This window comes from Streptomyces sp. NPDC102270 (assembly GCF_044766405.1).
In the GTDB taxonomy this organism is placed as follows: domain Bacteria; phylum Actinomycetota; class Actinomycetes; order Streptomycetales; family Streptomycetaceae; genus Streptomyces.
Map to the genome: position 1 here is coordinate 182,328 of NZ_JBIWLX010000012.1, position 55,756 is coordinate 238,083.

Consider the following 55,756-nt stretch of genomic DNA (forward strand, 5'->3'; position numbering starts at 1 on the left):
CACCTTGTTCGACGCTGCGTTCATCGGGGGGTAACCCCCGAACCCCCAGCCGATCCGGCGTACCGTCGGGTCCATGAGCATCCGCGCTGTGGTCTGGGGCGTCGACGACACCTTGTTCGACGCTGCGTTCATCGGGGGGTAACCCCCGAACCCCCAGCCGATCCGGCGTACCGTCGGGTCCATGAGCATCCGCGCTGTGGTCTGGGGCGTCGACGACACCTTGTTCGACTACACGGGAGCCGACCGCATCGGAATGCGTCTGCACCTGGCGGCCGAGGGGCTGCTGGAGGCGTACGAGAGCGTCGAGGAGGCCATCGTGCGGTGGCGGGCGGTCACCGACGCGCAGTGGGCGCGGTTCTCGGCGGGGGAGGTCGACTTCCAGGGCCAGCGGCGGGACAGGGTGCGGGTGTTCCTGGGGGAGGAGCTGACCGACGCGGAGGCCGACGCCTGGTTCCAGCGGTACATCGCGCACTACGAGACCGCCTGGGTCCTCTTCCCGGACGTCCTGCCCGTTCTGGACGCGCTCGCCGCCAGTCACCGGCACGCGGTGCTGTCCAACTCCAGCATCCACGTCCAGGACCGCAAACTGCGCGCCCTCGGCGTCCACGACCGCTTCGAGGTCATTCTGTGCGCCGCCGAGCTGGGTGTCTCCAAGCCCGAGGCCGGCGCCTTCCTCGCGGCCTGCGACGCCCTGGAGCTGGCCCCGCACCAGGTGGCGTACGTCGGCGACCACCCGGAGATCGACGGCCGGGGCGCCGCCGAGGCCGGACTGTTGTCCGTCTGGATCGACCGCGAGGGCGGGGTGCACGCCCAGGTCCCCACGCCCGCCGGACCGCGCCGCATCGCCTCGCTCGCCGAACTCCCCGCGATCCTCGGCTCGGATACCCGTTTTGGAGCCCCGTCCACCTTCGGGTAATGTTCTTCCTGCGCCGCCGGGGAGCGGGCCGAAAGGCCGGAGAACCGGGGACGCAAACTAGAACAAGATCTCCAACGGAGGTTGCGTTCCAGTGGCCTATGGTGTAATTGGCAGCACGACGGTTTCTGGTTCCGTTAGTCTAGGTTCGAGTCCTGGTAGGCCAGCTCGCAGAGCTCATCTGCATCGCGGAGATCCAGTTCCGCAAAGCCCCCGTTGTGTAGCGGCCTAGCACGCTGCCCTCTCAAGGCAGTAGCGCCGGTTCGAATCCGGTCGGGGGTACAGATCCTTCCCGGAGGGTCAGTCAGGGTCGCACCCGCTGACGCTCATGCAGGATCGCTAGGGCCCCCGTTGTGTAGCGGCCTAGCACGCCGCCCTCTCAAGGCGGTAGCGCCGGTTCGAATCCGGTCGGGGGTACGCAGTAGTTTAAATTGCAATGGTCTATGGTGTAATTGGCAACACTACGGTTTCTGGTACCGTCATTCTTGGTTCGAGTCCAGGTAGACCAGCTCGGACCTGCGGCGTTGTAAATTAAACGCCTGCAGGATCGCTAGGGCCCCCGTTGTGTAGCGGCCTAGCACGCCGCCCTCTCAAGGCGGTAGCGCCGGTTCGAATCCGGTCGGGGGTACAGGACGAAGGCTCTTCGCTCAGGCGGAGGGCCTTCGCTGCGTCCCGGGTTCATTCGAGACCGTATCTCCGCGTCGACTCCTCCTCCTGGGCCAGCCGATGCAGTGCCCGGAGCATCGGCTCGACGAGCACCACGCCCAGCACCGCGACCTCGGCCTTCTCGGCCTCCGAGACATGTGACTCCATGAACGCCATGTCCAGCTCGGCCACCTGACGCATCAACCGCGCGTAGGGCACGAGCATTTCGGGACTCCAGTCGTAGCCGAGACGACGCAGCGCGGCCGCCGCCACCACCAGGGAGCGGAACGACGGGGAGACGCTCGTCATGGCCTGTGCGTGGGACCACCCCAGTGCCCTGAGCAACTCCTCCATCGCGACCCGCGCACCCCGCACGAACTCGTCGTCGGCGTCCGGCTCCGGGACCTGCGGCAGCGCCCAGACCGCCGCGCCCAGGCGCATGGTGCGGGGCAGGGAGTCGTCGTCGACGTGCCCCAGTACCTCCCTGACCGTGGCCACCGGCACCTTGCCGACCTGGATCATCGCCCGGACCAGCCGCAGCCGGCGCAGATGGTCCTCGCCGTACTCGGCCGTCGTGGCGTTGATCTGGCGGCCCGGCGGCAACAGCCCTTCGCGCAGGTAGTACTTGATCGTCGCGGTGGACACCCCGCTGCGCTCGCTGAGTTCGGCCAGTCGCACCTCTTGTAGCCCCTCTCGGATACCGGCACTATCCAAGCATTCGCAGTCGGATAGTGCAGCTCGCCAACGAGGGGGTCCCATGCTCGGGAAGAAGGTCACCGCAGGCCGCACCACCGCGTCCACGGAGGGAGACGTGGTCGTCCTGCTGATCGGCATGCGCATCAACCACTTCTGGGCCGTGCACCACTGGGGCCCGGTCCTCCTGGCCATGCCGCGGATGCTGCGGGAGTTGCAGCGGGCGCCGGAGCGGGGACTGCTCGCCCACGTCCTGCTGACGGCCTCACCGCGGACGTACTACGTCGTCCAGTACTGGGAGTCCAAGGAGAAGCTGTACGCGTACGCGCACTCGCCGGAGATGTTCCACCACCGGGCGTGGGCGATGATCAACCGCAAGGAGAAGGCGGGGAAGGCGCGTCAACACGTGGGCCTGTGGCACGAGGCGTACGTGGTGCCGGAGGGGTCGTACGAGTCGATCTACGCGGACATGCCTGCGTTCGGGCTGGCGGCCGCGCATGGACAGGTGCCGGTCGAGCGCCGGGGTCGATCCGCGAAGGAGCGGTTCGCCCACAAGTCCGGGAGTGTGACTCCCCAGGGGCGCGGGGAACTGCGCGACGAGCCACGACGGCGGGCGGACGGCTGACGGCCGGTGGGGGTTGGGCGCGCAGTTCCCCGCGCCCCTGAGTGGGTCGTCTGCCCGTCGGTCCAGAACCTGCCGCGGCGTTGAGGCCGGTCCTGCTCCGACGGGGATACGACGATCCCGGCGCCCTCAGCCCGTGCGGCGCAGTGCCTCGGAGAGGCGGGCCGCCGCGTCGATGACCGCCTGGGCGTGCATGCGGCCCGGGTGGCGGGTCAGCCGCTCGATGGGGCCGGAGACCGAGACGGCGGCCACCACGCGGTTGGAGGGGCCGCGTACCGGTGCGGAGACGGAGGCGACACCCGGCTCGCGCTCGCCGATGGACTGGGCCCAGCCGCGGCGCCGTACTCCGGAGAGGGCGGTGGCCGTGAAGCGGGCGCCCTGCAGGCCCCGGTGCAGGCGCTCCGGCTCCTCCCAGGCCATCAGGATCTGCGCCGAGGAGCCCGCCTTCATGGTGAGCGTCGAGCCGACCGGGACCGTGTCCCTGAGGCCCGACAGGCGCTCCGCCGCGGCGACGCAGATGCGCATGTCGCCCTGGCGGCGGTAGAGCTGCGCGCTCTCGCCGGTGATGTCCCGCAGATGCGTGAGCACCGGGCCGGCCGTCGCGAGGAGGCGGTCCTCGCCGGCGGCTGCGGCCAGCTCGGCGAGGCGCGGGCCCAGAATGAAACGGCCCTGCATGTCGCGTGCCACCATGCGGTGGTGTTCCAGAGCCACGGCCAGCCGGTGGGCCGTGGGTCGTGCCAGTCCGGTGGCCGCGACCAGTCCTGCGAGGGTGGCGGGTCCGGACTCCAGAGCGCTCAGAACAAGGGCTGCCTTGTCCAGAACGCCGACGCCGCTACTGTTGTCCATGAAACGATACTCACGTCTCACTCTGTGAAACGCAAGTTCCTTTTTTCGTGAGACGCGCAACCCTTGTAGGCACAGCGGCCCGCAGACCAACGGGCCTGGCGGCGGGTGCCCGGGAACAGGGGCCGTGGGCGTCGCCTCCACAGGAGCTTCTAGTTGGGTCGGCGCAGCTCTGGCCGACCGGAGGGAAAGCGATGGGTAGGACACTCGCGGAGAAGGTCTGGGACGACCACGTCGTCCGGCGCGCCGAGGGCGAGCCCGACCTCCTCTTCATCGATCTGCACCTGCTGCACGAGGTGACCAGCCCGCAGGCCTTCGACGGACTGCGCAAGAGCGGTCGCCAGGTGCGGCGTCTCGACCTGACCATCGCCACCGAGGACCACAACACCCCGACCCTCGACATCGACAAGCCCATCGCGGACCCGGTCTCCCGGGTCCAGCTGGAGACGCTGCGCAAGAACTGCGCCGACTTCGGGGTGCGGCTGCACCCGCTGGGCGACGTCGAGCAGGGTGTCGTGCACGTCGTGGGCCCGCAGCTGGGTCTGACCCAGCCGGGCATGACGGTGGTCTGCGGTGACTCCCACACCTCCACGCACGGCGCCTTCGGCGGCCTGGCCTTCGGCATCGGCACCTCCCAGGTGGAGCACGTGCTGGCCACCCAGACGCTGCCGCTGGTCCGCCCGAAGACCATGGCCATCACGGTCGACGGCGAACTGCCCGACGGCGTCACCGCCAAGGACCTGATCCTGGCGATCATCGCCAGGATCGGTACCGGCGGCGGCCAGGGCTACGTCCTGGAGTACCGCGGCTCCGCCATCGAGAAGCTCTCGATGGAAGCCCGGATGACCATCTGCAACATGTCGATCGAGGCCGGTGCCCGCGCGGGCATGATCGCCCCCGACCAGACCACCTTCGACTACCTCGAGGGCCGCCCGCACGCGCCCAAGGGCGAGGACTGGGACGCGGCCGTCGCGTACTGGAAGACCCTGAAGACGGACGAGGACGCCGAGTTCGACGCCGAGGTCGTCATCAAGGCCGACGAGCTGGCGCCGTTCGTCACCTGGGGCACCAACCCCGGCCAGGGAGCGCCGCTTTCGGCGAACGTCCCCGACCCTGCTTCGTACGAAGACGCTTCGGAGCGCCACGCCGCCGAAAAGGCCCTGGAGTACATGGGGTTGGAGGCCGGTCAGCCGCTCACCTCCATCAAGGTGGACACCGTCTTCGTAGGTTCGTGCACCAACGGCCGCATCGAGGACCTGCGCGCCGCCGCCGAACTCGTCAAGGGCCGCAAAGTCGCCGACGGCGTACGCATGCTGGTCGTCCCCGGCTCCGCGCGGGTCGGTCTGCAGGCCGTCTCCGAGGGCCTGGACGTCGTCTTCAAGGAGGCCGGCGCCGAATGGCGGCACGCGGGCTGCTCGATGTGTCTGGGCATGAACCCGGACCAGCTGGCCCCCGGTGAGCGCTCAGCGTCCACCTCCAACCGCAACTTCGAGGGCCGGCAGGGCAAGGGCGGTCGTACGCACCTGGTGTCGCCGCAGGTCGCGGCCGCGACCGCCGTGCTGGGCCATCTGGCCTCGCCCGCCGACCTGTCCGACGCCCCTGTCGCCGCTGGAGTCTGAGAGTCATGGAAGCATTCACCACGCACACCGGCCGGGCCGTCCCGCTGCGCCGTTCCAACGTCGACACCGACCAGATCATCCCTGCTCACTGGCTCAAGAAGGTGACCCGGGACGGTTTCGAGGACGGACTGTTCGAGGCCTGGCGCAAGGACGAGAAATTCATCCTCAACCAGCCCGAGCGAAAGGGCGCCACGGTCCTGGTCGCCGGCCCCGACTTCGGCACCGGCTCCTCCCGTGAGCACGCGGTGTGGGCGCTGCAGAACTACGGCTTCAAGGCCGTGATCTCCTCCCGCTTCGCCGACATCTTCCGCGGCAACTCGCTCAAGAACGGCCTGCTCACGGTGGTTCTGGAGCAGAAGATCGTGGACGCGCTCCAGGAGCTCACGGAGAAGGACCCCACGGCCGAGATCACGGTCGACCTCGAGGCCCGCGAGGTGCGCGCCGAGGGCATCACCGCCGCCTTCGAACTCGACGAGAACGCCCGTTGGCGGCTGCTGAACGGCCTGGACGACATCTCGATCACCCTCCAGAACGAGCCCGACATCGCCGCCTACGAGGTCAAGCGGCCCTCGTACAAGCCGCGGACGCTGCAGGCGTGACGGCGCCCCTCCTTCGGAGCAACTGAACAGGTCGAGTTTCGGCCACCTCAACACCCCTGCCGTACCCCCGATCAGCCCGATCGGGGGTACGGCCGTGTCTGCCTCCGGACGGCCTCGCGCCGCGCGACACGCCCGCTCAACTTCCCACGTTACGGCGGGTGTTGTCGGGGTACGCGTCCCTTGTAGCCGTGACTTCCGGATGTGCCCGGAAGGCCGTTTGAGGCGGCAGTTGCACCCCTAGCAGGCGACAACTCGCCCCAGATGGCACAATCTGTGCATGGAACACGACGGCCAACTCGAGCTCTATGCGGCAGTCGCGGACCAACTGAAGGAAGCGCACGCAAGAGTGCGCGCACTGCAAGTCCCGGAGGGCGTACGGATGGCGCTGACCCGGAAGCTGCTGGTCATTACGGCCGCGGCCAAGCACGACGTCGTCGAAGCGACAAGGCGTCTGGAGGGGTTCATGGCCGACCTCGACGCGGGTCGAATCCCGGAAGAGGAACGCTGAACAACTCCAGAGCAGCCGAGTTCGTTGCGGCACAAGGGTGATAAGCCCGTTTCGTGTTTGATTTGCGGTATATATCTGCCTAACGTGCGAAAAAGCTTGAACAGTTTCGTTCGAGCGATGTCTCCGAAGGGGAAGACGTGAACAAGGCGCAGCTCGTAGAAGCGATTGCCGACAAGGTGGGCGGCCGCCAGCAGGCCGCCGACGCGGTCGACGCGGTCCTGGACGCCATCGTCCGCGCGACGGTCGCGGGCGACCGGGTCTCGGTCACCGGCTTCGGTTCGTTCGAGAAGGTCGACCGGCCGGCCCGTTACGCCCGCAACCCCCAGACCGGTGAGCGGGTTCGGGTCAAGAAGACCTCCGTTCCGCGCTTCCGTGCGGGCCAGGGCTTCAAGGACCTGGTGAGCGGCACGAAGAAGCTCCCCAAGAACGACGTCGCGGTCAAGAAGGCGCCCAAGGGCAGCCTGACCGGCGGGGCTTCGGCGACGGTCAAGAAGGCGGCTGCCAAGAAGGCCACCACCGCCAGGAGTGCCGCGGCCAAGAAGACCACGGCCACCGCCAGGAAGACGACGGCCAAGAAGACCACGGCCACGGCCAAGAAGACGACGGCGAAGAAGGCCCCCGCCAAGAAGGCGACCGGGACCGCCGCGAAGACCACCGCCGCGAACAAGAGCGCCGCCAAGAAGACGACGGCCAAGAGCGCCCCGGCGAAGAAGGCGACCGCCAAGAAGGCGCCCGCCAAGAAGTCCGCGGCTCGCACCACCACCGCCAAGAAGGCCACGGCCCGCAAGAGGTAAGGGCACAGGGGCACTCACGCGCCGGGCCGGACTCCGCATCGGAGTCCGGCCCGCGCGTGTGCAAGGGGGCTTCAGAAGGTCTGCAGGGTCACCAGGGTGACCTTGTCCCCGGTCATCTCGATGCGCACGCGCTGCCCGGGGCGCAACAGCCTCAGACCGCCCGCGTCGAACGCCGGCGCGTCGAAGGGCACCGGGGTGCCGTCGTCGAGAAGCACCTGCCCGCTGCGGCTTTCGGGGTCGTACGTGTACGCGGTCGCCTGCATGGCCGCAGCCTACTGCCCGGGAATCAGCAACCGCGCCGCGGCGGCGGCCGTCCGGGGGCCCACCCCGAGCGCGAGCGCGACCCGCAGGTCCTCGCCGGTGTCCACGTCCTGTCGTACGGAATCGACCTCGGTGAGGGGGAGTTCCGCCGCTCCCGAGGCGCGATGTCGTGCGCGTGAATCGGGGCCGAAGGCGGGACGCAATTCCGCGTCCCCCCGCGCCGCCAGCAGAGTGGTGCCAATTGCCGCGGCGTCCGCGAGAAAAGCGCGCGGGAATTGTGCGGCGGCGTCCAGAACACGGGCCAATTCCAGGGGCCGTAGCGCCGGAAGGTCGGCGTTCAGGGCCGCGAGGGGACTTTCGGGACGCGTCGACCGGACGACGGCCGCCCCGTGCGCGAGGGCCGTGTTCAGGCCCCCTCGGGGCTCGTCGGGGACGATGCGGGCGCCCAGGGCCGCGAGTTCCCGGCCGGCGAGGGCGTCGTCCGTGACGACCGCCACATCCCCGACCGCCGGGCAGGCCAGCGCGGCCGCCACGGTGTCCTGGGCGAAGGCGAGGGCCAGACCCGGGCGCACCCCGTCGCCGGCGGTGTCCGAGAGCCTGCTCTTGGCCCGCGCCAGGGGTTTGAGGGGGATGACCAACGTCCACTGCACCAGCGTTCCGTCCTTCTCTTCTCGCCGCCATTGTCACTCAGTCGTCACGCGCCCCATCTGGCGGTGTCGGTGGCGGGGCGTACGGTGTTCTCGACAGACAGACGGCCCGGGGTGACACTTGTGCGGCCCCCCAGGCCCTAGAGGAAGGTGTCCGCGTGCCCCGCCGCAGAATCGGCTTCTGGTACCGCTTGGCAGCGGTGATCGCCAAACCGCCGCTCATGGTTCTGCTCAAGCGGGACTGGCGTGGAATGGAGCACATTCCGGCTGATGGCGGATTTATCACCGCGGTCAACCACAATTCGCACATCGATCCCTTCGCGTACGCGCACTTCCAGTACAACACCGGCCGCGTTCCGCGATTCCTCGCGAAGAGCGGTCTTTTCAACAAGGGATTCGTCGGCGTCATGATGCGCGGCACGGGACAGATTCCCGTCTACCGCGAGACCACGGACGCGCTCAGCGCCTTCCGGGCCGCCATCGAGGCCGTGGAGCGCGGCGAATGCGTCGCGTTCTACCCCGAGGGCACCATCACCCGGGACCCCGCCCAGTGGCCCATGGTCGGCAAGACCGGCGCCGCGCGCGTGGCCCTGCAGACCAAGTGCCCGGTGGTCCCGGTCGCCCAGTGGGGTGCCAACGAACTGCTGCCGCCGTACGCCAAGAAGCTCCACGTCCTGCCGCGCAAGACCTCGCACGTCCTCGCGGGGCCGCCGGTGGACCTGTCGCCGTTCTACGACAAGGAGATGACCCCGGACCTCCTGAAGGAGGCCACCGAGGTCATCATGGCCGCCGTCACCGCCCAGCTGGAGTTGATCCGCGGCGAGAAGGCACCCAAGGCGGCGTACGACCCGCGCCGTGAGCGGATCGAGCAGCGGCGCCGGACCCGGGCCCAGAACGGTCATGAGGGGGAGAAGAGCAAGTGAGCACACCCGTCAAGGCGGCGGTTCTCAGCGCCGGTTCATGGGGTACGGCCTTCGGTGTCGTGCTCGCCGACGCGGGCTGCGAGGTCACTCTCTGGGCACGCCGTCCGGAGGTCGCCGAAGCCATCAACTCCAGCCGGACCAACCCCGACTACCTTCCCGGGGTGGAGCTCCCGCAAGGTGTCAGGGCGACCACCGACCCGGCCGAGGCCGCCGCCGGCGCCGACTTCACGATCCTGTCGATCCCCTCGCAGACCTTGCGCGCCAACCTCGCCGAGTGGACCCCGCTGCTTGCGCCCGACACCGTCCTCGTCTCCCTCATGAAGGGCGTCGAGCTCGGCTCCGCCATGCGGATGAGCGAGGTGATCGAGGACGTCGCCAAGGTCGGCGCCGACCGCATCGCCGTGGTCACCGGACCCAACCTCGCGCGGGAGATCGCCGCCCGGATGCCGGCCGCCGCCGTGGTCGCCTGCACCGACGAGGCGGTGGCCCGGCGACTGCAGGCCGTCTGCCACACGCCGTACTTCCGCCCCTACACCAACACGGACGTGGTGGGCTGTGAACTGGGCGGTGCCGTGAAGAACGTCATCGGTCTCGCCGTGGGCATCGCGGACGGCATGGGACTCGGCGACAACGCCAAGGGCTCGCTCATCACGCGCGGTCTCGCGGAGACGACCCGGCTCGGACTCGCCATGGGTGCCGACCCGCTGACGTTCTCCGGACTCGCCGGCCTCGGCGACCTGGTGGCGACCTGCTCCTCGCCGCTGTCGCGCAACCACACCTTCGGCACCAACCTCGGCAAGGGCATGACCCTGCAGGAGACCATCGCGGTCACCCGGCAGACCGCGGAGGGCGTCAAGTCCTGCGAGTCCGTGCTGGATCTCGCCCGCAGGCACGGCGTCGACATGCCGATCACCGAGACGGTCGTCGGCATCGTGCACGAGGGCAAGTCCCCGGTGGTCGCCGTCAAGGAGCTGATGTCGCGCAGCGCGAAGCCTGAGCGACACTGAGCCACGGGGTCGGTTTTTGCCTCGTTCGCCGCAGGGGTGGGCGCTGTCTCAGGGCACTACCACCGGGTACTCTCAACGCGATATGAGCACCGAGAACCTCCCCCAGAGTCCTGAGCAGCCGCCTCGCAAGCCGCGCGTGGCCGTCGTGTTCGGCGGGCGCAGCTCCGAACACGGGATCTCCGTGGTCACCGCCGGCGCCGTACTGCGGGCCATCGACCGGACCAGGTACGACGTCCTGCCGATCGGCATCACCAAGGACGGCCGCTGGGCGCTCACCGCCGACGAACCGGAACGCATGGCGATCACCGAGCGCCGTACGCCGAGCGTCGAGGAGCTCGCCGAGTCGAGCGAGGGCGGTGTGGTGCTCCCCGTGGACCCCGCGAACCGCGAAGTCGTCTACAGCGAGCCCGGATCGGTGCCCAAGGCGCTCGGTGAGGTCGATGTCGTCTTTCCCGTCCTGCACGGCCCCTACGGCGAGGACGGCACCCTCCAGGGCCTGCTGGAGCTCTCCGGTGTCCCGTACGTCGGCGCGGGTGTGCTCGCCTCGGCCGTCGGCCAGGACAAGGAGTACATGAAGCGGGTGTTCACCTCCTTCGGGCTCAAGGTCGGCCCGTACGTGGTGATCAGGCCCCGCGAGTGGGAGCGGGACGAGTCCGCGGCCCGCAAGAAGATCGTCGACTTCGCGGGCGAGCACGGCTGGCCGCTGTTCGTGAAGCCCGCCCGCGCGGGTTCGTCGATCGGCATCACCAAGGTCGACGACCTGTCCGGCCTCGACGAGGCGATCGCCGAGGCGCAGAGCCACGACCCGAAGATCCTCGTGGAGGCGGCGCTGCGGGGCCGCGAGATCGAGTGCGGCGTCCTGGAGTTCGAGGACGGCCCGCGAGCGTCGGTCCCGGCCGAGATCCCCCCGCCGCAGGAGCACGCGTACTACGACTTCGAGGCGAAGTACATCGACTCGACCCCGGGGATCGTGCCGGCGCCGCTCACGCCCGAGGAGACGGCCGAGGTGCAGAAGCTCGCGGTCGACGCCTTCGACGCGGCCTCCTGCGAGGGGCTGGTCCGCGCGGACTTCTTCCTCACCGAGGACGGCGAGTTCGTGATCAACGAGATCAACACGCTCCCCGGCTTCACACCGATCTCGATGTACCCGCAGATGTGGGAGAAGAGCGGGATCGGCTACCCCGAGCTGGTGGACCGGCTGATCCAGGCGGCACTTCGCAGGCGGACGGGGCTCCGGTAGCGGGTGCGGGCGGCTAGTCGGCGATCCCTTCGGGGATCGCCTTCTTTATGCCGGGCGCCAGGTCCACCAGCGGCGCCATGCCGTCCGCGGTGCGGTCCTCGGGGATCGTCACCTCGACGTACGCCTTGCGCAGGGTGGTGGTGAACCGGAACGACCCGTCGTCCTCCTTTTCCAGCAGCCAGCCCACGTTGTCGACCTCGACCCCGTCGGCCTCCGGATCGTCCATCTTCGAGGGCCGCCGGACACCGCACCGCAGTATGATCGCCGGGTCACCCCAGCCCGCGGTCAGCGTGGACGCGGGCTCGGGATCTTGACGGTCCTGGTCGTCGACCTTGGACGGCAGTACCCGGTCCAGTTCTCGGCACAGCTTCGTGACACCCGCTCCCGGCGAGGGAACCGCCGCCGACGCGCTGTCGTCTGCGGAGGAACAGCCCGCGACGGTGATCAGCAGGGCGAGCGCGGACAGGCCGAGAGGCCGGTGACGGAAGAAGTTCACCGGCCAAGGGTAGACGGGGGCTACAGATGGACGACCGGGCAGGTCAGGGTACGCGTGATGCCGTCCACCTGCTGGACCTTGGCGACCACCATCCGGCCCAGGTCGTCCACGGTGTCGGCCTGTGCGCGGACGATCACGTCATACGGTCCTGTCACGTCCTCGGCCTGGATGACTCCAGGAATCTTGCTGATCGTCTCGGCGACGGTCGACGCCTTGCCGACCTCTGTCTGGATCAGGATGTACGCCTGTACCACGGAACCTCCAGGGCGGCCACGAGGATCATGTGGGGAAAAGGAACGCCACGGTATCGCGTCGCCGCTCGTCGCGGGGAGACCCGCGGGGACGCGGACACCCGTGCCGGGGTGCGGACACGACAGAAGTTCACGGTCCCCTCGACCGTATCGAGGACACTGATGACGCGCGACCGGGCACGGCACGGCACAGAAGGGGCGTAAGGGCAATGAAGGGCACTGTTGGTGAGCTCGGCGAGTTCGGGCTCATCAGGGAGCTCACCTCCCGTCTCACCACCACCCCGGCGGTCCGGGTGGGTCCCGGCGACGACGCCGCGGTGGTCGCCGCGCCCGACCGCAGGGTCGTGGCGAGCACCGACATCCTTCTGGAGGGCCGGCACTTCCGCCGCGACTGGTCCACGGCCTACGACGTGGGGCGCAAGGCGGCCGCGCAGAACCTCGCGGACATCGCCGCCATGGGCGCCGTGCCGACCGCCCTGCTGCTGGGCCTGGTCGTGCCCGCCGAACTCCCCGTCACCTGGCCCTCGGAGCTCATGGACGGCCTGCGCGACGAGTGCCAGGTCGCGGGCGCGTCGGTGGTCGGCGGGGACGTCGTACGCGGGGACACGATCATGGTCTCCATCACCGCCCTCGGTGATCTGCGGGGCCAGGAGCCGGTGACCCGGGGCGGCGCCCAGGCCGGCGACCTCGTGGCGGTCACCGGCTGGCTGGGCTGGTCGGCCGCCGGGTACGCGGTGCTCGCGCGCGGCTTCCGCTCACCGCGCGCCTTCGTCGAGGCGCACCGGCGCCCCGAGCCGCCGTACCACGCGGGCCCGGCCGCCGCCGCGCTCGGCGCGACCGCGATGTGCGACGTGAGCGACGGGCTGATCGCCGACCTCGGGCACATCGCCGAGGCCAGCAAGGTCCGTATCGACGTCCGCTCCGGCGCGATCGACATCCCGACCCAGATGCACGACATCGGGCAGGCCGTCGGTGTCGACCCCATCCAGTGGGTGCTGACCGGGGGAGAGGACCACGCGATCGTGGCGACCTTCCCGCAGGACGTGAAACTGCCCGCCCGCTGGAAGGTCATCGGCGAGGTCCTCAACCCCTCGGCGCTGCCCCAGGTGACGGTCGACGGGGCACCCTGGACCAGCAAGGGCGGCTGGGACCACTTCGGCGGGGACATCGAGTCGTGAAGCCCCTGGTGCTCACGGTGGCGGGCTCCGACTCCGGCGGGGGGGCCGGGATCCAGGCCGACCTGAAGACCATGCTCGCGCTCGGCGTGCACGGCATGAGTGTCGTCACGGCCGTCACCGCGCAGAACTCCCTCGGCGTGCAGGGCGCCTGGGAGCTGCCCGTCGAGGCGGTGCGGGCCCAGTACCGCAGTGTCGTGGACGACATCGGCGTCCAGGCCGTCAAGACCGGGATGCTCGCCTCGGCCGAACTCGTCGAGGCGGTGGCCGAGTTGATCGGCGCCACCGACGCCCCGGCGGTGGTCGACCCGGTCGGTGTCTCCAAGCACGGCGACTCGCTGCTGGCCTCGTCCGCCCTGGAATCCGTCCGGCGACGGCTGCTCCCGGTGGCCACCGTCGCCACCCCGAACCTCGACGAGGTGACCCAGCTCACCGGCGTCCGGGTCGAGTCGGAGTCCCACCTGCGGGACGCCGCCGACGCCGTCCTGTCGTACGGACCGAAGTGGGTGCTCATCAAGGGCGGCCATCTGACCGGCGACGCCGTCGACCTGCTCACCGACGGTTCCGCGGAGTACTGGCTGCGCGCGCCCCGCCACGACAACCGGCACACCCACGGCACCGGCTGCACCCTCGCCTCCGCGATCGCCTCGCAGCTCGCCAAGGGACAGTCGGTGCCGGAGGCGGTGACGGCCGCCAAGGAGTACGTCACCGGCGCGATCGCCGCCGGGTTCGCACTCGGCGGTGGAATTGGTCCCGTGGATCATGGATGGCGGTTCCGTCAGCAGGCGGACGCGTAGTACACGGACACCTGGTACACGAGCACGGCAAAAAGCCGGCCCACCTCTCGGTGGACCGGCTCAGTGCAGCGAACCAGCAGTGGCCGCGCGCTTAGCTGTGCGTCAGCGCGAGACCTTGCCGGCCTTGATGCACGAGGTGCAAGCGTTCAGGCGCTTCGGCGTCCCGCCGACCACGGTACGCACGCGCTGGATGTTCGGGTTCCAGCGACGGGACGTACGGCGGTGCGAGTGCGAGATGCTGTTGCCGAAGCCCGGCCCCTTGCCGCAGACGTCGCAGTTGGCAGCCACGGGTCACTCCAAAGACTTCAGATGCACTTACGGTGGATCCCGACATGCCGGGATCGAGATCGCAGGATCAGAGATCTGAGTGGCGCTGCCGGGGGGATGGCCCGATCTGCATCGGGCAACCGGAGCAGCATACAACGACTGCGCCAGCAGAACGAAACTACCATGGCTGACCAGGCACTCGCTCCCGGCCCTCTTCCGGTGGACACCCACCCGGGGTCTACGCTGCGTCCAGTCCAGCAGCCCGAGGAGGCGCAGGTGGCATACGTGCCGCAGACATTCTTCGATGCTCTCGCGGTGCGCACCTGGTGCGGTCTGGCGCTGCGGGCGCTGGGCCGGGCGCGCGAGGAGATCGACGCGATCAACGTCTACCCGGTCGCCGACGGGGACACCGGCACCAACCTGTATCTGACGGCGGAGTCGGCGGTCGCGGCCGTGGAGGCCGTCTTCGAGGCCCACGACGCCCATGGCCAGGGGAAACCGGCACTCGCCGACGCCGCGCGCGCGATGGCGCACGGAGCCCTCATAGGCGCCCGCGGCAACTCGGGCACGATCCTCGCCCAGTTGCTGCGCGGCATGGCCCAGGTGCTCGCCGGCGACGGTGGGACGACTCACACGGACGGCGCGGGACTCGGGCTCGCCCTGCGGTACGCCGCCGACTCCGCCCGCCAGGCCGTGGCCCACCCCGTCGAGGGCACGGTCCTCACCGTCGCCTCGGCCGCCGCCGAAGCGGCCGGGGCAGCGGAGGGCGACTGCGGGACGGTCGCCCGGGCCGCCTACGACGGGGCGCGCGCCGCCCTCGCCGCGACACCCGGCCAGCTGGCCGTCCTGGAGCGGGCGGGAGTGGTGGACGCCGGCGGGCGCGGCCTGGTGGCGGTGCTCGGGGCGCTGGTGGAGACGTTCACGGGGGAGGCGCCCAGAGCGGTGCCGGTGGCGAGCGGGGCGTCCCGGGAAGTCCCCGCAGGCTCCCCGGCCTCCCCGGCTTCCCCCGAGAAGTGCGCCGACGCCCAGGCCGCCGCAGGCCCCGCCTTCGAGGTGATCTACCTCCTGGAGGCCGACGACACCGCCGTCGCGCGGCTGCGGTCGCGGCTCGACGCGCTCGGGGACTCCCTCGTGGTGGTCGGCGGCGACGGACTGTGGAACGTCCATGTGCACGTCGACGACGCGGGCGCCGCCGTGGAGGCGGGCGTCGAGGCCGGGCGGCCGTACCGGATCCGCATCACGCACTTCGGCCTCGGTGACGTGCACACCACCGGCGCCGAGCGACCGCCCCGCGAGCCCGCCCAGCGGGCCGTCGTCGCCGTGGTGCCCGGTGAGGGCCTGGCCGGGCTCTACGCCGAGGCGGGCGCGACCACCGTGCTCGCCCGCCCCGGGGAGCCGCCCGCGAGCGGGGAGCTCGTGGAGGCCGTACGACGGGCCCACGCGCGCGAGGTCGTGCTGCTGCCCAATGACGCCGACCTGCGCCACACCGCGGCCGCCGCGGCGGAGCAGGCCCGCACGGAGGGCATCCGGGTCGCGCTGATCCCGACCCGGTCCGCGGTCCAGGGCATCGCGGCGCTCGCCGTGCACGAGCCGGAGCGCCGGTTCGACGAGGACGTCGTCCAGATGACCTCGGCGGCCGGCGCGACCCGCTACGCCGAGGTCACCGTCGCCGAACACCAGTCCTGGACGATGGCCGGTATCTGCCAGGCCGGTGACGTCCTGGGGCTCATCGACGGAGACGTGGCGGTGATCGGCTCGGACGTCACCGTCACCGCCGAGGCCGTCCTGGACCGCATGCTCTCGGCCGGCGGCGAGCTGGTCACCCTCGTCCTCGGCGACGAGGCCCCCGAGGCCGTCACCGACCACCTGGAGACGCGCGTACGGGAGTCGTACCTCGCCGTGGACACCGTGGTGTACCGGGGCGGACGGCAGGGGGCCCTGCTGCTCATCGGGGTCGAGTAGAACCCCTGGGCGATCAGCTGTCCTGCCCCTCCTGCCCCTCCTGCCCCTCCATGAGCTCCAGCATCTGTTCCGCCTCGGTCCGCCGTGCCTGTGCCGTCCCGTCGGTCCCGTCCGCGTCGCCATAGGAGTCGCCGTAGGCGTCGAGCACCGCACGCGCGCGTGCCGCCGCCTCCGCGGGCCGGCTCAGGTCGATCGCCAGCCACCCGGCCGCGAGTTCGGCACCGGTCCGGGCGTCCAGGGCGTCGTCCCCGAGCGAGGCGAACACGACCACCGCCTCCACCACCTGGTCCAGCGACTCCTCCAGCACCGCCCGGATCGAGTCGTCCTCGGCGTCCTCCGGCACGGAACGGGCGATGAGGTCCCCGAACTGCCGGTGCGTGTGCCCGAGTTCGCCGACCAGCCGCTGCCGCGCCTCCTCGTCGGCCCCCGTGTCACCCAGCGCGGCCTCGCACGCCCGGACCGCGTCCGCCATCAACTCCCGTGCCGTCTCCGCCCCGTCCTCCGCGCGCAGCGCGAGCCAGGCGCGGGCCCGCAGGGATCGGACGAGACCGTGCACATTGCCGAGCTCACGCCACAGAGCGCCCGCGCGCGCGTACGCCCGGTCGGCCTCGGCGGGCAGCCCCGCGGCCCCGAGCGACTCGGCGGCGAGGTGGGCGAGGGTGGCGTGGTCGTGCTGCTCGGGCCATTGCCGGGCGATCTCGGCGGCCTGCAGGCGCCGTTCGGCCGCCTCCCGGTGCTCGCCCAGCTCGCTCAGACAGTCGCCGAGCCACCACTGAGCCTGGACGACAGCTCCCTCGCCGTGCCGGTCCGCGCTCAGGTCGGGCAGCGCCGACTCCAGCACCTCGGCGGCCTCGGCCCACCGGCCGAGACGCAGCAGGAAGCCACCCAGCTGGTGCCGGGCCAGGGCACCCAGCGTCGGTCCCTCCCCGGCCTCGTCGGCCCAGTGAGCGGCCTCCAGGGCATGCTCGGCGGCCTCCTCGGCCAGGCCCCGGCCGCCGACGACCTCGGCGAGCTGGAGATGCAGCTGGGCCCGTCCGATCGCCTCCAAGTGCGGCCCGCCGTGCTCCAGGGCCGCCCGCAGCGCCCGTTCCGTCCCGGCCGGATCGCCCAGGTGGTGCATCAGCCCGGCCAGCCTGGCCTCGTACTCCACCGCGAACCACGGCAGTCCCGCCTCCACGAACCCCGCCGCGGCCCACGTGAACAGCTCCGCCGCTCCCTGCACGTCCCCGGTCCGCGCGGCCAGCTCCGCCAGCATCGCCTGCGCCTCGGCGACCCGCGCGGCGAGCCGCACATCGTCCCCGGTCCGCCCCTCGACGAGGGCGAGCACCTCCCGTACGGCCGACTCGGCGTCGCTCAGGAACGCCTCGTCGTCGCCCTCGTGCACCCGTCGCATCAGGATCCGCGCCCGGGACATCAGCACGGACGCCGTCTGCCGTACGCCGGTGCCGTCCACGGAGTAGAGCGCGAGGACCTCGTCGTACGGCCCGGCGACCGCGGCGAGGGCCTCGTCCACCTCGCCCGCCAGCGCGCGCACGTACGCGGCACGCGCGTGTGCGGCCAGCGACTCGCCCGGGTCGCCCGCCTCCGCGTACAACTCGGCGGCCCGCTCGAACAGTTCGAGACCCGCCGGGCCCAGGTCCATCGCCTCGTGGTCGGCGATCTCCGCCCGGTCCCGCGGATCCAGCTCGATGCCCTCGGCGGCCCGCGCGACCGCCGCCCACGCCTCCACGGCGTTCGGCTGGAGGGTGTCCGACAGCCGCCGGGCCTCGGCGACCAGCGCGGCCGGATCGGGCTCTCGGGCGGTCGCGGGGGCGGGCGGCGCGACCGCCGGAGCGGCGACCGTCCGGACCGCCCGCACGCCCAGCGGCAGCCGTTCCACCAGCGGCCGCTGCGCCATACGCGCGCGTGCCCGCTCGCTGCCGTGGGCCGTGCCGTTGCGCTCGTCGAAGCGGGCGGCCAGCGCGAGGGCCTCCGCGCGCGCGTGGGCGGCGAGCTCGGCCGCGGTCCAGGACCGGCCCGCCGGCCCCGGCACCGGCCGGTCGGCCGGACCGAGCTCGACGAGACGGTCCATGAGCAGCGCCACCACGGCCATGAAGTCCAGCCTGCTGCGGGGGTGGCCGTCGTCCGTGAAGTACGCGGGACGCTCCGCGAGCAGTTCCAGGGCCCGTGCCTCGTTGCCGCTGAGGGCGCAGAACTCGACGTGGTCGGCGTAGGCGCTGCGCATGCTCTCCATGGACCGCACGAGCCGGAAGCCCCGCAGGTGGTTGGCGCGCGCCTCGTCGAGGCGGCCCAGGCGCAGCAACGGCGTGAGGGAGGACGCGAGGGCCGCGTGCGGCTCGTGCGCGCAGGTGAACTCGCCCTCCAGGACCGGCGCCCACAGGTCGAGCGCCTCCTCGTCCCGCCCGCGCTGTGCCTGCCACCAGCCCTGCTCGTGCAGCTCGCAGGCGTGGCAGTCGGCCATGCTGTCCCGGTCGGCGGCCAGCCACGCGGCGTACGCGTGCCCGGCCCGCTCCAGGTCCCCGATGTGCGCGGCCACGCTGTACTCGGCGCTGCGCACGGCCCGTTCGGAGTGCCCGGCCAACCGGTAGCGGTGCTCCATCTCGCCGAGCCACTTCTCGACGGCGGCGAGCGGGATGTGCGGCTGGTCGAGCATGCCGGCCGTCATCCACTTGAAGACCCAGTGCAGCGAGTGCGTCTCGTACTCGTCGAAGTCCTCGGGGTGCTCGTCCCACATGCGCAGCAGCCGCGCGAAGGGGACGAACATCTTGGCCTTCTCGGAGCTGTAGTTGTAGACCTTCAGCTGGTGTCCGAGCGCCTCGACGACCGCGAGCGGGATGTTCAGCTTCTCCGCCTCGGCGAGCAGCTGTTCCGCGCGCGCGTTGCGGGCGGGCCCCTCCGGTTCCTCGGCGTTCTCCGCCATCGCCCGGCGCAGTGCGTCGAAGGCTGTGACCCCGTCGATCCCGTCGACCCCGCTCATCAGCGGCCCTCCTCGCCGTTCGTGGCCCACTCCAGCAGGCCCATGAAGGCCCGGTTCAGCAGCGCCGAGTCCGCGGGCCGCAGCGGCCGCTGGGCCATCAGCAGCGCCTGCCCGTACAGGGACTCGGTGGCGGTGCCGATCAGCTCCGGATCGCCCAGCGAACCGATCCGCCGTACCAGCGGGTTGAGATGGTTCAGCACGAGACGCGCGCGTGGGGCGCTGCCGCGCAGCGAGCCGAGGATGCCCGCCCACAGATCGTCGGCCCCCTCCTCGGCCTCCGCCCGTGCCTGTTCGTGCCGGGCGTCCCGGTCGTCCAGGTGCAGCGCGGGCACGGACAGCGGCCGGAAGGCACGCAGGACCACGTCACAGCCCAGCGGGTCGAGCCTGGCCCGCGCGGCCGCCAGGAAGCCGGACAGCGCCAGCTCCTCGGCCGGATCGACCAGGTCCATGTGGGCGGTGACGGTGTCCGCGTCCAGCTCCGCGACGACCGTGCCCGGCCGCACCGAGGGCAGCGCCTCGACCAGGTCGCTGTCGTACGTGTAGCCGCCGTTGACCACCCCGACGCCCTGTGCGGAGGCGATCGGCGCGACCTGCCGGTACTCCTCGACGGTCCGCGTGAAGTGCACCACCGCGTGCCGCTGCGCGAACTCCTCCAGCGACAGCCGCCCGTCGGTCGTCTCGAACGGCAGCCACGGCAGCATCGTGCGCAGCATGTCCGGGTCGTGCCGCGCGAGCGACTTCACGCCCAGGTGGTGCACGGACAGGAAGGCCGCGAGCCGCTGCGGATCCCCGGCGGCGAGGCCGGTCAGCCAGGACCGGATCCGCTCCCCGAGAGCCTCCCGTACGGCGGCCAGCGTCTCGTCCTCGTACAACGACTCGCGCGAGGCCGTGGGCCGCAGGCTGTCGGTGTCCAGGACGCAGCGCACGAAGAACGCCCAGTCCGGCAGCAGTTGTTCGGCCCGCTCGGTCAGCAGCATGCCCTTGAGATGGACGCGGTGAGTCGCCCGCCGGGCGGGACTGACGGCCGAGGGAAGGACGTAGGCCACGCCCCGGATCCCGGCCAGCGGCACGTTCAGCTCGATCGAGTCCAGTGGGGTGAAACCGAACAGCTCGTGACAGTGCCGGGCCAGGGCCACCCTGCGGGTGGCGGGGGAGGGGTAGGGCCGGTCCCAGGGCGCGGGCAGATCGGTGACCGCCTCCTCGCCGACCCGGACGTCGTACGGCAGCAGGGAGCCGAAGTCCCGGGCGAGCCGCAGGACCCGCTCGGGCGTGAGCCACTCGCCGGCACCCGCCCGCGCCACCAGGTGCACGGTGGTCCCCGGCTCCGGACGGGCGTCGTGGGGCAGCGTCCGCACCCGGTACGAACCGTCGTCGCTCGCCGTCCACTCCACGGGCGGCGCGTCCGGCGTCCGGGCGCTGCGGCTGACCACCCGGATCCGCTCGGCCACCACGAAACAGGCGAGCAGACCGATCCCGAACTGCCCGAGGAACTCGGAGCGCACCTCCTGGAGGCCCTCGGCCCGCTTGGAGCTGCGTCCGATGGTGGCCAGCAGGTCGTGCACGTCCGCCTCGGTGAGCCCGATCCCGGAGTCCTCGACCCGCAGGGCGCCGTTCTCGGCGTACAACCGCACCCGGGCCGGGGCGTCCGGCTGTTCGGCCCGCCGGGCCGTGATCGCGTCCACCGCGTTCTGGAGCAGCTCGCGCAGATAGACCTTGGGGCTGGAGTAGAGGTGATGGGAGAGGAGGTCCACCAGACCGCGCAGGTCGACCTGGAACGTATGAGGTTGCTGAGGTACCTGGGGTGTCTGTGATGACTGTGAGGTCTGGGAATCCATCGTCGCAGCGCCGGCGGGGGGAACGTGCACGCGGCGCGGGGTCGGGCGGTCCCGGGTGGGGCGGGGGTCCGCGGATGGCCGGAGCGCGCCATCCTAAGTCCCCAACCAGCCGTCTGACCAGGGGTTTCCCAGTATGTATACGGCAATGTCAGTGGTGTGGTGTGCAATGGATCTCGTGCCCGCGCTGGAAGAACCACTGAAGAAGGTGCTCGGCCCCGCCACCGCGAAGGTGATGGCCGAGCATCTCGGCCTGCACTCCGTCGGCGACCTCCTGCACCACTACCCGCGCCGCTACGAGGAGCGCGGGCAGCTGACCCACCTCGCCGACCTGCCCATGGACGAGCACGTCACCGTGGTCGCCCAGGTCGCCGACGCCCGGCTGCACACCTTCGCCTCGGCCAAGGCGCCGCGCGGCAAGGGGCAGCGGCTGGAGGTCACCATCACGGACGGCAGCGGCCGCCTCCAACTGGTCTTCTTCGGCAACGGCGTACACAAGCCCCACAAGGAACTCCTGCCGGGCACCCGCGCACTGTTCGCCGGCAAGGTCTCCCTGTTCAATCGCCGCCTTCAACTGGCCCATCCCGCCTACGAGTTGCTGCGCGGAGCCGATGACGAGGCGGCGGAGACGGTGGAGAGCTGGGCGGGCGCCCTGATCCCCCTCTACCCCGCCACCGCCAAACTGGAGTCCTGGAAGATCGGCAAGGCGGTCCAGACGGTCCTGCCGAGCGCCCAGGAGGCGGTCGACCCCCTCCCGGAGTCCCTCCGCGAGGGCCGCGGCCTGATCCCCCTGCCCGAGGCCCTCCTCAAGATCCACCGCCCGCACACCAAGGCCGACATCGCCGACGCGCACGCCCGCCTCAAGTGGGACGAGGCATTCGTCCTCCAGGTCGCCCTCGCCCGCCGCCGCCACGCGGACGCCCAACTCCCCGCGGTGCCGAGGAAACCGGCTCCGGACGGCCTCCTCACGGCCTTCGACGACCGCCTCCCCTTCACGCTCACGGAAGGCCAGCAGAAGGTCTCGAAGGAGATCTTCGACGACCTGGCCACGGACCATCCGATGCACCGGCTGCTCCAGGGCGAGGTCGGATCGGGAAAGACCCTGGTGGCCCTGCGCGCCATGCTCGCCGTCGTCGACGCGGGCGGACAGGCCGCCATGCTGGCGCCCACCGAGGTGCTCGCCCAGCAGCATCACCGCTCGGTCGTGGAGATGATGGGCGAGCTTGCCGAGGGGGGCATGCTGGGCGGCTCCGAGCAGGGCACCAAGGTCGTGCTGCTCACGGGTTCGATGGGCACGGCCGCGCGCAGGCAGGCGATGCTGGACCTGGTCACCGGTGAGGCCGGGATCGTGATCGGCACGCACGCGCTGATCGAGGACAAGGTGCAGTTCCACGACCTGGGCCTGGTCGTGGTCGACGAACAGCACCGGTTCGGCGTCGAGCAGCGCGACGCCCTGCGCGGCAAGGGAAAGCAGCCGCCCCACCTCCTCGTCATGACGGCCACCCCCATTCCGCGCACGGTCGCCATGACGGTCTTCGGCGACCTGGAGACCTCCGTCCTGGACCAGCTCCCGGCCGGCCGCTCCCCGATCGCCAGCCATGTGGTGCCGGCCGCGGACAAGCCCCACTTCCTCACCCGCGCCTGGGAACGCGTCCGCGAGGAGGTGGAGAACGGCCACCAGGCCTACGTCGTCTGCCCCCGCATCGGCGACGAGGAGGACGACCCCAAGAAGTCCGCCAAGCAGAAGTCCCCCGAGGGCGAGGCCGACAAGCGCCCGCCGCTCGCCGTCCTGGACATCGCCGACCAGCTCGCCAAGGGCCCCCTGAGCGGCCTGCGCGTGGAGGTGCTGCACGGCCGGATGCACCCCGACGACAAGGACGCGGTCATGCGCCGCTTCGCCGCCGGCGAGACCCACGTCCTGGTCGCCACCACGGTCATCGAGGTCGGCGTCAACGTCCCCAACGCGACGGCGATGGTCATCATGGACGCCGACCGCTTCGGCGTCTCCCAGCTCCACCAGCTGCGCGGCCGGGTGGGCCGGGGTTCGGCGCCCGGGCTGTGCCTGTTGGTCTCGGAGATGCCCGAGGCGAGCCCGGCCCGCCAGCGGCTGAACGCGGTCGCGTCGACGCTGGACGGCTTCGAGCTGTCCCGCATCGACCTGGAACAGCGCCGGGAGGGCGATGTCCTGGGCCAGGCCCAGTCCGGCGCCCGGACCTCGCTGCGGGTCCTCGCCGTGATCGAGGACGAGGAGATCATCGCGGAGGCGAGGCAGGAGGCCACGGCGGTGGTGGAGGCGGACCCGGAGCTGACGAGCCTTCCCGGCCTGCGCACGGCCCTGGAGGCGCTTGTGGACGAGGAGAGGGAGCAGTACCTGGAAAAGGGCTGAGAAACTGGATCCGTAACCACCCACGAACAAGGACCGAAGATGACGCGCGTGATCGCGGGCAGAGCCGGCGGACGCCGCCTGGCCGTCCCGCCGGGCAACGGAACCCGGCCCACCTCCGACCGGGCGCGCGAAGGTCTCTTCTCCACCTGGCAGTCCCTCCTCGGCGGCCCCCTGGCAGGTGAACGGGTCCTGGACCTCTACGCCGGATCGGGCGCGGTCGGCCTGGAAGCCCTCTCCCGCGGCGCGAGCCACACCCTCCTGGTCGAGGCCGACGCGCGGGCCGCCCGCACCATCCGCGAGAACGTCAGGAACCTCGGCCTGCCCGGCGCCGAGGTTCGCGCGGGCAAGGCCGAACAGATCATCCAGCAAGGGGCTCCGGCACAGCCGTACGACCTCGTCTTCCTGGACCCGCCGTACCGAGTCACGGATCACGATCTTCGCGAGATCCTGCTCACACTCCGCACGGAACACTGGCTCGCACCGGAGGCCCTCGTCACCGTGGAGCGCAGCACCAGAGGCGGAGAGTTCCAGTGGCCGCCCGGATTCGACGCGGTCAAGGCCCGTCGCTACGGCGAGGGAACGTTTTGGTACGGTCGCGCCGCCTCTACGTGCGAAGACGCACGATGACCGGACCGGAGAGCGAGGGATCTCAAGTGCGCCGCGCCGTCTGTCCCGGGTCGTTCGACCCGATCACCAACGGACACCTCGACATCATCTCCCGCGCCTCCAGACTGTACGACGAGGTCTACGTCGCGGTGATGATCAACAAGTCCAAGAAGGGCCTGTTCGAGATCGACGAACGGATCGACCTGATCCGCGAGGTCACCGCCGAGTACGGCAACGTGATCGTCGAGGCCTTCCACGGCCTGCTCGTCGACTACTGCAAGGAGCGCGACATCCCGGCCATCGTCAAGGGCCTGCGCGCGGTCAGCGACTTCGACTACGAGCTCCAGATGGCCCAGATGAACAACGGCCTGAGCGGTGTCGAGACCCTTTTCGTGCCGACCAACCCCACCTACAGCTTCCTGTCCTCCTCGCTCGTCAAGGAGGTCGCGACCTGGGGCGGAGACGTCTCCCACCTGGTCCCCCCAAGGGTCCTGGAAGCCCTGAACGAACGCCTCCGCAAGGGCTGATGGGGCTACAGTCGTCCCGTCCGTCTCCAATACGGCTGTAGAGAGTGGCGAGCACAGGTGGACGTGCAGAAGAAGCTCGACGAGATCGTGTCCACGGTCTCCGGCGCCCGGTCGATGCCCATGTCGGCCTCGGTGATCGTCAACCGCGCCGAACTGCTCGCGATGCTCGAAGAGCTGCGCCAGGCCCTGCCGGGCTCCCTCGCGCAGGCCCAGGAGCTGATCGGCGACCGTGACCAGATGGTCGAGCAGGCCCGCCAGGAGGCCGAGCGCATCATCTCCACCGCCCACGCCGAACGCGGCTCCCTGATCTCCGACACCGAGATCGCCCGCCGCTCCCAGGCCGAGGCCGACCGCATCCTCAACGAGGCCCGGCAGGAGGCCGAGGAGGTCCGCGCGGAGGCCGACGACTACGTCGACTCCAAGCTCGCCAACTTCGAGGTCGTCCTCACCAAGACCCTCGGCTCGGTCGGCCGCGGCCGCGAGAAGCTCCTCGGCACCGGCCCGGGTCTCGACGAGCACGGTTACGAGGACGAGGACGCCCCCGAGCGCAGCCACGACCCCGAGACGCTGCGCAAGGACGCCGACTCCTACGTCGACGCCAAGCTCGGCGCCTTCGAGGCGGTCCTCGCCAAGACCCTGGAGGCCGTCGGCCGCGGCCGCCAGAAGCTGCACGGCCGTATCGCCACCGACGACCTCGGCGCCCTCGCCGACAACACCTCCACCGTCCAGCACTCCAGCGACGCCGACTACCTGGCCGACCTCACCGCCCTCGCCGAGCAGGACAACCGGGCCGCGGCCCAGGCGGCCCAGGCCGAGCAGCCGGAGTACGGCCAACAGCCGGCGTACGGCTACCAGCAGCAGACCGACGCCTACGCCGGCTACCAGCAGCAGCAGCCCGATCCCTACGCCCAGCAGGACCAGTACGGCTACCAGCAGGCCGACCCCTACGCCTACCAGGGGTACGACCAGCAGCAGTACGACCAGAACCAGGCCCAGCAGGCCCACCAGCCGCAGCAGGCCCAGCAGAACTACGCCCTCGACGAGACCAGCCTCTTCGACACCGGCATGATCACGCCGGAGCAGTTGAGGGCGTACGAACAGGGTCGCGGACAGTAAGGGACCACCGGATTGGGCCGTGAGCGAAAGGTCCAGTATCCTGGCTCTTCGGTCGCGTGTACGTCCGCGATCAACGCTGCCCGGGAGCACCGAAGGGCGGCATCCCCCAAGTTCCAAGATCGAAAGCAGGAATGGCCCTGAACGCCCGCCTCGACCACCGCAACCCTCTCGTGTTCGACACACACGAGCTGGGCCGGCGTCCTGGCGCGCTGCAGCGCCTGACCCGTGAGATCGACGCTCCCAAGGACCTCGGTATCCAGGGAGTGATCGGAGTGCCGGAAGGCGCCCCGGTCGAGCTCGAACTCCGTCTGGAGTCGGTCATGGAAGGGGTGCTTGTCACAGGCACCGCCCGTGCACAGGCCAAGGGGGAGTGCGTAAGGTGTCTGGAGCCGCTCGAGCTGGCGCTCGAAGCGGACTTCCAGGAGATGTTCTCGTACCCTGACGCCGACGACCGGGGCCGCGTGAAAGCGGCGGAACCGGCCGACGACGCCGAGGAAGACGAGGACAGGCTCTTCATCGAGGACGGCCTGTTCGACCTCGAACCCGTGCTGCGTGATGCGGTGGTGCTCGCACTGCCGATGCAGCCGGTGTGCCAGGACGACTGCCTGGGCCTGTGCTCCGAATGCGGAGAGCGGCTCACGGACGACCCGGACCACCACCATGACGCCGTCGACATCCGTTGGGCGGCACTGCAGGGACTCGCCGGTTCACTCGAAGACGGCGAGAAGGACGAGATGAGTGGCGAAGCGCCTCGATCGGCGCCCGCCAACGAGAAGCAGGAGAAGTAGCCGTGGCTGTTCCGAAGCGGAAGATGTCGCGCAGCAACACGCGCCACCGCCGGTCGCAGTGGAAGGCTGCGGTCCCCACCCTGGTTGCGTGCGAGCGCTGCCACGAGCCCAAGCTGCAGCACATCGCGTGCCCCGCTTGCGGCACCTACAACAAGCGCCAGGTCCTCGAGGTCTGAGCGGCTGGTGAGAGGCACTGTGTCCACGCCGAAGAAGAACTCGGGCGACAACCAGGCCTCGTCCCACACGCTGTTGGAAGGGCGGCTCGGGTACAAGCTCGAGTCCGCCCTTCTGGTGCGTGCGCTGACCCACCGTTCGTACGCGTACGAGAACGGCGGTCTGCCGACCAATGAGCGTCTGGAGTTCCTCGGGGACTCCGTACTCGGCCTCGTGGTCACGGACACGCTGTACACGACCCACCCCGACCTGCCCGAAGGCCAGCTGGCCAAGTTGCGGGCCGCGGTGGTCAACTCACGTGCACTGGCGGAGGTCGGCCGCGGGCTCGACCTGGGTTCCTTCATCCGGCTCGGCCGTGGTGAAGAGGGCACAGGCGGCCGGGACAAGGCGTCCATCCTCGCCGACACCCTGGAAGCGGTGATCGGCGCGGTCTATCTCGACCAGGGTCTCGATGCGGCGAGCGAGCTCGTCCATCGGCTTTTCGACCCACTGATCGAGAAGTCCTCCAACCTCGGTGCCGGCCTGGACTGGAAGACCAGTCTCCAGGAGCTCACCGCGACCGAAGGGCTCGGCGTGCCCGAGTACCTGGTCACGGAGACCGGCCCCGACCACGAGAAGACCTTCACTGCTGCCGCCCGCGTCGGAGGCGTCTCGTACGGCACCGGCACCGGCCGCAGCAAGAAGGAGGCGGAGCAGCAGGCCGCGGAGTCCGCCTGGAGGTCCATTCGGGCCGCAGCGGACGAGCGCGCCAAGGCGGCGGCCGAGAAGGCCGTTGAGATCGTCGAGGCCGTCGAGGTCGTCGAGGTCGTCGAAGCCGCCGAGGACGACGACGAAGGTCCGTCGTCCGTCTCCGCCTGACGCCTGGAAGCACCAGCGCGTCCGGAAGAACAGCGCAGCCGAGCGCCTGCCCCCGAACACCGGGGCGGGCGCTCGGCTCATACACCGGTCCGTGACGGGGGAGCCCCATGCCCGAGTTGCCCGAGGTCGAGGTCGTACGGCGAGGCCTCGAGCGGTGGGTCGCCCACCGTACGGTCGCCGAGGCCGAGGTGCTGCACCCGCGCGCGGTCCGCCGCCACCTCGCCGGTGCCGACGACTTCGCGCACCGCCTCAAGGGCCACCGCGTCGGCATCCCGAGCCGCCGCGGGAAGTACCTCTGGCTGCCCCTGGAGGACACCGGCCAGTCGGTCCTGGCCCACCTCGGGATGAGCGGCCAGCTGCTGGTCCAGCCGCATGCCGCACCCGACGAGAAGCACCTGAGGATCCGGGTGAGGTTCGCCGACGAGGTGGACACCGAACTCCGCTTCGTCGACCAACGCACCTTCGGCGGACTGTCGTTGCACGACAACACCCCCGACGGCCTGCCCGACGTCATCGCGCACATCGCGCGCGACCCCCTCGACCCGCTCTTCGACGACGACGCCTTCCACCAGGCACTGCGCCGCAAGCGCAGCACCATCAAACGGGCCCTGCTGGACCAGTCGTTGATCAGCGGAGTCGGCAACATCTATGCGGACGAGGCGCTGTGGCGCTCCCGCATCCACTACGAGCGCCCCACCGGCACCTTCACGCGCCCCCGCACCGCGGAACTCCTGGGCCACGTCCGGGACGTGATGAACGCGGCCCTCGCGGTGGGCGGCACCAGCTTCGACAGCCTGTACGTCAACGTCAACGGCGAGTCCGGGTACTTCGACCGCTCCCTCGACGCGTACGGCCGTGAGGGGCTGCCGTGCAAGCGGTGCGGTACGCCGATGCGCCGGCGGCCCTGGATGAACCGGTCCAGCTACTTCTGCCCGAGGTGTCAGCGGGCGCCGCGCGTCACGTCGTAGCGCTCACGGGCGGCCAGGACGTCGTCCATGCGGCCCTCGACGAAGTGGATGAGCCCCAGCAGCCGCTCGGCGAGCTCGTGGCCCAGCGGGGTCAGCTCGTAGTCGACGCGGGGTGGGTTGGTGGGCTGGGCCTCGCGGTGCACCAGGCCGTCGCGCTCCAGTGCCTGGAGCGTCTGGGAGAGCATCTTCTCGCTCACGCCGTCGACCCGGCGGCGCAGCTCGTTGAAGCGCAGCGAGCCCTCGTACAGGGCGCCGAGGGTGAGGGCGCCCCAGCGGCCCGTCACGTGCTCCAGGGTGCCGCGCGAGGGGCATGCCTTGGCGAACACGTCGTACGGGAGGTCCCGCGCCTCCGGGGGCTGCTGCGTGGTGTCCATATCACGAGCGTACTGGAAGAGAGCACTAACCGACAGGTCGCACTAACGAAAAGTTAGTGCGACCATCGTCGCGCCGGTCTCTAGTATCCGAAGTCCTGGGTCCACCAGGGGCCGCCCGCGCCGAACTGCACGCCCACGCCCAGCGTCTTGAAGTCGCAGTTCAGGATGTTGGCCTTGTGGCCGGGGCTGTTCATCCAGGCTTCCATGACCGAGGCCGCGTCGGCCTGGCCGCGGGCGATGTTCTCGCCGCCGAGGCTGGTGATCCCGGCCTTCGCCGCGCGGTCCCACGGGGTGGCGCCGCTCGGGTCGGTGTGGTCGAAGAAGCCCTGCTCGGCCATGGCCTTGCTGAATGCCTCGGCGAGCTCGGTCAGCGCGCTGTTCGCGGCGACCGGGCTGCACCCGACCTTCGCCCGCTCGACGTTGACGAGCCTGAGCACCTCGGCCTCGGTGGCGGCCTCCGTGGAGACCTCCACCGGCGCGGTGGTCTCCTGCTTCGCGGGCTCGCGCTCCTTCTGTGAAGGAGTCGTCTCCGGCTCCTTGCTCGGCGTGGCCGCCGGCTTCTTCGTCGGCTCCTCGGCCGGCGGGGCCGTCGAGGTCGAGGTCGAGGTCGAGGGGGCCGGCGAGGGCGAGGAGGCGCGCTCGGCGTCCCGGCTCGTCGACGAGCCGTCCTCGCGGCTGTCGGCGCTGCCGGAGGTGCCGCCCTGCTCGGCGGGCGAGTTGGTCGGCGAGCTCGCCGCCTGTACATCCCCGCCGGTGGTGCTGCCGCCGCCGATCTTGTAGTTGTCCAGGCCCGGCACCACGCCCGCGGCGACCGCGACCGTGCCGATCGCGACGGCGGCAGAAACCCCGAGCAGACCGGTCTTGACCGGCGTCACGAGGTTCTTCTTGCGGCGGCGGTGCGAGCCGCTGCGACGCGGACCGTCGGCGGGCGTGTAGCCCTCGCCCCGGTACAGCGCGTACTCCTCCTCCGACGCGAACAGGTAGGCGTCACTGCGCGCGTAGGGGTCGGGGTCCTCGTGGCCCGGGTGGGTGGCGGTGCCCACCGAGGCGAAGTTGTACGAGTCCTGCGGGTCGTAGCCGCTCCCGAAGGAGGTGTGTGCCGGTATGACCCCCGTGGCGCGGCCCGTGGCGGCGCGGCCGGCGGCGGAGCGTCGGTGGCGTCCCATGTCCTTGCCTTCCTCGTCTGTTCTTGAGGTCGACGCGTCCCCCCGGTCAACCAAAGTCACAAAACCCACACGATCGAGTGAGTTTCGTATGAGATTCATTGGCAGCGGACAGTACCGCATGGCGCCAGTTGAAGGAGTGCCGGGAGAGACATTGGCCGGTTAGGTTGCACTCATGAGCGAGGATGTTCGACTGGTCGCCTGGGTGCGCGGACGCGTCCAAGGTGTGGGTTTCCGCTGGTTCACGCGGGCCAAGGCCCTGGAGATCGGCGGCCTGAGTGGTTTTGCTCTCAATCTGGACGACGGGCGCGTGCAGGTGGTCGCGGAGGGCCCGCGGAAGGGCTGCCAGGGACTCCTCGAATGGCTCCTTGGTGACGACACGCCCGGCCGCGTCGACGGCGTCACCGAGATCTGGGACACACCCCGCGGGGGTTACGACGGCTTCGCCATCCGTTGAGCGGTTTCTGTAAAACGGCCCAGGCGGTGGTGGAGGGACATGCCACTGACACCTGCCGGAAGGAGAAAGGCGCTGGTGGTTGCCAAGAAGGCCGGCCCGTGGCAGGCTCCTCAGCCAAGAATGATCGTCACGCCCCCGGGGTCCCGAGGGAGCCGTAGCGCCGCCGTTCCCAGGCCGCGCCGGAGCGGGTTGCCACCAATACGGGGCGTGATCGTGTTGACCGTCAAACTTTTTGGTGAGACGCTGAAAGCACCCCGCGCACCTTAGCTGTTTGGCATGGAACAACAGCAACACGAACTCAAAAGTGTCAAGCACCGCGGGTGCGAATCCCTCACGACCCACACCGCTTCGGTCGGTCACTCAGTGTGGAGGACCATCCATCATGGCAAAGGCGCTTCTCGGTTACGTCGGCGGCTCGGACCCTCGACTCCTCGCCGAGATGCGACGGCTCCAGCAGCGCGTCCAGGACCTGGAATCCGAGCTCGTACGGATCCAGGCCGAGAATGACGCGCTCGCGGCTGCCGCTTCTCACGACAGGATCATGGAGAGCATCGACGCACACCAGGCGGAGCCTGCGCTCACCTGATCGCTGCATCGCTACACGACAGCTCACGCAGTGGTCCGGTCAGCCCGTATCAACCGCTAAGTTGTCAGATTTGCAAGGGACGCTTCGGCGTCCCTTCTTTCTTGCCCCCGTGCACCCTTTCACTCTCTTAACGTTTGGTGTGCCCTCCACGTTCAACGGTGAAACCGCGGGCAACAGCGCGTTCATGGAGTGAGACACCCCCGGAAGGTAGAGTCCAGCGGCGTGCACCTCAAGGCCCTGACCCTCCGAGGGTTCAAGTCGTTCGCATCGGCGACCACGCTCCGGTTCGAGCCGGGGATCACCTGCGTCGTCGGACCGAACGGCTCGGGCAAGTCCAATGTCGTGGACGCGCTCAGCTGGGTCATGGGCGAACAGGGCGCCAAGTCACTGCGCGGCGGCAAGATGGAGGACGTCATCTTCGCTGGCACCACCGGGCGCCCGCCGCTCGGCCGCGCCGAGGTGTCCCTGACCATCGACAACTCCGACGGCGCCCTGCCCATCGAGTACGCCGAGGTCACCATCACGCGGATCATGTTCCGCAACGGCGGCAGCGAGTACCAGATCAACGGCGACACCTGCCGTCTGCTGGACATCCAGGAACTCCTGTCCGACTCCGGCATCGGCCGCGAGATGCACGTGATCGTCGGCCAGGGCCAGCTCGACTCCGTCCTGCACGCGGATCCCACGGGCCGCCGCGCCTTCATCGAGGAGGCCGCGGGCGTCCTCAAGCACCGCAAGCGCAAGGAGAAGGCGCTGCGCAAGCTGGACGCGATGCAGGCCAACCTCGCGCGCGTACAGGACCTCACCGACGAACTCCGGCGCCAGCTCAAGCCGCTCGGCAGACAGGCCGCGGTCGCCCGCCGGGCCGCCGTCATCCAGGCCGACCTGCGGGACGCCCGCCTCCGGCTGCTCGCCGACGATCTCGTACGACTGCGGCAGGCGCTCCAGGCCGAGGTCGCGGACGAGGCCGCGCTGAAGGAGCGCAAGGAGGCCGCCGAGCTGGAACTGAAGAAGGCCCTCCAGCGCGAGGCGCTTCTGGAGGACGAGGTACGGCAGCTTACGCCCCGGCTCCAGCGCGCCCAGCAGACCTGGTACGAGCTCTCCCAGCTCGCCGAGCGGGTGCGCGGCACGATCTCGCTGGCCGACGCGCGCGTGAAGAGCGCGACCTCGGCGCCGCCCGAGGAACGGCGGGGCCGTGACCCCGAGGACATGGAACGCGAGGCCGCCCGTATCCGCGAGCAGGAGGCCGAGCTGGAGGCTGCCCTGGAGGCGGCCGAGCACGCCCTGGAGGACACGGTCGCGCACCGCTCCGAACTGGAGCGCGAGCTCGCCCAGGAGGAACGGCGTCTGAAGGACGTGGCTCGGGCCATCGCCGACCGCCGCGAGGGCCTCGCCCGGCTCAGTGGCCAGGTCAACGCGGCCCGTTCCCGCGCTGCCTCCGCCCAGGCCGAGATCGACCGCCTCGCCGCCGCCCGGGACGAGGCCCGGGAGCGGGCCGTGGTCGCGCAGGAGGAGTACGAGGCGCTGAAGGCCGAGGTCGACGGGCTGGACGCCGGCGACGCGGAACTGGCGGAACAACACGAGGCGGCGAAGCAGCGGCTGGCAGAGGCGGAGGCCGCACTGACGGCTGCCCGCGAGGCGGTCACGGCGGCGGAACGCAGACGGGCGGCGACACAGGCCAGGCATGACGCGCTGGCCCTGGGCCTGCGCCGCAAGGACGGCACCGGCGCGCTGCTGGGCGCGAAGGACCGGCTCACGGGCCTGCTGGGCCCGGCGGCGGAACTGCTGACGGTGACCCCGGGCCACGAGGTCGCCCTCGCGGCGGCGTTCGGCGCGGCGGCGGACGCGCTGGCGGTCACGTCGCCGGCGGCCGCGGCGGAGGCGATCCGCCTGCTGCGCAAGCAGGACGGCGGCCGAGCGTCGCTCCTCTTGGCGGGCGGCCCCGAGGACGTGCCCTCCAGGGACGCGGACGCCACAGGACAACTCGCCTCAGATCTCGTCCGCGGACCGTCCGACCTCATGCCGGCGGTCCGTCGCCTCCTCCAGGGCATCGTCGTCGTCGGCACCCTCGAAGACGCCGAGGACCTCGTCTACGCCAGCCCCCACCTCACCGCCGTCACCGCCGAAGGCGACCTTCTCGGTGCCCACTTCGCGCACGGCGGCTCCGCAGGCGCCCCCAGCCTCCTCGAAGTGCAGGCATCCGTCGACCAGGCCGCCGCCGAACTCGAAGAGCTGGCCGTGCAGTGCGAGGAACTCGCCGAGGCCCAGCACGCGGCGGTGGAGCAGCGCAAGGAGTGCACGGCCCGAGTGGAGGGGCTCGGGGAGCGCCGCCGCGCCGCCGACCGGGAGAAGTCGGCCGTGGCCCAGCAACTGGGCCGGCTGTCCGGCCAGGCCAGGGGCGCCGCCGGTGAGGCGGAACGCTCCACCGCGGCGGCCGCCCGGGCGCAGGACGCGCTGGAGAAGGCGCTCGAAGAGGTCGAGGAGCTCGCCGAACGCCTCGCCGTGGCCGAGGAGATGCCGGTCGAGGAGGAACCCGACACCTCCGTACGGGACCGTCTCGCCGCCGACGGCGCCAACGCCCGCCAGACCGAGATGGAGGCCCGCCTCCAGGTCCGTACCCACGAGGAGCGGGTCAAGGGGCTCGCCGGACGGGCCGACTCCCTCGACCGGGCCGCCCGCGCGGAACGGGACGCACGCGCGCGTGCCGAACAGCGGCGGGCCCGGCTGCGGCACGAGGCCGCCGTGGCCGAGGCCGTCGCCTCCGGCGCGCGGCAGCTGCTCGCGCACGTCGAGGTGTCCCTGGCACGCGCGGACGCGGAACGGACCGCCGCCGAGGCCGCCAAGGCGCTCAGGGAACGGGAGTTGACCGCCGCTCGGAACACCGGCCGTGATCTCAAGGCCGAGCTCGACAAGCTGACCGACTCCGTCCACCGGGGCGAGGTGCTGGGCGCCGAGAAGCGGATGCGGATCGAGCAGCTGGAGACCAAGGCGCTGGAGGAACTGGGTGTCGAGCCGGCGGGGCTCATCGACGAGTACGGCCCCCACCAGCTCGTACCGCCCTCACCGCCCGCCGAGGGCGAGGAACTGCCCGAGGACCCGGAGCATCCGCGCAACCAGCCGAAGCAGTTCCACCGGGCCGAGCAGGAGAAGCGGCTCAGGGCGGCCGAGCGGGCGTACCAGCAGCTCGGCAAGGTCAATCCGCTCGCGCTCGAGGAGTTCGCGGCGCTGGAGGAGCGGCACAAGTTCCTCAGTGAGCAGCTGGAGGACCTGAAGAAGACCCGCGCCGACCTGCTGCAGGTGGTGAAGGAGGTCGACGAGCGCGTCGAGCAGGTCTTCACCGAGGCCTACCGGGACACCGCCCGTCAGTTCGAGGGCGTCTTCAGCCGGCTGTTCCCGGGCGGCGAGGGGCGGCTGATCCTGACCGACCCCGACAACATGCTCACCACCGGCGTGGATGTCGAGGCGCGGCCGCCGGGCAAGAAGGTCAAGCGGCTCAGCCTGCTCTCCGGCGGCGAGCGTTCTCTCACGGCCGTAGCGTTGCTGGTGTCGATCTTCAAGGCGCGGCCCAGCCCGTTCTACGTCATGGACGAGGTCGAGGCAGCCCTCGACGACACCAACCTCCAGCGGCTGATCCGCATCATGCAGGAGCTGCAGGAGGCCTCGCAGCTCATCGTGATCACGCACCAGAAGCGGACGATGGAGGTCGCCGACGCGCTGTACGGCGTCTCCATGCAAGGCGACGGCGTCTCGAAGGTCATCAGCCAGCGGCTGCGCTAGCCCCATCGGGTACCCCGTTTCCATTCCTTCATGCTTTGAACACGAACATCTCCTCCGTGCCTGTTTTCTCACACGGCCCCAGCTATTGGTTTCGGAACTTGAAGGCATAGGGTTTCTATCGTTGTTCTTGCCTTCAGGCAGCGTTGCCGATGGCCTTAGGAGTTGAGCGTGACCAGCACAGCGCAGGCGCAGAAGTCAGGAGCCGGAACGGCTCATCCCGATCATCTCGGGCACGTCATCTTCATCGCGGCGGCGGCCGCGATGGGCGGATTCCTCTTCGGTTACGACAGCTCCGTGATCAACGGCGCGGTCGAGGCCATCCGAGGCCGCTACGACGTCGGCTCCGCGGCCCTGGCGCAGGTCATCGCCATCGCCCTGATCGGCTGTGCGATCGGCGCGGCGACCGCGGGACGCATCGCGGACCGCATCGGCCGTATCCGGTGCATGCAGATCTCGGCCGTGCTCTTCACGGTCAGCGCCGTCGGTTCGGCGCTGCCCTTCGCGCTGTACGACCTGGCGTTCTGGCGGGTCGTCGGCGGTTTCGCCATCGGCATGGCCTCGGTCATCGGCCCCGCCTACATCGCCGAGGTGGCCCCGCCCGCCTACCGCGGCCGGCTCGGCTCCTTCCAGCAGGCCGCGATCGTCATCGGCATCGCCATCTCGCAGCTGGTCAACTGGGGTCTGCTGAACGCCGCCGGCGGTGACCAGCGCGGCAAGCTGATGGGCCTGGAGGCCTGGCAGGTCATGCTCGGCGTCATGGTGATCCCGGCCGTTCTCTACGGGCTGCTCTCCTTCGCCATCCCCGAGTCCCCGCGGTTCCTGATCTCCGTCGGCAAGCGCGAGCGGGCCCGGGAGATCCTCGCGGAGGTCGAGGGCGACAAGATCGACCTGGACGCGCGCGTGGCGGAGATCGAGCACGCCATGAAGAGCGAGCACAAGTCGACCTTCAAGGACCTGCTCGGCGGCTCCTTCTTCTTCAAGCCGATCGTCTGGGTCGGCATCGGCCTGTCGGTCTTCCAGCAGTTCGTCGGCATCAACGTCGCGTTCTACTACTCCTCGACGCTGTGGCAGTCGGTCGGCGTCGACCCGACGGACTCGTTCTTCTACTCCTTCACGACGTCGATCATCAACATCGTCGGCACCGTGATCGCGATGATCTTCGTGGACCGCATCGGCCGCCGCCCGCTCGCCCTGATCGGCTCGGTCGGCATGGTGATCGGTCTCGCGTTGGAGGCCTGGGCGTTCTCCTTCGACCTGGTCGACGGCAAGCTGCCGGCCGCGCAGGGCTGGACCGCCCTGATCGCCGCCCACGTGTTCGTCCTCTTCTTCGCCCTGTCCTGGGGTGTCGTCGTGTGGGTCTTCCTCGGCGAGATGTTCCCGAACAAGCTCCGTGCCGCCGCCCTGGGCGTGGCCGCCGCCGCGCAGTGGATCGCCAACTGGGCCATCACCGCGAGCTTCCCGTCGCTGGCCGACTGGAACCTCTCCGCGACCTACGTGATCTACACGGTCTTCGCCGCGCTCTCCATCCCGTTCGTCCTCAAGTACGTCAAGGAGACGAAGGGCAAGGCCCTGGAGGAGATGGGCTGACGGCCCCGCGAACCCGGGGGGAGGGGCCAACACCCCGCTGCCCTTCTCCCCGAACCGTCCGCCGCCCCCGGTCCGGCAACCGCCTGGACCGGGGGCGGCGGTGTCGTGCGGGGGGTCACCAGATGAGGACGCCTCCGCCGATCTCCAGGGCCCTGCGGGAGCTCTCCTCGATGATCTGGAGCCGGATCCCGATGTCGTCCCGGTGCTCCTCGACCGTGCGTGGCCGCTGCGTGCCGTGGGCGACCTCGTCCAAGCGGGAGCGCAGCGAAGCGACCTCGCGCCGGAACTCCGGCACGTCCTCGGCCTCGACATAGAGGTCGCCCTCGGCCAGTACAGGCAGGAAGCGGGCGCCGAGCGAGCGCACGAACTCCGAGCCCCAGACTGTCGTGCGCCACGACTCGAAGCCGCCGGACCGGTACACGCCGTCCGGCACGTCGAGAATCCGCCGCTTGCCGTCCGGCTCCCGGATGAACACATCCACCCACAAGCTCATGGGCCCCGTGGACCATCGCCCGTTCTCGTCGACCAACCGGATATCGCCCGGCTCAGGCGTTCAGCGCCGGAAGCACCTGTTCCGCGAACAGCCGCAGGCTCCGCCACCCCTCCTCCACCGGCATCCCGCCCGCCAGCGGATGCAGGACCAGGTTGTCGAGGCCCTGCTCCACGCACTCCTCGGGCGTGAGGATCCGGTACACGCCCTCCGCGCGGAGTTCGTCCACCGACGTGGCCGCCGAGCGAACCGCCGAGCGGATGTCGCCGGACTGCCAGGAGGCGTAGGTCCGGGCCTCATGGAGGAAGTGCTCTCCGTGACGTGCCCACGCCTCGTCCGGGTCCTCCGCGATGTGCAGCAACGGCGTCTCGGCCGTCGGCATCATGGTCCAGCCCTCGGTGCCGTACTCGACGAGCTGTTCCTTGTAGTACGCCTCCAGCTCCGGGAGGTGCGCGCTGGGGAAGAAGGGCAGGCCCAGGCGGGCGGCCCGGCGGGCGGCGGCCTTGGAGGAGCCGCCGACCAGGAGCAGGGGGTGCGGGTCGGTGAAGGGGCGCGGGGTGACCCGTACCGTGCGGCCCCGGTACTCGAACTCCTCGCCGGTCCAGGCCTTCAGCAGGGTCTCCAGCAGCTCGTCCTGCAAGCGGCCCCGCCGCCGCCACTCCACGTCGAACAGGGCGTACTCCTCGGGGCGGTATCCGATCCCGGCGACCGTCACCAGCCGGCCGCCGCTCAGCAGATCCAGTACGGCGATCTCCTCGGCCAGGCGGAGCGGGTCGTGCAGCGGGCCGATCACGGCGGAGACGGTGACCGCGATGGTGCGCGTCGCACCGAACACCGCGCCCGCGAAGGCGAACGGCGATGGCAGCCAGTTGTTGTCGACGCCGTGGTGCTCCTCGGTCTGCACGGTGGTGATCCCGTGCTCGTCGGCGTACGCGGCCATGTCCAGGGCGGCCCGGTAGCGGGCGCTGAGGGAGGCGGGCGTCGCGCCGGGCTCGACGAGGTTGAAACGGACGACCGTGACGGGCATGGGAGGTCCCCCTTCACCGGACGGGTGGTGCGGGGACGGTAGCTGACGGAACGTCAGATTGCCATGGGGTGGCACGCGCGGGCGGCGGGGGAGGCCTGCGCCGGCGACCGGGTGCGGGGCGAAGGGTGTCGGCCCGGGCTCGGAAGGGCACCGCGAGCGGCGAGTGGAAGGCGGCGAAAGCGCGGAGGAAGTTCGCCGCTGTCGCGCAGGCACGCGTTGGAGCTGGGTCCGGCCGTGGCCCATGGCCGATACTGGGTGGGTTATGGAAACCGTCATCCTTGCTGTAGTCATCGCCGTGGTCGTGCTCGGTGTCCTCGGCGGGCTCGTCGTCGGCAGCCGACGCAAGAAGCCGCTGCCCCCGCCGCCCCCCGCCGCGCCCGACATCACCGCCCCTCCGGCCGAGCCGCACGTCGGCGACGAGGCCGAGACGCCGCGCGACGAACCGCGCCGGACCATTGAGGAGGTCGATCTCCCGGGCGGCTCGGCGCCGCCCGTCATCGAAGAACTCCCCCCGACCGAGCTCGAAGTCCCGGAGCCCACCGCCGGGCGCCTGGTCCGGCTGCGCTCCCGGCTCTCCCGCTCGCAGAACGCGCTCGGCAAGGGGCTGCTCACGCTCCTGTCGCGCGAGCACCTCGACGACGACACCTGGGAGGAGATCGAGGACATCCTCCTCACCGCCGACGTCGGTGTGGCCCCCACCCAGGAACTGGTCGACGGGCTGCGCGAGCGGGTGAAGGTGCTGGGCACCCGGACCCCCGACGAACTGCGCGGCCTGCTGCGCGGCGAGCTGCTCAAGCTGGTCGGCACCGAGGTCGACCGCTCGGTGAAGACCGAGCCCGAGGAGCGCAAGCCGGGCATCGTGATGGTCGTCGGGGTCAACGGCACCGGCAAGACCACCACCACCGGCAAGCTCGCGCGCGTGCTCGTGGCCGACGGGCGCAGTGTCGTCCTGGGTGCCGCCGATACCTTCCGGGCCGCAGCCGCCGACCAGCTCCAGACCTGGGGCGAGCGGGTGGGCGCCCACACCGTGCGGGGGCCCGAGGGCGGCGACCCCGCCTCCGTCGCCTTCGACGCGGTGAAGGAGGGCAAGGAGATGGGGGTCGACGTGGTCCTCATCGACACCGCGGGCCGCCTCCACACCAAGACCGGTCTCATGGACGAGCTCGGCAAGGTCAAGCGGGTCGTCGAGAAGCACGCTCCGGTCGACGAGGTGCTGCTGGTCCTCGACGCCACCACCGGGCAGAACGGCCTGGTGCAGGCCCGTGTCTTCGCCGAGGTCGTCGACATCACCGGCATCGTCCTGACCAAGCTCGACGGCACGGCCAAGGGCGGCATCGTGGTCGCGGTCCAGCGTGAACTGGGAGTGCCGGTCAAGCTGATCGGCCTGGGGGAGGGCGCCGACGACCTGGCGCCGTTCGAGCCGGAAGCGTTCGTGGACGCGCTGATCGGCGAGTGAGGAACCGTACGCGCGAAGAAGCGCCCGCCCCCGAGGTGCAGTCGGGAGCGGGCGCTTCGCCGTGTACGCCGTACGTCCTATGCCCGTGACCGGTGTGCCACGTACGCCAGCGTGCCCAGCAGCAGACGGGCCGCCGGTGGTTGCGTCGCCGTGTCCAAGGACGGCGGCCGCAGCCACTGCACCGGCCCCAGGCCGCCCCGGTCCGAAGGCGGAGCCGTGATGTAGGTGCCGGGACCCAGGCCGCGCAGGTCGAGGGAGGCGGTGTCGTCCCAGCCCATGCGGTAGAGGAGTGCGGCCAGGTCGGAGGCGGCGCCCGGGGCGACGAAGAACTGGGCGCGGCCCTCGGGGGTCGCGGTGACCGGGCCGAGGGGCAGGCCCATGCGCTCCAGGCGCACCAGGGCGCGGCGCCCGGCCGGCTCGGCGACCTCGATGACGTCGAAGGCGCGGCCGACCGGCAGCATCACCGAGGCGCCGGGGAACTCGGACCAGGCCTTGGTCCCCTCGTCGAGCGTGGCCCCGGCCGGGACCGGGGGCGCGAAGTCGAGGGGGTGGGCGCCGGGGTGACGGCAGTCCGCGCGGCCGCAGGAGCAGGCGCCGGCCGAAGCGCGCGCGCCGGGGACGACGTCCCAGCCCCAGAGTCCGGTGAACTCGGCGACGGCGGTGCACTCCGAGGAGCGGCCGCGCCTGCGCGTACCGGAGCGGATCTCCCGAATGCCGCCGATCGTGAAGCCCATGCCCCCTCCAACGGGTTCAGCGCGCCGGTGGTTACGCGACGGACGCGGTCGGTCACTCTCCGTTTCCTCTTCCGGGTGGCGGTGGCGCCCGGAAGCGCCCGGGGTGGTGTGTCGGGGCATGTGCGCCCCTCAGTGCACCGCTCCGCCCATCCCGCTCGGTCTATGTCAAGTGAATCGTGTGGAGGCGACCGTGAGTTCATTCGAAGGGGTGGCGAATGGTGGCGTTTCCGGGATCGCCATGGCTGGACGCGTGATCGTAGGATTACTGTGAGTGCACGAGTCCTGGGGGCACATGCACTTGTGGGTATGCCGGAGGCAAGTCGGTTCCCCGTTCGAAGGCTGACAACCGCCGGACGAACGGCCGCATTTACCGGCATTCTGTTAGGGCTTGGCGCACTCGGCGACAAGTGGTCTCAGGGATGGGGGCGTTCCAGTGGGCGGCAACAGCGGAAGCGGGACGGGCGCCGGGAGTACTGCGCACAGCTCCTCCCCGGCCGACAAGCGCCCCAACGAGTTGCTCACCTCCTGGTTCGTGCGCAGCGGCTGGTCGAAGGGCGAGCTCGCCCGCCAGGTCAACCGCAGGGCCCGCCAGTTGGGCGCCAACCACATCTCCACCGACACCTCGCGGGTGCGCCGCTGGCTGGACGGCGAGAACCCCCGCGAACCCATCCCCAAGATCCTTTCCGAGCTGTTCTCCGAGCGGTTCGGATGCGTCGTCTCCGTCGAGGACCTCGGACTGCGCGCCGCCCGCCAGTCACCGTCCACGACCGGGGTCGACCTGCCCTGGACGGGCCCGCAGACCGTGGCCCTGCTCAGCGAGTTCTCGCGCAGCGACCTCATGCTGGCGCGGCGCGGCTTCCTCGGGAGCTCGCTGGCCCTCTCCGCGGGCCCGTCCCTCATCGAGCCCATGCAGCGCTGGCTGGTCCCCGGCCCCGCCGCCACCCCGCACCGGGAACCCGACCCCGCCTCGTCCCGCCGTGTCGGCCGTCTCTCCAGGCCCGAGCTCGACCTCCTGGAGTCGACGACCGAGATGTTCCGCCAGTGGGACGCCCAGTGCGGCGGCGGTCTGCGCCGCAAGGCGGTCGTCGGCCAGCTGCACGAGGTGACGGACCTCCTCCAGGAGCCCCAGCCCGGGACCACCACCCGCAAGCTGTTCAAGGTCGCCGCCGAGCTGGCCGAACTCGCGGGCTGGATGTCGTACGACGTGGGGCTGCAGCCCACCGCCCAGAAGTACTTCGTCCTCGCCCTGCACGCCGCCAAGGAGGCCGGTGACAAGCCGCTCGGCTCCTATGTCCTGTCCAGCATGAGCCGACAGATGATCCACCTCGGGCGGCCCGAGGACGCCCTGGAGCTGATCCACCTCGCGCAGTACGGCAGCCGGGACTGCGCGAGCCCGCGCACCCAGTCCATGCTGTATGCGATGGAGGCCCGCGCCTACGCCAACATGGGGCAGCCCGGCAAGTGCAAGCGGGCGGTCCGGATGGCCGAGGACACCTTCGCCGACGCCGACGAGTGGGACGAGCCCGACCCCGACTGGATCCGCTTCTTCTCCGAGGCGGAGCTGTACGGCGAGAACTCCCACTCCTACCGCGACCTGGCCTACGTCGCCGGTCGCAGCCCGACCTACGCCTCCCTGGCCGAGCCCCTCATGCAGCGGGCGGTGGAGCTCTTCTCCGACGACGGCGAGCACCAGCGGTCGTACGCACTCAATCTCGTCGGCATGGCCACCGTGCACCTGCTGCGGCGCGAGCCCGCACAGAGCACCGTACTGGTGGAACAGGCCATGCACATCGCCAAGAAGGTCCGGTCCGAGCGCGTCAACACTCGTATTCGAAAGACGGTCGACACGGCCGTACGCGATTTCGGTGATCTCGCCGAGGTCGTGGACCTCACCGACAAGCTCGCCGTGGAACTCCCGGAGACCGCGGAAGCCGTCTGAATCCCTTGAACCCCGGCCGCGGCCGGCCCTCCCGAACTGCCCGACTCGGCTCCCCCATGCCAGGTCATCGGAAGGCCGACCGCGGCCGGTTTTACGCCTTCTCCGAAGGTTGCGCCACGATAACGATCGACGCGGCCCATATCTGGCAGTTCATCGACGCGTAACACGCGAGGCGTCTTCGTCACGGCGGCGAAACAACGAGGGGCTTCCGCCGAAACCGCGCTGCGCCAATCTCATGGCGCATAACCGGCCCACCCCTCAATCCGCTCTGGCTTCGCCCGCACGGGGCCGTACCTACGACGAGGAGACGCCGATGGCACCAGCCATCACGCTCGCCGCAGACAAGCTGTCTGTGGCCAACACAGGCTTCATGTTGATCTGTTCCGCCCTGGTGCTGGTCATGACCCCGGGTCTCGCCTTCTTCTACGGAGGCATGGTCCGCGTCAAGAGCACCCTCAACATGCTGATGATGAGCTTCATCAGCATGGGTATCGTCACCATCCTGTGGGTGGTGTACGGCTTCTCCATGGCGTTCGGTACGGACCACGGCTCGCTCATCGGCTGGGAATCCGACTTCTTCGGATGGACCGGCATCGACAAGGGCGACATCTGGTCCGGATATACGATCCCGGTTCTCGCCTTCGCCGTCTTCCAGATGATGTTCGCGATCATCACGCCGGCCCTGATAAGCGGTGCGCTCGCCGACCGCGTGAAGTTCTCCGCCTGGGCGCTCTTCGTCGCGCTGTGGGCGACGGTCGTGTACTTCCCGGTCGCCCACTGGGTCTGGGGCACCGGCGGCTGGGCCTTCGAGCTCGGTGTGATCGACTTCGCCGGTGGTACCGCGGTCCACATCAACGCGGGTGCCGCGGCACTCGGTGTGATTCTGGTGATCGGCAAGCGCGTCGGCTTCAAGCGTGACCCGATGCGCCCGCACAGCCTTCCGCTGGTCATGCTCGGCGCGGGCCTGCTGTGGTTCGGCTGGTTCGGCTTCAACGCCGGCTCGTGGCTCGGCAACGACGACGGCGTCGGCTCGCTGATGTTCGTCAACACGCAGATCGCCACCGCGGCCGCGATGCTCGCCTGGCTCATCTACGAGAAGATCCGCCACGGCGCGTTCACCACGCTGGGCGCCGCCTCCGGCGCGGTCGCCGGTCTGGTCGCCATCACCCCCTCCGGTGGTGCGATCACCCCGATCGGCGCGATCTGCATCGGCGCCATCGCCGGTGTCGCCTGCGCCGCGGCCGTCGGCCTGAAGTACCGCTTCAACTACGACGACTCCCTGGACGTCGTCGGTGTCCACATGGTCGGCGGTGTCATCGGCTCCCTGCTGATCGGCTTCTTCGCCAGCGGCAAGGGCCAGTCCGACGTCAAGGGCCTGTTCTACGGCGGCAACGCGGACCAGCTCTGGAAGCAGTGCGCCGGTGTCTTCGCGGTCCTCGCCTACTCCCTGATCGCCTCCGCGATCCTCGCCTTCCTGCTCGACAAGACGATCGGCATGCGGGTCGAGGAGGACGAGGAGATCTCGGGCATCGACCAGGCCGAGCACGCCGAGACCGCATACGACTTCAGCGGCGCCGGCGGTGGTTACGACCGCAGCGCCGTGCCGGCCCCGCCCGCCTCTGAGTCCAAGAAGGTGGACGCATGAAGCTCATCACCGCCGTCGTCAAGCCGCACCGGCTCGACGAGATCAAGGAAGCCCTCCAGGCCTTCGGGGTCCACGGCCTGACGGTCACCGAGGCGAGCGGCTACGGTCGTCAGCGGGGCCACACCGAGGTCTACCGCGGTGCCGAGTACACCGTGGACCTGGTCCCGAAGATCCGCATCGAGGTCCTCGCGGAGGACGACGACGCCGAGCAGCTGATCGACGTCATCGTCAAGGCGGCCCGCACCGGCAAGATCGGTGACGGCAAGGTCTGGTCCCTGCCGGTCGAGACCGCCGTACGGGTCCGGACGGGCGAGCGCGGCCCGGACGCGCTCTGACCGAAGAACAGAACAGGAGCTACTGGGTGACGAGCACGAACGTGCACAAGGACGTAGAGGACTCGGGACCCAGTGGCTATGCGGCGGCCCGGCTGCGCCTCCTCCAGGAGGAGGCGCGGTCCGGGCCGCCGCGCCGTTCCGCCCTCTCGAAACTGACGGACGACTGGCTCTCGGGCCTGTTCACCGCGGGCGCCGAGCAGCTGCGCGGGGTCTCCCTGATCGCCGTCGGCGGCTACGGCCGCGGCGAGCTGTCGCCCCGCAGCGACCTGGACCTGGTCCTGCTGCACGACGGCAGCGACTCGGGCGCGGTCGCCGCACTCGCCGACCGCATCTGGTACCCCGTGTGGGACCTCGGGCTCGCCCTCGACCACTCCGTGCGCACGCCCGCGGAGGCCCGCAAGACGGCCGCGGAGGATCTGAAGGTCCAGCTCGGCCTCCTGGATGCCCGCCACATCGCCGGTGATCTGGGACTGACGGCGGGACTGCGTACGACCGTCCTCGCCGACTGGCGCAACCAGGCGCCCAAGCGCCTGCCCGAGCTCCAGGAGCTGTGCGCCGAGCGCGCCGAGCGTCAGGGCGAGCTGCAGTACCTGCTCGAACCCGACCTGAAGGAAGCCCGCGGCGGACTCCGGGACGCCACCGCCCTGCGCGCCGTCGCCGCCTCCTGGCTGGCCGACGCCCCGCGCGAGGGCCTCGACGACGCCCGGCGCCGGCTGCTCGACGTCCGGGACGCCCTGCACCTGACGACGGGCCGCGCGACCGACCGGCTCGCGCTCCAGGAACAGGACCAGGTCGCCGCCGAGCTCGGCCTGCTCGACGCCGACACCCTGCTGCGGCAGGTCTACGAGGCCGCCCGGGTCATCTCGTACGCCAGTGACGTCACCTGGCGCGAGGTGGGACGCGTGCTCAGATCGCGCGCCGTGCGGCCGCGGCTGCGCGCCATGCTCGGCGGCGGCAAGCCGGTGGCCGAAAGGTCGCCGCTGGCCGAGGGGGTCGTCGAGCAGGACGGCGAGGTGGTGCTCGCCCGCGCCGCGCGCCCCGACCGCGACCCCGTGCTCCCGCTGCGTGCCGCGGCCGCCGCCGCGCAGGCCGGACTCCCGCTCTCCCTGCACGCCGTACGGCGCATGGCGGCCGGAGTGCGCCCCCTGCCCACGCCGTGGCCCGCCGAGGCGCGCGAGCAGCTCGTGACCCTGCTCGGCTCGGGCCAGCCCACGATCGACGTCTGGGAGGCCCTGGAGGCCGAGGGCCTGATCACCCAGATGCTGCCCGACTGGGAGCGGGTGCGGTGCCGCCCGCAGCGCAACGCCGTGCACATCTGGACCGTCGACCGGCACCTGATCGAGACGGCGGTCCGCGCCTCGGAATTCACCCGGCGCGTCCACCGCCCCGACCTGCTGCTCGTCGCCGCCCTGCTGCACGACATCGGCAAGGGCTGGCCCGGCGACCACTCGGTGGCCGGCGAGATCATCGCCAAGGACGTCGCCGCGCGCATCGGCTTCGACCGCGACGACGTCGCCGTACTCGCCGCTCTCGTACGGCACCACCTGCTGCTCGTGGACACCGCGACCCGGCGGGACCTGGAGGACCCGGCCACCCTGCGCTCGGTGGCCGAGGCGGTCGGATCGCAGGGCACGCTGGAGCTGCTGCACGCGCTGACCGAGGCCGACGCCCTGGCCACCGGACCGGCCGCCTGGTCGTCCTGGCGGGGCTCGCTCGTCGCCGACCTGGTCAAGCGGGTGGCCGCGGTGCTCGCCGGGGACGAGCCCGACGAGCCCGAGGCGGCCGCGCCCACCGCCGAACAGGAGCGGCTCGCCATCGAGGCGATCGCGACGGGCGGCCCGGTGCTGTCCCTGCGCGCGCAGACCGAGCCGCCCGTTCTCCCGGAGGACCAGCCGGCCGGGGATCCCGAGCCGCTCGGCGTGGAGCTCGTGATCGCCGTACCGGACCAGCCGGGTGTGCTGCCCGCGGTCGCCGGAGTGCTGGCCGTGCACCGGCTGACCGTCCGCACCGCGGAGCTGAGCACCCAGGACCTGCCCGACGGCGTCGAGGGTGCCGTGCTCCTGCTGAACTGGCGGGTCGCCGCCCAGTACGGCTCGCTGCCCCAGGCGGCCCGGCTGCGCGCCGATCTCGTACGGGCCCTGGACGGCTCACTGGACGTCGCCGGGCGCCTGGCCGAGCGGGACGCCGCCTATCCGAGGCGCCGCGGTGTCGTCGCGCCCGCCGCCCGCGTGACGGTCGCTCCGGCGGCCTCCCGGCACGCCACGGTGATCGAGGTGCGCGCCCAGGACGCCCCGGGACTGCTGTTCCGCATCGGACGCGCCCTGGAGGACGCCGGCGTGCGGATGCGCAGCGCGCACGTGTCGACGCTGGGCGCCAACGCGGTGGACGCCTTCTACGTCACCGACGGCAAGGGCGCCCCGCTCGGGGCCGGAGAAGCGGCTTCCGTGGCCCGGAAGCTGGAGGAGACCCTGCGGGGCTGACCGGGGGATCCCGGCAACGTGTGTCGCCGGGATACCCTGGAGGGCGATTCCCAGCTGCCACCGACCCCGAGGACCGCGAGCGCCGTGTTCGATACTCTTTCCGATCGCCTCTCAGCGACTTTCAAGAACCTGCGCGGCAAGGGACGGCTCTCCGAGGCGGACATCGACGCCACCGCGCGCGAGATCCGGATCGCGCTCCTCGAGGCGGACGTGGCCCTGCCGGTCGTCCGGACGTTCATCAAGAACGTCAAGGAGCGTGCCCTCGGCGCCGACGTCTCCCGGGCGCTGAACCCCGCCCAGCAGGTCCTGAAGATCGTGAACGAGGAGCTCGTCACGATCCTCGGCGGCGAGACCCGGCGGCTGCGGTTCGCCAAGAACCCGCCCACCGTGATCATGCTGGCGGGTCTCCAGGGTGCCGGTAAGACCACCCTCGCGGGCAAGCTCGGCCACTGGCTGAAGGAGCAGGGCCACTCGCCCCTCCTGGTCGCCGCCGACCTCCAGCGTCCCAACGCCGTCAACCAGCTCAGCGTCGTCGCCGAGCGCGCCGGTGTCGCGGTCTACGCGCCCGAGCCGGGCAACGGCGTCGGTGACCCGGTCAAGGTCGCCAAGGACTCCATCGACTTCGCGAAGTCCAAGGTCCACGACATCGTGATCGTGGACACCGCCGGCCGCCTCGGTATCGACCAGGAACTGATGCAGCAGGCCGCGGACATCCGCGACGCGGTCTCGCCGGACGAGATCCTCTTCGTCGTCGACGCGATGATCGGCCAGGACGCGGTCAACACCGCCGAGTCCTTCCGCGACGGCGTCGGCTTCGACGGCGTGGTGCTCTCCAAGCTCGACGGTGACGCCCGCGGTGGTGCGGCCCTGTCGATCCGGCAGATCACCGGCAAGCCGATCATGTTCGCGTCGAACGGCGAGAAGCTCGAGGACTTCGACGCCTTCCACCCTGACCGGATGGCCTCCCGCATTCTCGACATGGGTGACCTGCTCACCCTGATCGAGCAGGCGGAGAAGACGTTCAGCCAGGAAGAGGCCGAGAAGATGGCCTCCAAGCTGGCGTCCAAGAAGGGCCAGGACTTCACCCTGGACGACTTCCTGGCCCAGATGGAGCAGGTCCGCAAGATGGGCAGCATCTCCAAGCTGCTCGGCATGCTCCCCGGCATGGGCCAGATCAAGGACCAGATCAACAACCTCGACGAGCGGGACGTCGACCGCACGGCCGCCATCATCAAGTCGATGACCCCGGCCGAGCGCGCCGACGCCACGATCATCAACGGCTCGCGCCGCGCCCGTATCGCCAAGGGTTCCGGCGTCGAGGTCAGCGCGGTCAAGAACCTCGTCGAGCGGTTCTTCGAGGCCCGCAAGATGATGTCCCGCATGGCTCAGGGCGGCGGGATGCCGGGTATGCCCGGGATGCCGGGCATGGGCGGCGGCCCCGGCCGCGCCAAGAAGCAGCAGAAGAAGGCCAAGGGCAAGCAGCGCTCGGGCAACCCGATGAAGCGCAAGCAGCAGGAGGCCGAGGAAGCCGCGCGCAAGGCCGCGGGCGCTCAGGGCGGAGGCGCCTTCGGCGTACCCGGGCAGCAGGTCCCGCAGGACTTCGAACTGCCGGACGAGTTCAAGAAGTTCATGGGCTGAGGTTCGGCGCCGCGTGTGCCGGGGTGACCGACGGCGGCGTACCGCCGGAGGTCACCCGGCTCAGCGAGGAGACCGACGGCTAGGGCACCCGGGCAACCAGGTAGCGGAAGACGTTCGGCATCCATACCGTGCCGTTCCGGCGCTGGTACGGGTGCAGGGCTTCCGTGACCTCCTTGTCCACCTGGGCCCGGTCGGTCGCCTCGATGGCCGCGTCGAAGAGTCCGGTCGACAGCAGGCCCTTGAGCGCGCTGCCGAGATCGGCGTAGCCGAAGGGGCAGGACACCCGCCCCGAGCCGTCGGGCCGCAGGCCGGCCCGCTGGGCGACCTCCTCCAGGTCGTCACGCCGAGCCGGACGCCAACTGCCCGCGCCGCGCAGCGGATCCGCCAGCTTGGTGGCCACCCGCAGCACGGACGACGTGGCGCACCGCTCCGGCGGACCCCAGCCGACGAGCGCCACGGGCGCCCCCCGCTCGGCGAGCGGGGTCGCCGAGGCGAGAAGCTCACCGAGGCCCTCCGAGTCACCCGCGAGACCCCCGATCGGCTCGAAGGCGGTCACGACGGTGTACGGGGCGGTCCCGTCGTCGGCGGCGTCCCCGGGCGCTCCCTCGACGAGCCTGGTGCCGGCCCCCGCGCGCGTGCCCCGGGCCTCCGGCAGCAGCCGCTCCCTCGCGAGCGCCAGCCGTTCGGGGGAGCAGGGCTCGACCCCGGCGACCGCGGCGCCTCGGGAGGTGGCCATTAACAGGGCGAGCCCGCTGCCGCAGCCAAGGCCCAGCAGCCGCGTCGCGGGTCCCACTTCCAGTCGCTCGTAGACGGCCTCGTACAGCGGAACCAGCATCCGCTCCTGGATCTCGGACCAGTCACGCGCGCGTGCACCGAGGTCCGCACGGAAGGTGTGTCCCGCCGAGGGCAGGTGCTGCCGCACGAGCGTAGGTGTCATGGATAAGCGCCCCAATCCGCCGAGAGTTGACTCTGTGCCCGATTACGTGGCCCCCGTGACGTGCGCTCGCACTTCCCCCGTATGCCAGGTAACTCCGCACTCGACCGCTCGTCCAGAGGCAGAAGGGCACCGCTTGCGGGTTGGCATGTGCCGGGGAAAAGAATTCACATCCCGGCAACGTGCGCCCGTAGCATCGCGCCATGGCAAAGGCACCTGTTCTCACACCCCGGGCGGACGACTTCCCGCGCTGGTACCAGGATCTGGTCGGCAAGGCCGAACTGGCCGACAACGGTCCGGTGCGCGGCACCATGGTCATCCGACCGTACGGGTACGGGCTGTGGGAGCGGATGCAGGCCGAGATGGACGCCCGGATCAAGGCGACGGGCACACAGAACGCGTACTTCCCGCTGCTGATCCCGCAGTCGTACCTCACCCGTGAGGCCGACCACGTCGAGGGCTTCGCGCCCGAGCTCGCGGTCGTCACCCACGGCGGCGGCAAGGTGCTGGAGGAGCCCGCGGTCGTCCGCCCCACCTCCGAGATGATCGTCAACGACTACTTCTCGAAGTGGGTGCAGAGCTACCGCGACCTGCCCCTGCTGATCAACCAGTGGGCCAACGTGGTGCGTTGGGAACTCAGGCCCCGGCTCTTCCTGCGTACGACGGAGTTCCTGTGGCAGGAGGGCCACACCGCGCACGCCACCGAACAGGACGCGCGCGCGTTCGCCTCGCACATCCACCGGCAGGTCTACGAGGACTTCATGACCAACGTCCTCGCCATGGACGTCGTTCCCGGCCGCAAGACCGTCAAGGAGCGCTTCGCCGGCGCCGTCAACACCCTCACGCTCGAAGGCATGATGGGCGACGGCAAGGCCCTCCAGATGGCCACCAGCCACGAATTGGGCCAGAACTTCGCCAAGGCCTTCAACACCTCGTACCTGTCAAAGGACGGCACCCAGGAACTCGTCTGGCAGACGTCCTGGGGCTCCACCACCCGCATGATCGGCGCCCTGGTGATGATGCACGGCGACGACAACGGCCTGCGCGTCCCGCCGCGGCTCGCGCAGACCCAGGTCGTGGTTCTGGCCATCAAGGGGGACGAACCGGTTCTGGCCAAGGTCCGCGACATCGGCGACCGGCTGAGGGCGGCGGGGCTGCGCGTCCACGTCGACGACCGCACCGACACCCCCTTCGGCCGCCGCGCGGTCGACTGGGAGCTCAAGGGCGTGCCGGTCCGCGTCGAGGTCGGGCCCCGTGACCTGGAGAGCGGCACCGCGATGGTGGCCCGCCGGATTCCGGGAGGCAAGGAGGCGGTCGCCGTCGACGATCTCGTACGACTGCTCCCGGCCGTCCTCGAGGAGGACCAGGCGTTGCTGCTGGCCCAGTCCCGCGAGCGCCGCGAGTCCCGGACGGCCGAGGTGTCGACGTTCGACGAAGCCGTCGAGGCCGCCGTCGCCGGCGGCTGGGCGCGGATCCCGTGGGCGACTCTCGGCGAAGAGGGCGAGGCCAGGCTGGCCGAGCACGCGGTGACCGTACGCTGTCTGGTCGCGGAGGACGGGTCGGTGCCGGGAACCGACGACGCCCCCGGTAACGTCGCAGTTGTCGCACGCGCTTACTGAGGCAGCGCCCTTCCGGTGCGAGAGCGACCGAAACGTCTCTTGCGCACCCGCGGATCACACCCGCACCGGCGCGTGGACACGATCTACGCGCCGGGGCGTACCTCACACTACGCACCACCTTGTGGCGAGCTGTGAGGCTTCTCCGCAGATCAGCGCACCCGCCCTCGTCTCCACGCATCAGTCGCAACTGACGGGTACGTGCAAATTATTTGGGATGCCCCGGAATAGGAACACAGCGGCACCCTGGCTCGTTGTCATTACGTGAGCACGACACAGACACCACCTGTACTCGCCGCAGAGCTGGCAGAGGCGTGGGCCGACATTCAGCGGTACCACCCCGAACTGCCGGACCTTGCCGCGCCAGAGTCCCTGATCGGGGAGTCGTCGTCCGCGTGCGGTCACGAGCTCTCCTTCGAGCGACTGCTTCACGAGGCAGTCCACGGCATCGCCGCCGCGCGAGGCATTCGCGACACCTCCCGCGCCGGCCGCTACCACAACCGCAGATTTCTCGCGATCGCCGAGGAGATGGGCCTGGACCACCCCGAGGAACCGCATCCGAGCAGCGGCTTCTCCCTGGTCACGCTCACCCCCGAGGCAAAGCGCCGGTACCGCCCGACCATCGAGCGGCTGCAGCGCGCCCTCAAGGCCCACACGGCGGCGACCTCCGCCGACACCGCCCGCTCCTTCCGGGGTCCGGCGGCGCGTCACGGCTCCTCCGGAGGCGGGGTCCGGGTCAAGGCGGTCTGCGACTGCGGCCGCAATGTGCGGGTCGTCCCCTCCGTCCTGGCCCAGGCGCCGATCGTCTGCGGGGGCTGCGGGAAGCCGTTCCGCATTCCCGACATCGTGGGCGCGGCGGCGAGCTGAGTCCGCGGCTGCTCGTGGCAGCCGCGGTCCTGCCTGGGGCACCTGAAGCGCCGGGTGCCCCTCAGGCATGCTCGTGCGCGGCCTCGGTCCGAAGGGAGTCCCAGGGTGTGGCACAATGGCTAGCTGTACTCGACAGCCGCACAGGAACCCTCTCGCCTCCGGCTGACGCGTCCATCGGGCACTCGGGTACCGCAACCCCACGCGGCAGTCTCGCCGTGCCCAACCACGTCAAATCCAGGAGAACCCACTCCCGTGGCAGTCAAGATCAAGCTGAAGCGTCTGGGCAAGATCCGTTCGCCTCACTACCGCATCGTCGTCGCCGACTCCCGCACCCGTCGTGACGGCCGTGCGATCGAGGAGATCGGCCTGTACCACCCGGTGCAGAACCCCTCGCGCATCGAGGTCGACTCGGAGCGCGCGCAGTACTGGCTGGGTGTCGGCGCGCAGCCGACCGAGCCCGTGCTCGCCATTCTGAAGAAGACCGGCGACTGGCAGAAGTTCAAGGGCGAGCCCGCCCCGGCTCCGCTGCTCCAGCCGGCCGAGAAGGCCGCGCGTCCCTCGTTCGAGGCCCTCGGTGGCGACGACGAGGGCAAGGGTGAGGCCATCACCCAGAAGAAGAAGGCTGAGAAGAAGGACGAGGCCGCGGCCGAGTCCGGGTCGACCGAGGCCTGAGCATGCTCGAGGAGGCTCTCGAGCACCTCGTGAAGGGCATCGTCGACAACCCTGACGATGTGCAGGTCGCCTCGCGCGACCTGCGCCGCGGGCGAGTGCTGGAGGTCCGGGTCCACCCCGACGACCTCGGCAAGGTGATCGGCCGCAACGGCCGCACCGCACGCGCCCTGCGGACCGTCGTGGGCGCCATCGGCGGCCGCGGTGTCCGCGTCGACCTCGTCGACGTCGACCACGTCCGCTGACGTCAAACGCAGCACCGGCTCGGGCCGGGGAGGGCCATCGGGCCGTCCCCGGCCCGTAGTCGTATGACAGGAGAGCAAGCACAGTGCAGCTGGTAGTCGCACGGATCGGCCGCGCCCACGGCATCAAGGGCGACGTCACCGTCGAGGTACGAACCGACGAGCCCGAACTCAGGCTCGCCCCCGGCGCCGTCCTGGCCACCGACCCGGCCTCCACGGGCCCCCTCACCATCGAGGCCGGCCGCGTCCACAGCGGCCGTCTCCTCCTGCGCTTCGAGGGCGTGAAGGACCGCAGCGCCGCCGAGGCCCTCCGCAACACCCTCCTGATCGCCGAGGTCGATCCGGAGGAACTGCCGGAGGAGGAGGACGAGTACTACGACCACCAGCTGATGGACCTCGACGTGGTCACCGCGGAAGGCGTCGAGGTCGGCCGGATCACCGAGATCTCGCACCTGCCCTCCCAGGACCTCTTCATCGTCGAGCGGCCCGACGGCAGTGAGGTGATGATCCCGTTCGTCGAGGAGATCGTCGCCGAGATCGACCTGGCCGAGCAGAAGGCGGTCATCACACCACCGCCCGGACTGATCGACGACCGCGCCGAGATCGCGTCCTCCCGGGACGCCGAGGACTCGCAGGACTCCGAGGACGCGTCCTGATGCGGCTCGACGTCGTCACGATCTTCCCCGAGTACCTCGACCCCCTCAACGTCTCCCTGGTCGGCAAGGCACGCGCGCGTGGGCAGCTGAACGTGCACGTCCACGATCTGCGCGCATGGACGTACGACCGTCACAACACCGTCGACGACACCCCGTACGGCGGCGGCCCGGGCATGGTCATGAAGACCGACCCCTGGGGGGACGCGCTGGACTCCGTGCTGGCGGACGGCTACGAGACGGGCTCGCACGCGCCCGCCCTCATCGTCCCCACCCCCAGCGGCCGCCCCTTCACCCAGGAACTCGCCGTGGAACTCTCCGAGCGCCCCTGGCTGATCTTCACGCCCGCGCGCTACGAGGGCATCGACCGCCGGGTGATCGACGAGTACGCCACGAGGATGCCCGTCCACGAGGTGTCCATCGGCGACTACGTCCTCGCCGGCGGCGAAGCGGCCGTACTGGTGATCACCGAGGCGGTGGCCCGGCTGCTGCCCGGCGTCCTCGGCAACGCCGAGTCCCACCGGGACGACTCCTTCGCGCCCGGAGCCATGGCCAACCTGCTTGAAGGCCCCGTCTACACCAAGCCGCCCGAGTGGCGCGGCCGTGGCATCCCGGACGTCCTGCTCAGCGGGCACCACGGCAAGATCGCCCGCTGGCGCCGCGACGAGGCGCTCAGGCGTACGGCGGCCAACCGGCCCGACCTGATCGAGCGCTGCGACCCGGCGGCCTTCGACAAGAAGGACCGCGAGATGCTCTCCATCCTGGGCTGGGCGCCCGACCCGGCGGGGGAGCCGTACGGACGATTTTGGCGCAGGCCACAAGCCGTGGAAGAATAGGCCCCTGTTGTGCGTCGTCCGGCGTGCGCCCCTGCCACAGGGGGACACGACGCCCGCCCCGACACGGACAGCCTCCTCACGAAACACTATCTACCGCCGATGACCTGTGGCATGGGCGAAGAAAGCAGACGCAATGTCCAACCTGCTCGACATCGTCGACTCCGCGTCGATCCGCAGCGACGTCCCGGCCTTCCGCCCGGGTGACACCGTCAACGTCCACGTCCGCGTCATCGAGGGCAACCGCTCCCGTGTGCAGCAGTTCAAGGGCGTAGTCATCCGCCGCCAGGGTTCCGGTGTCCGCGAGACCTTCACGGTCCGCAAGGTCTCGTTCTCCGTCGGCGTCGAGCGCACCTTCCCGGTGCACACCCCGATCGTCGAGAAGATCGAGCTCGTCACCCGCGGTGACGTGCGTCGCGCGAAGCTGTACTACCTGCGCGAACTCCGCGGCAAGGCCGCGAAGATCAAGGAGAAGCGCGACAACTGAGCGCCTCTCGGACGTCACAGCGGGGCCGGATAGCATCTGGCTGCGATGGACACCGAAGCACAGCCGACGGAGCGCGACCGCTCCTCCCGCCCCGCACCAGGGGACGTGGAGGGACGGTCGCGTTTCGCGTTGGTGTCGAGAATCACCCAGTGGCTGCCCGGCGGCCCGATCTCCCTGGCCCTGCTGCTCGGCCTGGTCCTTCTTCTGCTGATCAGTACTTTCGTGGTCAGACCTTTCCAGATTCCCAGCGGATCCATGGAAAACGGATTGAGGATCGGGGACCGCGTTCTCGTAAATAGGTTCGCGTACCGTTTCGGTGCCGAGCCGCGGCGGGGAGATGTGGTCGTGTTCGACGGAACCGGGTATTTCGGGGACGGGGACTACATCAAGCGCGTTGTGGGCGTGGGGGGAGACCACGTGGTCTGCTGCGACACGAAGGGGAGGATCGAGGTGAACGGCCGGTCGGTCGACGAGTCGGGCTTCCTGTACCCCGGCGACAGTCCCTCCTCGGTGCCCTTCGAGGTCGAGGTGCCCGACGGCACCCTGTTCGTGCTCGGTGACCACCGCAGCGTCTCCAGCGACTCCCGGGACCATCTGGGCTCACCGGGCGGTGGCATGGTCCCCGTCGGCGATGTCCTGGGACGGGCCGACTGGATCATCTGGCCCGCCGCCCATGCCGTCCGCCTGCACCGTTCCGACGCCTACGCGCGCGTGCCCGCAGCGGAGGGCGCGCATGGGTAACCGCGGCAAACCGCGCGGTGTGTCGAGCACCGCCGCCGACAACCTGCTGCCCACCGGCGTCCGGCGCTCCGCCAGTCCCACGGGTGGCCGCTCCCGCGCGGAGCGGCGCAAGCTCCAGCGCAAGGTGAAGCGGCGCAGAAGGCGCGGCGCGGTCAAGGAGATACCCCTCCTCGTCGGCGTGGCCGTCCTGATAGCCCTGGTCCTGAAGACGTTTCTCGTCCAGGCGTTCGTGATCCCGTCCGGCTCGATGGAGCAGACGATCCGCATCGGCGACCGTGTCCTGGTCGACAAGCTCACCCCGTGGTTCGGCTCCGAACCGAAGCGCGGGGACGTCGTCGTCTTCAAGGACCCGGGCGGCTGGCTCCAGGACGAGCAGACCACGACGAAGAAGGACGACCCCGTCGTCGTCAAACAGGTCAAGGAGGGGCTCACCTTCATCGGCCTGCTGCCGTCCGACAACGAGAAAGACCTGATCAAGCGGGTCGTCGGAGTCGGCGGAGACCGGGTCAAGTGCTGTGACACCGAGGGGCGG

General features: G+C 70.5%; 54 protein-coding genes and 5 tRNA genes (1 of these 59 running past the window's edge). 44 read left to right on the plus strand and 15 right to left on the minus strand.

What is annotated here, in order from left to right:
- Positions 1-181: 181 nt before the first annotated feature.
- The 6 genes from ACIRP7_RS25820 to ACIRP7_RS25845 all read left to right on the plus strand — a co-directional run bounded on the left by ACIRP7_RS25820 (position 182) and on the right by ACIRP7_RS25845 (position 1,541).
- Positions 182-916 carry an HAD family hydrolase gene (locus ACIRP7_RS25820; RefSeq protein WP_403663986.1) on the plus strand — a complete coding sequence of 245 codons (735 nt, stop codon included), beginning with the start codon at positions 182-184 and terminating at the stop codon, positions 914-916.
- A 92-nt stretch (positions 917-1,008) separates the two neighbouring features.
- Positions 1,009-1,080: transfer RNA gene (locus ACIRP7_RS25825), tRNA-Gln, on the plus strand.
- Positions 1,081-1,122: 42 nt separating this feature from the next.
- Positions 1,123-1,195 (plus strand) — tRNA-Glu (locus ACIRP7_RS25830).
- A 62-nt stretch (positions 1,196-1,257) separates the two neighbouring features.
- A tRNA-Glu gene (locus ACIRP7_RS25835) sits at positions 1,258-1,330 on the plus strand.
- 20 nt (positions 1,331-1,350) lie between these two features.
- A tRNA-Gln gene (locus ACIRP7_RS25840) sits at positions 1,351-1,422 on the plus strand.
- Positions 1,423-1,468: 46 nt separating this feature from the next.
- Positions 1,469-1,541 (plus strand) — tRNA-Glu (locus ACIRP7_RS25845).
- A gap of 50 nt (positions 1,542-1,591) precedes the next feature.
- On the opposite strand, the gene ACIRP7_RS25850 is transcribed toward ACIRP7_RS25845, so the two are convergent.
- On the minus strand, positions 1,592-2,236 hold the full coding sequence (locus tag ACIRP7_RS25850; protein ID WP_403663989.1) for a MerR family transcriptional regulator: 645 nt from the start codon (positions 2,234-2,236) through the stop codon (positions 1,592-1,594).
- Positions 2,237-2,315: 79 nt separating this feature from the next.
- On the opposite strand from ACIRP7_RS25850, the gene ACIRP7_RS25855 reads away from it, so the two are divergent.
- On the plus strand, positions 2,316-2,876 hold the full coding sequence (locus ACIRP7_RS25855; RefSeq protein ID WP_403663992.1) for a DUF4188 domain-containing protein: 561 nt from the start codon (positions 2,316-2,318) through the stop codon (positions 2,874-2,876).
- A gap of 126 nt (positions 2,877-3,002) precedes the next feature.
- Here ACIRP7_RS25855 and ndgR read toward each other — a convergent pair whose 3' ends face one another.
- Positions 3,003-3,719, minus strand: a complete 717-nt coding sequence (gene ndgR / locus ACIRP7_RS25860) for an IclR family transcriptional regulator NdgR (protein ID WP_007384919.1) — start codon at positions 3,717-3,719, stop codon at positions 3,003-3,005.
- A 191-nt stretch (positions 3,720-3,910) separates the two neighbouring features.
- Between ndgR and leuC the strand changes: the two genes are divergently transcribed.
- The 4 genes from leuC (at position 3,911) to ACIRP7_RS25880 (ending at position 7,236) form a co-directional block, all read left to right on the plus strand.
- Positions 3,911-5,335 carry a 3-isopropylmalate dehydratase large subunit gene (gene leuC / locus ACIRP7_RS25865; RefSeq protein WP_352389392.1) on the plus strand — a complete coding sequence of 475 codons (1,425 nt, stop codon included), beginning with the start codon at positions 3,911-3,913 and terminating at the stop codon, positions 5,333-5,335.
- A gap of 5 nt (positions 5,336-5,340) precedes the next feature.
- Positions 5,341-5,934, plus strand: coding sequence for a 3-isopropylmalate dehydratase small subunit (gene leuD, locus ACIRP7_RS25870; RefSeq protein ID WP_403663996.1), 594 nt, complete (start codon positions 5,341-5,343; stop codon positions 5,932-5,934).
- Positions 5,935-6,211: 277 nt separating this feature from the next.
- Positions 6,212-6,442: a hypothetical protein gene (locus ACIRP7_RS25875; RefSeq protein ID WP_007384922.1), complete on the plus strand. Its 231-nt coding sequence runs from the start codon at positions 6,212-6,214 to the stop codon at positions 6,440-6,442.
- 137 nt (positions 6,443-6,579) lie between these two features.
- Entirely contained in the window at positions 6,580-7,236 is a 657-nt protein-coding gene (locus tag ACIRP7_RS25880; protein WP_403663999.1) for an HU family DNA-binding protein, read from the plus strand.
- A 71-nt stretch (positions 7,237-7,307) separates the two neighbouring features.
- On the opposite strand, the gene ACIRP7_RS25885 is transcribed toward ACIRP7_RS25880, so the two are convergent.
- Together ACIRP7_RS25885 and cofC are read right to left on the minus strand one after the other, a co-directional pair.
- Positions 7,308-7,499, minus strand: a complete 192-nt coding sequence (locus ACIRP7_RS25885; RefSeq protein WP_352389395.1) for a hypothetical protein — start codon at positions 7,497-7,499, stop codon at positions 7,308-7,310.
- 9 nt (positions 7,500-7,508) lie between these two features.
- On the minus strand, positions 7,509-8,147 hold the full coding sequence (gene cofC / locus ACIRP7_RS25890) for a 2-phospho-L-lactate guanylyltransferase (RefSeq protein WP_403664003.1): 639 nt from the start codon (positions 8,145-8,147) through the stop codon (positions 7,509-7,511).
- 155 nt (positions 8,148-8,302) lie between these two features.
- On the opposite strand from cofC, the gene ACIRP7_RS25895 reads away from it, so the two are divergent.
- The 3 genes from ACIRP7_RS25895 (at position 8,303) to ACIRP7_RS25905 (ending at position 11,314) form a co-directional block, all read left to right on the plus strand.
- Positions 8,303-9,067: a lysophospholipid acyltransferase family protein gene (locus ACIRP7_RS25895; RefSeq protein ID WP_403664006.1), complete on the plus strand. Its 765-nt coding sequence runs from the start codon at positions 8,303-8,305 to the stop codon at positions 9,065-9,067.
- On the plus strand, positions 9,064-10,074 hold the full coding sequence (locus tag ACIRP7_RS25900; RefSeq protein ID WP_403664009.1) for an NAD(P)H-dependent glycerol-3-phosphate dehydrogenase: 1,011 nt from the start codon (positions 9,064-9,066) through the stop codon (positions 10,072-10,074). The genes ACIRP7_RS25895 and ACIRP7_RS25900 overlap by 4 nt, the downstream gene beginning before the upstream one ends.
- Positions 10,075-10,156: 82 nt before the next feature.
- Positions 10,157-11,314 carry a D-alanine--D-alanine ligase family protein gene (locus tag ACIRP7_RS25905; RefSeq protein ID WP_403664012.1) on the plus strand — a complete coding sequence of 386 codons (1,158 nt, stop codon included), beginning with the start codon at positions 10,157-10,159 and terminating at the stop codon, positions 11,312-11,314.
- A gap of 13 nt (positions 11,315-11,327) precedes the next feature.
- Here ACIRP7_RS25905 and ACIRP7_RS25910 read toward each other — a convergent pair whose 3' ends face one another.
- Entirely contained in the window at positions 11,328-11,810 is a 483-nt protein-coding gene (locus ACIRP7_RS25910; RefSeq protein WP_403664015.1) for a DUF3515 domain-containing protein, read from the minus strand.
- 20 nt (positions 11,811-11,830) lie between these two features.
- The gene (locus ACIRP7_RS25915; protein WP_003997603.1) at positions 11,831-12,064 is read right to left on the minus strand and encodes an Lrp/AsnC family transcriptional regulator; all 234 of its coding nucleotides are present in this window, start codon (positions 12,062-12,064) and stop codon (positions 11,831-11,833) included.
- Between the two features lie 206 nt (positions 12,065-12,270).
- On the opposite strand from ACIRP7_RS25915, the gene ACIRP7_RS25920 reads away from it, so the two are divergent.
- Together ACIRP7_RS25920 and thiD are read left to right on the plus strand one after the other, a co-directional pair.
- Positions 12,271-13,239, plus strand: a complete 969-nt coding sequence (locus tag ACIRP7_RS25920) for a thiamine-phosphate kinase (protein WP_403664018.1) — start codon at positions 12,271-12,273, stop codon at positions 13,237-13,239.
- Entirely contained in the window at positions 13,236-14,033 is a 798-nt protein-coding gene (gene thiD / locus ACIRP7_RS25925) for a bifunctional hydroxymethylpyrimidine kinase/phosphomethylpyrimidine kinase (protein ID WP_403664021.1), read from the plus strand. Before ACIRP7_RS25920 ends, thiD begins: the two co-directional genes overlap by 4 nt.
- Positions 14,034-14,135: 102 nt before the next feature.
- On the opposite strand, the gene rpmB is transcribed toward thiD, so the two are convergent.
- Entirely contained in the window at positions 14,136-14,321 is a 186-nt protein-coding gene (gene rpmB / locus ACIRP7_RS25930) for a 50S ribosomal protein L28 (RefSeq protein WP_217234690.1), read from the minus strand.
- Positions 14,322-14,576: 255 nt separating this feature from the next.
- Here rpmB and ACIRP7_RS25935 point away from each other — a divergent pair, with 255 nt between their 5' ends.
- Positions 14,577-16,262, plus strand: a complete 1,686-nt coding sequence (locus ACIRP7_RS25935) for a DAK2 domain-containing protein (protein ID WP_403664413.1) — start codon at positions 14,577-14,579, stop codon at positions 16,260-16,262.
- 13 nt (positions 16,263-16,275) lie between these two features.
- On the opposite strand, the gene ACIRP7_RS25940 is transcribed toward ACIRP7_RS25935, so the two are convergent.
- On the minus strand, positions 16,276-19,239 hold the full coding sequence (locus tag ACIRP7_RS25940; protein ID WP_403664024.1) for a tetratricopeptide repeat protein: 2,964 nt from the start codon (positions 19,237-19,239) through the stop codon (positions 16,276-16,278).
- Positions 19,239-21,074: an HSP90 family protein gene (locus ACIRP7_RS25945; RefSeq protein WP_403664027.1), complete on the minus strand. Its 1,836-nt coding sequence runs from the start codon at positions 21,072-21,074 to the stop codon at positions 19,239-19,241. Before ACIRP7_RS25945 ends, ACIRP7_RS25940 begins: the two co-directional genes overlap by 1 nt.
- A gap of 166 nt (positions 21,075-21,240) precedes the next feature.
- Here ACIRP7_RS25945 and recG point away from each other — a divergent pair, with 166 nt between their 5' ends.
- The 8 genes from recG (at position 21,241) to mutM (ending at position 28,494) form a co-directional block, all read left to right on the plus strand.
- Positions 21,241-23,457: an ATP-dependent DNA helicase RecG gene (gene recG / locus ACIRP7_RS25950; protein WP_403664030.1), complete on the plus strand. Its 2,217-nt coding sequence runs from the start codon at positions 21,241-21,243 to the stop codon at positions 23,455-23,457.
- Between the two features lie 39 nt (positions 23,458-23,496).
- Positions 23,497-24,084 carry a 16S rRNA (guanine(966)-N(2))-methyltransferase RsmD gene (gene rsmD / locus ACIRP7_RS25955; protein WP_403664033.1) on the plus strand — a complete coding sequence of 196 codons (588 nt, stop codon included), beginning with the start codon at positions 23,497-23,499 and terminating at the stop codon, positions 24,082-24,084.
- Between the two features lie 26 nt (positions 24,085-24,110).
- Positions 24,111-24,590, plus strand: coding sequence for a pantetheine-phosphate adenylyltransferase (gene coaD, locus ACIRP7_RS25960; protein WP_020138732.1), 480 nt, complete (start codon positions 24,111-24,113; stop codon positions 24,588-24,590).
- A gap of 57 nt (positions 24,591-24,647) precedes the next feature.
- The gene (locus tag ACIRP7_RS25965; RefSeq protein ID WP_403664036.1) at positions 24,648-25,706 is read left to right on the plus strand and encodes an ATP synthase F0 subunit B; all 1,059 of its coding nucleotides are present in this window, start codon (positions 24,648-24,650) and stop codon (positions 25,704-25,706) included.
- A 131-nt stretch (positions 25,707-25,837) separates the two neighbouring features.
- Positions 25,838-26,494, plus strand: a complete 657-nt coding sequence (locus tag ACIRP7_RS25970) for a DUF177 domain-containing protein (protein ID WP_352389409.1) — start codon at positions 25,838-25,840, stop codon at positions 26,492-26,494.
- Positions 26,495-26,496: 2 nt separating this feature from the next.
- Positions 26,497-26,670, plus strand: coding sequence for a 50S ribosomal protein L32 (rpmF, locus tag ACIRP7_RS25975; protein WP_006139588.1), 174 nt, complete (start codon positions 26,497-26,499; stop codon positions 26,668-26,670).
- Positions 26,671-26,689: 19 nt separating this feature from the next.
- On the plus strand, positions 26,690-27,526 hold the full coding sequence (rnc, locus tag ACIRP7_RS25980) for a ribonuclease III (protein WP_403664416.1): 837 nt from the start codon (positions 26,690-26,692) through the stop codon (positions 27,524-27,526).
- 107 nt (positions 27,527-27,633) lie between these two features.
- A complete protein-coding gene (gene mutM, locus ACIRP7_RS25985) occupies positions 27,634-28,494 on the plus strand; it encodes a bifunctional DNA-formamidopyrimidine glycosylase/DNA-(apurinic or apyrimidinic site) lyase (protein WP_403664040.1) in 861 nt (286 codons plus the stop codon).
- Here mutM and ACIRP7_RS25990 read toward each other — a convergent pair.
- Positions 28,467-28,868 carry a helix-turn-helix domain-containing protein gene (locus ACIRP7_RS25990; protein ID WP_356103352.1) on the minus strand — a complete coding sequence of 134 codons (402 nt, stop codon included), beginning with the start codon at positions 28,866-28,868 and terminating at the stop codon, positions 28,467-28,469. The two genes, mutM and ACIRP7_RS25990, sit on opposite strands and share 28 nt — an antisense overlap.
- Positions 28,869-28,948: 80 nt before the next feature.
- Complete coding sequence (locus ACIRP7_RS25995; protein WP_403664043.1) at positions 28,949-30,034, minus strand: CAP domain-containing protein; 1,086 nt, start codon at positions 30,032-30,034, stop codon at positions 28,949-28,951.
- Between the two features lie 172 nt (positions 30,035-30,206).
- Here ACIRP7_RS25995 and ACIRP7_RS26000 point away from each other — a divergent pair, with 172 nt between their 5' ends.
- From ACIRP7_RS26000 to ACIRP7_RS26015, 4 genes are all read left to right on the plus strand, one after another.
- Positions 30,207-30,488, plus strand: a complete 282-nt coding sequence (locus ACIRP7_RS26000) for an acylphosphatase (RefSeq protein ID WP_031041224.1) — start codon at positions 30,207-30,209, stop codon at positions 30,486-30,488.
- A gap of 382 nt (positions 30,489-30,870) precedes the next feature.
- A complete protein-coding gene (locus ACIRP7_RS26005) occupies positions 30,871-31,074 on the plus strand; it encodes a hypothetical protein (protein WP_016432419.1) in 204 nt (67 codons plus the stop codon).
- A 222-nt stretch (positions 31,075-31,296) separates the two neighbouring features.
- Positions 31,297-34,851, plus strand: coding sequence for a chromosome segregation protein SMC (gene smc, locus ACIRP7_RS26010; protein ID WP_403664046.1), 3,555 nt, complete (start codon positions 31,297-31,299; stop codon positions 34,849-34,851).
- 168 nt (positions 34,852-35,019) lie between these two features.
- Positions 35,020-36,438, plus strand: a complete 1,419-nt coding sequence (locus ACIRP7_RS26015) for a sugar porter family MFS transporter (protein WP_403664049.1) — start codon at positions 35,020-35,022, stop codon at positions 36,436-36,438.
- Positions 36,439-36,553: 115 nt separating this feature from the next.
- On the opposite strand, the gene ACIRP7_RS26020 is transcribed toward ACIRP7_RS26015, so the two are convergent.
- Complete coding sequence (locus ACIRP7_RS26020; RefSeq protein ID WP_403664052.1) at positions 36,554-36,931, minus strand: hypothetical protein; 378 nt, start codon at positions 36,929-36,931, stop codon at positions 36,554-36,556.
- Between the two features lie 52 nt (positions 36,932-36,983).
- Positions 36,984-37,955 (minus strand): LLM class flavin-dependent oxidoreductase, encoded by a 972-nt coding sequence (locus ACIRP7_RS26025; protein ID WP_403664055.1) that lies wholly within the window; start codon positions 37,953-37,955, stop codon positions 36,984-36,986.
- Between the two features lie 262 nt (positions 37,956-38,217).
- Here ACIRP7_RS26025 and ftsY point away from each other — a divergent pair, with 262 nt between their 5' ends.
- Positions 38,218-39,411: a signal recognition particle-docking protein FtsY gene (gene ftsY, locus ACIRP7_RS26030; protein WP_352389417.1), complete on the plus strand. Its 1,194-nt coding sequence runs from the start codon at positions 38,218-38,220 to the stop codon at positions 39,409-39,411.
- A 77-nt stretch (positions 39,412-39,488) separates the two neighbouring features.
- Here the strand turns inward: ftsY and ACIRP7_RS26035 are convergent, their stop codons facing one another.
- The gene (locus ACIRP7_RS26035; RefSeq protein ID WP_403664058.1) at positions 39,489-40,145 is read right to left on the minus strand and encodes a bifunctional DNA primase/polymerase; all 657 of its coding nucleotides are present in this window, start codon (positions 40,143-40,145) and stop codon (positions 39,489-39,491) included.
- 433 nt (positions 40,146-40,578) lie between these two features.
- Here ACIRP7_RS26035 and ACIRP7_RS26040 point away from each other — a divergent pair, with 433 nt between their 5' ends.
- The 5 genes from ACIRP7_RS26040 to ffh all read left to right on the plus strand — a co-directional run bounded on the left by ACIRP7_RS26040 (position 40,579) and on the right by ffh (position 48,182).
- Positions 40,579-42,084: a hypothetical protein gene (locus tag ACIRP7_RS26040; protein ID WP_403664061.1), complete on the plus strand. Its 1,506-nt coding sequence runs from the start codon at positions 40,579-40,581 to the stop codon at positions 42,082-42,084.
- 313 nt (positions 42,085-42,397) lie between these two features.
- Positions 42,398-43,729 (plus strand): ammonium transporter, encoded by a 1,332-nt coding sequence (locus tag ACIRP7_RS26045; RefSeq protein ID WP_403664064.1) that lies wholly within the window; start codon positions 42,398-42,400, stop codon positions 43,727-43,729.
- Entirely contained in the window at positions 43,726-44,064 is a 339-nt protein-coding gene (locus tag ACIRP7_RS26050; protein ID WP_003997576.1) for a P-II family nitrogen regulator, read from the plus strand. The genes ACIRP7_RS26045 and ACIRP7_RS26050 overlap by 4 nt, the downstream gene beginning before the upstream one ends.
- A gap of 26 nt (positions 44,065-44,090) precedes the next feature.
- Positions 44,091-46,544, plus strand: a complete 2,454-nt coding sequence (locus ACIRP7_RS26055; RefSeq protein ID WP_403664067.1) for a [protein-PII] uridylyltransferase — start codon at positions 44,091-44,093, stop codon at positions 46,542-46,544.
- Positions 46,545-46,628: 84 nt separating this feature from the next.
- A complete protein-coding gene (ffh, locus tag ACIRP7_RS26060; protein WP_352389422.1) occupies positions 46,629-48,182 on the plus strand; it encodes a signal recognition particle protein in 1,554 nt (517 codons plus the stop codon).
- Positions 48,183-48,261: 79 nt separating this feature from the next.
- On the opposite strand, the gene ACIRP7_RS26065 is transcribed toward ffh, so the two are convergent.
- The gene (locus tag ACIRP7_RS26065) at positions 48,262-49,119 is read right to left on the minus strand and encodes an SAM-dependent methyltransferase (RefSeq protein WP_403664070.1); all 858 of its coding nucleotides are present in this window, start codon (positions 49,117-49,119) and stop codon (positions 48,262-48,264) included.
- Between the two features lie 200 nt (positions 49,120-49,319).
- Here ACIRP7_RS26065 and proS point away from each other — a divergent pair, with 200 nt between their 5' ends.
- The 9 genes from proS to lepB (ACIRP7_RS26110) all read left to right on the plus strand — a co-directional run.
- Entirely contained in the window at positions 49,320-50,735 is a 1,416-nt protein-coding gene (gene proS, locus ACIRP7_RS26070; protein ID WP_403664073.1) for a proline--tRNA ligase, read from the plus strand.
- A 261-nt stretch (positions 50,736-50,996) separates the two neighbouring features.
- Positions 50,997-51,599, plus strand: coding sequence for a hypothetical protein (locus ACIRP7_RS26075; protein WP_125189668.1), 603 nt, complete (start codon positions 50,997-50,999; stop codon positions 51,597-51,599).
- Positions 51,600-51,851: 252 nt separating this feature from the next.
- Positions 51,852-52,271: a 30S ribosomal protein S16 gene (rpsP, locus tag ACIRP7_RS26080; RefSeq protein ID WP_352389425.1), complete on the plus strand. Its 420-nt coding sequence runs from the start codon at positions 51,852-51,854 to the stop codon at positions 52,269-52,271.
- A gap of 2 nt (positions 52,272-52,273) precedes the next feature.
- On the plus strand, positions 52,274-52,513 hold the full coding sequence (locus ACIRP7_RS26085; protein ID WP_005479813.1) for an RNA-binding protein: 240 nt from the start codon (positions 52,274-52,276) through the stop codon (positions 52,511-52,513).
- 83 nt (positions 52,514-52,596) lie between these two features.
- Entirely contained in the window at positions 52,597-53,166 is a 570-nt protein-coding gene (gene rimM, locus ACIRP7_RS26090) for a ribosome maturation factor RimM (RefSeq protein WP_403664077.1), read from the plus strand.
- Positions 53,166-53,999, plus strand: coding sequence for a tRNA (guanosine(37)-N1)-methyltransferase TrmD (gene trmD / locus ACIRP7_RS26095; protein ID WP_403664080.1), 834 nt, complete (start codon positions 53,166-53,168; stop codon positions 53,997-53,999). The genes rimM and trmD overlap by 1 nt, the downstream gene beginning before the upstream one ends.
- A 133-nt stretch (positions 54,000-54,132) precedes the next feature.
- Positions 54,133-54,483, plus strand: a complete 351-nt coding sequence (rplS, locus tag ACIRP7_RS26100) for a 50S ribosomal protein L19 (RefSeq protein WP_403664083.1) — start codon at positions 54,133-54,135, stop codon at positions 54,481-54,483.
- 45 nt (positions 54,484-54,528) lie between these two features.
- A complete protein-coding gene (lepB, locus tag ACIRP7_RS26105; protein WP_403664086.1) occupies positions 54,529-55,224 on the plus strand; it encodes a signal peptidase I in 696 nt (231 codons plus the stop codon).
- Positions 55,217-55,756, plus strand: partial view of a signal peptidase I gene (gene lepB, locus ACIRP7_RS26110; protein WP_403664089.1) — the 5' portion only. Its footprint extends 555 nt past the window's final position; only the first 540 of its 1,095 coding nucleotides appear in the window; the start codon lies at positions 55,217-55,219; its stop codon lies beyond the right edge, outside the window. Before lepB (ACIRP7_RS26105) ends, lepB (ACIRP7_RS26110) begins: the two co-directional genes overlap by 8 nt.

Excerpts from the sequence above, each read along its gene's own strand:
- ACIRP7_RS25820 (WP_403663986.1), top strand. The coding sequence starts at position 182 with ATGAGCATCCGCGCTGTGGTCTGGGGCGTCGACGACACCTTGTTCGAC.
- ACIRP7_RS25855 (WP_403663992.1), top strand. The coding sequence starts at position 2,316 with ATGCTCGGGAAGAAGGTCACCGCAGGCCGCACCACCGCGTCCACGGAG.
- ndgR (WP_007384919.1), bottom strand. The coding sequence starts at position 3,719 with ATGGACAACAGTAGCGGCGTCGGCGTTCTGGACAAGGCAGCCCTTGTT.
- leuC (WP_352389392.1), top strand. The coding sequence starts at position 3,911 with ATGGGTAGGACACTCGCGGAGAAGGTCTGGGACGACCACGTCGTCCGG.
- leuD (WP_403663996.1), top strand. The coding sequence starts at position 5,341 with ATGGAAGCATTCACCACGCACACCGGCCGGGCCGTCCCGCTGCGCCGT.
- ACIRP7_RS25875 (WP_007384922.1), top strand. The coding sequence starts at position 6,212 with ATGGAACACGACGGCCAACTCGAGCTCTATGCGGCAGTCGCGGACCAA.
- ACIRP7_RS25885 (WP_352389395.1), bottom strand. The coding sequence starts at position 7,499 with ATGCAGGCGACCGCGTACACGTACGACCCCGAAAGCCGCAGCGGGCAG.
- ACIRP7_RS25905 (WP_403664012.1), top strand. The coding sequence starts at position 10,157 with ATGAGCACCGAGAACCTCCCCCAGAGTCCTGAGCAGCCGCCTCGCAAG.
- ACIRP7_RS25920 (WP_403664018.1), top strand. The coding sequence starts at position 12,271 with ATGAAGGGCACTGTTGGTGAGCTCGGCGAGTTCGGGCTCATCAGGGAG.
- ACIRP7_RS25940 (WP_403664024.1), bottom strand. The coding sequence starts at position 19,239 with ATGAGCGGGGTCGACGGGATCGACGGGGTCACAGCCTTCGACGCACTG.
- ACIRP7_RS25945 (WP_403664027.1), bottom strand. The coding sequence starts at position 21,074 with ATGGATTCCCAGACCTCACAGTCATCACAGACACCCCAGGTACCTCAG.
- recG (WP_403664030.1), top strand. The coding sequence starts at position 21,241 with ATGGATCTCGTGCCCGCGCTGGAAGAACCACTGAAGAAGGTGCTCGGC.
- rsmD (WP_403664033.1), top strand. The coding sequence starts at position 23,497 with ATGACGCGCGTGATCGCGGGCAGAGCCGGCGGACGCCGCCTGGCCGTC.
- ACIRP7_RS25970 (WP_352389409.1), top strand. The coding sequence starts at position 25,838 with ATGGCCCTGAACGCCCGCCTCGACCACCGCAACCCTCTCGTGTTCGAC.
- mutM (WP_403664040.1), top strand. The coding sequence starts at position 27,634 with ATGCCCGAGTTGCCCGAGGTCGAGGTCGTACGGCGAGGCCTCGAGCGG.
- ACIRP7_RS25990 (WP_356103352.1), bottom strand. The coding sequence starts at position 28,868 with ATGGACACCACGCAGCAGCCCCCGGAGGCGCGGGACCTCCCGTACGAC.
- ACIRP7_RS25995 (WP_403664043.1), bottom strand. The coding sequence starts at position 30,034 with ATGGGACGCCACCGACGCTCCGCCGCCGGCCGCGCCGCCACGGGCCGC.
- ACIRP7_RS26000 (WP_031041224.1), top strand. The coding sequence starts at position 30,207 with ATGAGCGAGGATGTTCGACTGGTCGCCTGGGTGCGCGGACGCGTCCAA.
- ACIRP7_RS26005 (WP_016432419.1), top strand. The coding sequence starts at position 30,871 with ATGGCAAAGGCGCTTCTCGGTTACGTCGGCGGCTCGGACCCTCGACTC.
- ACIRP7_RS26020 (WP_403664052.1), bottom strand. The coding sequence starts at position 36,931 with ATGAGCTTGTGGGTGGATGTGTTCATCCGGGAGCCGGACGGCAAGCGG.
- ACIRP7_RS26025 (WP_403664055.1), bottom strand. The coding sequence starts at position 37,955 with ATGCCCGTCACGGTCGTCCGTTTCAACCTCGTCGAGCCCGGCGCGACG.
- ftsY (WP_352389417.1), top strand. The coding sequence starts at position 38,218 with ATGGAAACCGTCATCCTTGCTGTAGTCATCGCCGTGGTCGTGCTCGGT.
- ACIRP7_RS26035 (WP_403664058.1), bottom strand. The coding sequence starts at position 40,145 with ATGGGCTTCACGATCGGCGGCATTCGGGAGATCCGCTCCGGTACGCGC.
- ACIRP7_RS26045 (WP_403664064.1), top strand. The coding sequence starts at position 42,398 with ATGGCACCAGCCATCACGCTCGCCGCAGACAAGCTGTCTGTGGCCAAC.
- ACIRP7_RS26050 (WP_003997576.1), top strand. The coding sequence starts at position 43,726 with ATGAAGCTCATCACCGCCGTCGTCAAGCCGCACCGGCTCGACGAGATC.
- ACIRP7_RS26065 (WP_403664070.1), bottom strand. The coding sequence starts at position 49,119 with ATGACACCTACGCTCGTGCGGCAGCACCTGCCCTCGGCGGGACACACC.
- proS (WP_403664073.1), top strand. The coding sequence starts at position 49,320 with ATGGCAAAGGCACCTGTTCTCACACCCCGGGCGGACGACTTCCCGCGC.
- ACIRP7_RS26085 (WP_005479813.1), top strand. The coding sequence starts at position 52,274 with ATGCTCGAGGAGGCTCTCGAGCACCTCGTGAAGGGCATCGTCGACAAC.
- trmD (WP_403664080.1), top strand. The coding sequence starts at position 53,166 with ATGCGGCTCGACGTCGTCACGATCTTCCCCGAGTACCTCGACCCCCTC.
- rplS (WP_403664083.1), top strand. The coding sequence starts at position 54,133 with ATGTCCAACCTGCTCGACATCGTCGACTCCGCGTCGATCCGCAGCGAC.
- lepB (WP_403664086.1), top strand. The coding sequence starts at position 54,529 with ATGGACACCGAAGCACAGCCGACGGAGCGCGACCGCTCCTCCCGCCCC.